58 protein-coding genes (1 of these 58 cut by a window edge) are annotated in these 55,243 nt (G+C 65.2%); 33 read left to right on the forward strand and 25 right to left on the reverse strand.

Annotated features, from left to right (window positions below; translation table 11 throughout):
- Positions 1-338 (forward strand): GlcG/HbpS family heme-binding protein (locus IF803_RS04315; protein ID WP_461191390.1); only part of this gene is annotated, 338 nt, incomplete at its 5' end.
- 71 nt (positions 339-409) lie between these two features.
- Here IF803_RS04315 and IF803_RS04320 read toward each other — a convergent pair.
- Entirely contained in the window at positions 410-1,075 is a 666-nt protein-coding gene (locus IF803_RS04320) for a TetR/AcrR family transcriptional regulator (RefSeq protein ID WP_461191391.1), read from the reverse strand.
- 255 nt (positions 1,076-1,330) lie between these two features.
- Here IF803_RS04320 and IF803_RS04325 point away from each other — a divergent pair, with 255 nt between their 5' ends.
- From IF803_RS04325 to cynS, 7 genes are all read left to right on the forward strand, one after another.
- Positions 1,331-1,873: an OsmC family protein gene (locus IF803_RS04325; protein WP_038385944.1), complete on the forward strand. Its 543-nt coding sequence runs from the start codon at positions 1,331-1,333 to the stop codon at positions 1,871-1,873.
- 36 nt (positions 1,874-1,909) lie between these two features.
- Positions 1,910-3,085 (forward strand): acyl-CoA dehydrogenase family protein, encoded by a 1,176-nt coding sequence (locus IF803_RS04330; RefSeq protein WP_461191392.1) that lies wholly within the window; start codon positions 1,910-1,912, stop codon positions 3,083-3,085.
- Between the two features lie 125 nt (positions 3,086-3,210).
- Positions 3,211-4,089, forward strand: coding sequence for a sulfurtransferase (locus IF803_RS04335; RefSeq protein WP_461191393.1), 879 nt, complete (start codon positions 3,211-3,213; stop codon positions 4,087-4,089).
- A gap of 106 nt (positions 4,090-4,195) precedes the next feature.
- Positions 4,196-5,587, forward strand: coding sequence for an ABC transporter substrate-binding protein (locus IF803_RS04340; RefSeq protein WP_461191394.1), 1,392 nt, complete (start codon positions 4,196-4,198; stop codon positions 5,585-5,587).
- Positions 5,588-5,747: 160 nt separating this feature from the next.
- The gene (gene ntrB, locus IF803_RS04345; RefSeq protein WP_461191395.1) at positions 5,748-6,587 is read left to right on the forward strand and encodes a nitrate ABC transporter permease; all 840 of its coding nucleotides are present in this window, start codon (positions 5,748-5,750) and stop codon (positions 6,585-6,587) included.
- Positions 6,588-6,589: 2 nt separating this feature from the next.
- On the forward strand, positions 6,590-7,501 hold the full coding sequence (locus tag IF803_RS04350) for an ABC transporter ATP-binding protein (protein ID WP_461191396.1): 912 nt from the start codon (positions 6,590-6,592) through the stop codon (positions 7,499-7,501).
- Between the two features lie 19 nt (positions 7,502-7,520).
- Positions 7,521-8,009 (forward strand): cyanase, encoded by a 489-nt coding sequence (gene cynS, locus IF803_RS04355; RefSeq protein WP_429036692.1) that lies wholly within the window; start codon positions 7,521-7,523, stop codon positions 8,007-8,009.
- A 147-nt stretch (positions 8,010-8,156) separates the two neighbouring features.
- Here cynS and purB read toward each other — a convergent pair whose 3' ends face one another.
- Positions 8,157-9,587 carry an adenylosuccinate lyase gene (gene purB / locus IF803_RS04360; RefSeq protein WP_461191397.1) on the reverse strand — a complete coding sequence of 477 codons (1,431 nt, stop codon included), beginning with the start codon at positions 9,585-9,587 and terminating at the stop codon, positions 8,157-8,159.
- Between the two features lie 196 nt (positions 9,588-9,783).
- A complete protein-coding gene (locus tag IF803_RS04365) occupies positions 9,784-10,596 on the reverse strand; it encodes an isocitrate lyase/PEP mutase family protein (protein ID WP_461191398.1) in 813 nt (270 codons plus the stop codon).
- A gap of 112 nt (positions 10,597-10,708) precedes the next feature.
- On the opposite strand from IF803_RS04365, the gene IF803_RS04370 reads away from it, so the two are divergent.
- Positions 10,709-11,653 (forward strand): LysR family transcriptional regulator, encoded by a 945-nt coding sequence (locus IF803_RS04370; protein ID WP_057018384.1) that lies wholly within the window; start codon positions 10,709-10,711, stop codon positions 11,651-11,653.
- A gap of 27 nt (positions 11,654-11,680) precedes the next feature.
- On the opposite strand, the gene IF803_RS04375 is transcribed toward IF803_RS04370, so the two are convergent.
- Entirely contained in the window at positions 11,681-12,004 is a 324-nt protein-coding gene (locus IF803_RS04375) for a DUF1476 domain-containing protein (RefSeq protein ID WP_016843453.1), read from the reverse strand.
- Positions 12,005-12,353: 349 nt separating this feature from the next.
- Between IF803_RS04375 and purC the strand changes: the two genes are divergently transcribed.
- The 4 genes from purC to IF803_RS04395 are packed head-to-tail and all read left to right on the forward strand — an operon-like array spanning position 12,354 to position 15,058.
- A complete protein-coding gene (gene purC / locus IF803_RS04380; protein WP_016843454.1) occupies positions 12,354-13,121 on the forward strand; it encodes a phosphoribosylaminoimidazolesuccinocarboxamide synthase in 768 nt (255 codons plus the stop codon).
- 15 nt (positions 13,122-13,136) lie between these two features.
- The gene (purS, locus tag IF803_RS04385; protein ID WP_026192985.1) at positions 13,137-13,376 is read left to right on the forward strand and encodes a phosphoribosylformylglycinamidine synthase subunit PurS; all 240 of its coding nucleotides are present in this window, start codon (positions 13,137-13,139) and stop codon (positions 13,374-13,376) included.
- 12 nt (positions 13,377-13,388) lie between these two features.
- Positions 13,389-14,090 carry a phosphoribosylformylglycinamidine synthase subunit PurQ gene (gene purQ / locus IF803_RS04390; RefSeq protein WP_461191399.1) on the forward strand — a complete coding sequence of 234 codons (702 nt, stop codon included), beginning with the start codon at positions 13,389-13,391 and terminating at the stop codon, positions 14,088-14,090.
- Positions 14,091-14,095: 5 nt separating this feature from the next.
- Positions 14,096-15,058 carry a tripartite tricarboxylate transporter substrate-binding protein gene (locus tag IF803_RS04395; protein WP_461191400.1) on the forward strand — a complete coding sequence of 321 codons (963 nt, stop codon included), beginning with the start codon at positions 14,096-14,098 and terminating at the stop codon, positions 15,056-15,058.
- Between the two features lie 102 nt (positions 15,059-15,160).
- On the opposite strand, the gene IF803_RS04400 is transcribed toward IF803_RS04395, so the two are convergent.
- From IF803_RS04400 to IF803_RS04410, 3 genes are all read right to left on the reverse strand, one after another.
- Positions 15,161-16,138: a DMT family transporter gene (locus tag IF803_RS04400; protein ID WP_461191401.1), complete on the reverse strand. Its 978-nt coding sequence runs from the start codon at positions 16,136-16,138 to the stop codon at positions 15,161-15,163.
- Positions 16,139-16,400: 262 nt separating this feature from the next.
- The gene (locus IF803_RS04405) at positions 16,401-18,635 is read right to left on the reverse strand and encodes an alkaline phosphatase family protein (protein ID WP_461191402.1); all 2,235 of its coding nucleotides are present in this window, start codon (positions 18,633-18,635) and stop codon (positions 16,401-16,403) included.
- A 251-nt stretch (positions 18,636-18,886) separates the two neighbouring features.
- Positions 18,887-19,366, reverse strand: a complete 480-nt coding sequence (locus IF803_RS04410) for a PaaI family thioesterase (protein WP_057018395.1) — start codon at positions 19,364-19,366, stop codon at positions 18,887-18,889.
- Positions 19,367-19,550: 184 nt separating this feature from the next.
- On the opposite strand from IF803_RS04410, the gene purL reads away from it, so the two are divergent.
- A complete protein-coding gene (gene purL / locus IF803_RS04415) occupies positions 19,551-21,782 on the forward strand; it encodes a phosphoribosylformylglycinamidine synthase subunit PurL (RefSeq protein ID WP_461191403.1) in 2,232 nt (743 codons plus the stop codon).
- Between the two features lie 168 nt (positions 21,783-21,950).
- Here purL and IF803_RS04420 read toward each other — a convergent pair whose 3' ends face one another.
- Positions 21,951-22,211 (reverse strand): GlsB/YeaQ/YmgE family stress response membrane protein, encoded by a 261-nt coding sequence (locus IF803_RS04420; RefSeq protein WP_016843463.1) that lies wholly within the window; start codon positions 22,209-22,211, stop codon positions 21,951-21,953.
- Positions 22,212-22,319: 108 nt separating this feature from the next.
- Positions 22,320-22,796, reverse strand: a complete 477-nt coding sequence (gene soxR / locus IF803_RS04425) for a redox-sensitive transcriptional activator SoxR (RefSeq protein ID WP_461191404.1) — start codon at positions 22,794-22,796, stop codon at positions 22,320-22,322.
- A 164-nt stretch (positions 22,797-22,960) separates the two neighbouring features.
- Between soxR and IF803_RS04430 the strand changes: the two genes are divergently transcribed.
- Both IF803_RS04430 and IF803_RS04435 read left to right on the forward strand, forming a co-directional pair.
- Positions 22,961-24,076 carry an efflux RND transporter periplasmic adaptor subunit gene (locus IF803_RS04430; protein WP_461191405.1) on the forward strand — a complete coding sequence of 372 codons (1,116 nt, stop codon included), beginning with the start codon at positions 22,961-22,963 and terminating at the stop codon, positions 24,074-24,076.
- Between the two features lie 28 nt (positions 24,077-24,104).
- A complete protein-coding gene (locus tag IF803_RS04435; protein ID WP_461191406.1) occupies positions 24,105-27,185 on the forward strand; it encodes an efflux RND transporter permease subunit in 3,081 nt (1,026 codons plus the stop codon).
- Here IF803_RS04435 and IF803_RS04440 read toward each other — a convergent pair whose 3' ends face one another.
- Positions 27,186-28,370 (reverse strand): acyltransferase family protein, encoded by a 1,185-nt coding sequence (locus IF803_RS04440; protein WP_461191407.1) that lies wholly within the window; start codon positions 28,368-28,370, stop codon positions 27,186-27,188.
- Between the two features lie 186 nt (positions 28,371-28,556).
- Here IF803_RS04440 and IF803_RS04445 point away from each other — a divergent pair, with 186 nt between their 5' ends.
- Positions 28,557-28,730 (forward strand): DUF1328 domain-containing protein, encoded by a 174-nt coding sequence (locus IF803_RS04445; RefSeq protein WP_024582607.1) that lies wholly within the window; start codon positions 28,557-28,559, stop codon positions 28,728-28,730.
- Positions 28,731-28,859: 129 nt separating this feature from the next.
- Here IF803_RS04445 and IF803_RS04450 read toward each other — a convergent pair whose 3' ends face one another.
- On the reverse strand, positions 28,860-29,219 hold the full coding sequence (locus IF803_RS04450) for a DUF427 domain-containing protein (protein ID WP_016843469.1): 360 nt from the start codon (positions 29,217-29,219) through the stop codon (positions 28,860-28,862).
- Between the two features lie 185 nt (positions 29,220-29,404).
- On the opposite strand from IF803_RS04450, the gene IF803_RS04455 reads away from it, so the two are divergent.
- Together IF803_RS04455 and IF803_RS04460 are read left to right on the forward strand one after the other, a co-directional pair.
- A complete protein-coding gene (locus IF803_RS04455; protein WP_024518049.1) occupies positions 29,405-29,641 on the forward strand; it encodes a BolA family protein in 237 nt (78 codons plus the stop codon).
- Between the two features lie 34 nt (positions 29,642-29,675).
- A complete protein-coding gene (locus IF803_RS04460; protein WP_461191408.1) occupies positions 29,676-30,857 on the forward strand; it encodes a low temperature requirement protein A in 1,182 nt (393 codons plus the stop codon).
- Between the two features lie 9 nt (positions 30,858-30,866).
- Here the strand turns inward: IF803_RS04460 and IF803_RS04465 are convergent, their stop codons facing one another.
- From IF803_RS04465 to egtB, 3 genes are read right to left on the reverse strand one after another with little or no spacing between them, the layout of a single operon-like run.
- Entirely contained in the window at positions 30,867-31,262 is a 396-nt protein-coding gene (locus tag IF803_RS04465; protein WP_028339891.1) for a DUF4345 domain-containing protein, read from the reverse strand.
- 27 nt (positions 31,263-31,289) lie between these two features.
- Positions 31,290-32,258: an L-histidine N(alpha)-methyltransferase gene (gene egtD, locus IF803_RS04470; RefSeq protein ID WP_461191409.1), complete on the reverse strand. Its 969-nt coding sequence runs from the start codon at positions 32,256-32,258 to the stop codon at positions 31,290-31,292.
- Positions 32,259-32,311: 53 nt separating this feature from the next.
- On the reverse strand, positions 32,312-33,565 hold the full coding sequence (gene egtB / locus IF803_RS04475) for an ergothioneine biosynthesis protein EgtB (protein ID WP_461191410.1): 1,254 nt from the start codon (positions 33,563-33,565) through the stop codon (positions 32,312-32,314).
- Positions 33,566-33,857: 292 nt separating this feature from the next.
- Between egtB and grxD the strand changes: the two genes are divergently transcribed.
- From grxD to IF803_RS04500, 5 genes are all read left to right on the forward strand, one after another.
- Complete coding sequence (grxD, locus tag IF803_RS04480) at positions 33,858-34,190, forward strand: Grx4 family monothiol glutaredoxin (protein ID WP_016843475.1); 333 nt, start codon at positions 33,858-33,860, stop codon at positions 34,188-34,190.
- On the forward strand, positions 34,187-34,738 hold the full coding sequence (locus IF803_RS04485; protein WP_461191530.1) for an O-acetyl-ADP-ribose deacetylase: 552 nt from the start codon (positions 34,187-34,189) through the stop codon (positions 34,736-34,738). Before grxD ends, IF803_RS04485 begins: the two co-directional genes overlap by 4 nt.
- 49 nt (positions 34,739-34,787) lie before the next feature.
- A complete protein-coding gene (locus IF803_RS04490) occupies positions 34,788-36,074 on the forward strand; it encodes a serine hydrolase domain-containing protein (RefSeq protein WP_461191411.1) in 1,287 nt (428 codons plus the stop codon).
- 103 nt (positions 36,075-36,177) lie between these two features.
- Positions 36,178-37,440, forward strand: a complete 1,263-nt coding sequence (locus IF803_RS04495) for a serine hydrolase domain-containing protein (protein WP_461191531.1) — start codon at positions 36,178-36,180, stop codon at positions 37,438-37,440.
- A gap of 21 nt (positions 37,441-37,461) precedes the next feature.
- Positions 37,462-38,976: a serine hydrolase gene (locus tag IF803_RS04500; protein WP_461191532.1), complete on the forward strand. Its 1,515-nt coding sequence runs from the start codon at positions 37,462-37,464 to the stop codon at positions 38,974-38,976.
- 44 nt (positions 38,977-39,020) lie between these two features.
- Here the strand turns inward: IF803_RS04500 and IF803_RS04505 are convergent, their stop codons facing one another.
- From IF803_RS04505 to murI, 8 genes are all read right to left on the reverse strand, one after another.
- Positions 39,021-40,088 carry a threonine aldolase family protein gene (locus tag IF803_RS04505; protein WP_461191412.1) on the reverse strand — a complete coding sequence of 356 codons (1,068 nt, stop codon included), beginning with the start codon at positions 40,086-40,088 and terminating at the stop codon, positions 39,021-39,023.
- Positions 40,089-40,227: 139 nt separating this feature from the next.
- Positions 40,228-40,524 (reverse strand): type II toxin-antitoxin system RelE/ParE family toxin, encoded by a 297-nt coding sequence (locus IF803_RS04510; protein ID WP_461191413.1) that lies wholly within the window; start codon positions 40,522-40,524, stop codon positions 40,228-40,230.
- Complete coding sequence (locus IF803_RS04515; RefSeq protein ID WP_304496044.1) at positions 40,503-40,730, reverse strand: hypothetical protein; 228 nt, start codon at positions 40,728-40,730, stop codon at positions 40,503-40,505. Before IF803_RS04515 ends, IF803_RS04510 begins: the two co-directional genes overlap by 22 nt.
- A gap of 118 nt (positions 40,731-40,848) precedes the next feature.
- Positions 40,849-41,466, reverse strand: coding sequence for a 30S ribosomal protein S4 (rpsD, locus tag IF803_RS04520; RefSeq protein ID WP_016843156.1), 618 nt, complete (start codon positions 41,464-41,466; stop codon positions 40,849-40,851).
- 270 nt (positions 41,467-41,736) lie between these two features.
- Positions 41,737-42,522 carry a hypothetical protein gene (locus IF803_RS04525; protein WP_028339900.1) on the reverse strand — a complete coding sequence of 262 codons (786 nt, stop codon included), beginning with the start codon at positions 42,520-42,522 and terminating at the stop codon, positions 41,737-41,739.
- Between the two features lie 118 nt (positions 42,523-42,640).
- Complete coding sequence (locus IF803_RS04530; protein ID WP_028339901.1) at positions 42,641-43,030, reverse strand: cupin domain-containing protein; 390 nt, start codon at positions 43,028-43,030, stop codon at positions 42,641-42,643.
- Positions 43,031-43,325: 295 nt separating this feature from the next.
- A complete protein-coding gene (locus tag IF803_RS04535; RefSeq protein WP_028339902.1) occupies positions 43,326-44,102 on the reverse strand; it encodes an HpcH/HpaI aldolase family protein in 777 nt (258 codons plus the stop codon).
- A gap of 60 nt (positions 44,103-44,162) precedes the next feature.
- A complete protein-coding gene (gene murI / locus IF803_RS04540) occupies positions 44,163-44,960 on the reverse strand; it encodes a glutamate racemase (protein ID WP_461191414.1) in 798 nt (265 codons plus the stop codon).
- A gap of 184 nt (positions 44,961-45,144) precedes the next feature.
- Here murI and IF803_RS04545 point away from each other — a divergent pair, with 184 nt between their 5' ends.
- On the forward strand, positions 45,145-45,708 hold the full coding sequence (locus tag IF803_RS04545) for a cytochrome b (protein WP_461191415.1): 564 nt from the start codon (positions 45,145-45,147) through the stop codon (positions 45,706-45,708).
- A gap of 101 nt (positions 45,709-45,809) precedes the next feature.
- Complete coding sequence (locus IF803_RS04550; RefSeq protein ID WP_461191416.1) at positions 45,810-46,865, forward strand: agmatine deiminase family protein; 1,056 nt, start codon at positions 45,810-45,812, stop codon at positions 46,863-46,865.
- A gap of 55 nt (positions 46,866-46,920) precedes the next feature.
- On the opposite strand, the gene IF803_RS04555 is transcribed toward IF803_RS04550, so the two are convergent.
- The 3 genes from IF803_RS04555 to IF803_RS04565 all read right to left on the reverse strand — a co-directional run bounded on the left by IF803_RS04555 (position 46,921) and on the right by IF803_RS04565 (position 50,321).
- On the reverse strand, positions 46,921-48,093 hold the full coding sequence (locus IF803_RS04555; protein WP_461191417.1) for a M20 aminoacylase family protein: 1,173 nt from the start codon (positions 48,091-48,093) through the stop codon (positions 46,921-46,923).
- Positions 48,094-48,295: 202 nt separating this feature from the next.
- On the reverse strand, positions 48,296-48,949 hold the full coding sequence (locus IF803_RS04560; RefSeq protein ID WP_461191418.1) for a response regulator: 654 nt from the start codon (positions 48,947-48,949) through the stop codon (positions 48,296-48,298).
- Between the two features lies 1 nt (position 48,950).
- Complete coding sequence (locus IF803_RS04565; protein ID WP_028339907.1) at positions 48,951-50,321, reverse strand: histidine kinase; 1,371 nt, start codon at positions 50,319-50,321, stop codon at positions 48,951-48,953.
- Between the two features lie 249 nt (positions 50,322-50,570).
- On the opposite strand from IF803_RS04565, the gene IF803_RS04570 reads away from it, so the two are divergent.
- From IF803_RS04570 to IF803_RS04600, 7 genes are all read left to right on the forward strand, one after another.
- On the forward strand, positions 50,571-51,353 hold the full coding sequence (locus IF803_RS04570; RefSeq protein WP_461191419.1) for a MotA/TolQ/ExbB proton channel family protein: 783 nt from the start codon (positions 50,571-50,573) through the stop codon (positions 51,351-51,353).
- The gene (locus IF803_RS04575; RefSeq protein WP_028339909.1) at positions 51,350-52,039 is read left to right on the forward strand and encodes a hypothetical protein; all 690 of its coding nucleotides are present in this window, start codon (positions 51,350-51,352) and stop codon (positions 52,037-52,039) included. Before IF803_RS04570 ends, IF803_RS04575 begins: the two co-directional genes overlap by 4 nt.
- Complete coding sequence (locus tag IF803_RS04580) at positions 52,032-52,640, forward strand: hypothetical protein (protein ID WP_028339910.1); 609 nt, start codon at positions 52,032-52,034, stop codon at positions 52,638-52,640. The genes IF803_RS04575 and IF803_RS04580 overlap by 8 nt, the downstream gene beginning before the upstream one ends.
- A 625-nt stretch (positions 52,641-53,265) precedes the next feature.
- Positions 53,266-53,400 (forward strand): hypothetical protein, encoded by a 135-nt coding sequence (locus tag IF803_RS04585; RefSeq protein WP_016843141.1) that lies wholly within the window; start codon positions 53,266-53,268, stop codon positions 53,398-53,400.
- Positions 53,397-53,990, forward strand: coding sequence for a TetR family transcriptional regulator (locus IF803_RS04590; protein ID WP_304496038.1), 594 nt, complete (start codon positions 53,397-53,399; stop codon positions 53,988-53,990). The genes IF803_RS04585 and IF803_RS04590 overlap by 4 nt, the downstream gene beginning before the upstream one ends.
- Before the next feature lie 106 nt (positions 53,991-54,096).
- Entirely contained in the window at positions 54,097-54,837 is a 741-nt protein-coding gene (locus IF803_RS04595) for a metallophosphoesterase family protein (protein WP_304496037.1), read from the forward strand.
- 5 nt (positions 54,838-54,842) lie between these two features.
- Positions 54,843-55,243: the beginning of a serine/threonine protein kinase gene (locus IF803_RS04600; RefSeq protein ID WP_461191420.1), read on the forward strand. The gene runs 1,078 nt beyond the window's last position; the window shows 401 of its 1,479 coding nt (coding positions 1-401); the start codon lies at positions 54,843-54,845; the stop codon falls past the right edge of the window.

Consider the following 55,243-nt stretch of genomic DNA (forward strand, 5'->3'; position numbering starts at 1 on the left):
ACAAGGTGTCGGTCGTGATCGTCGACAAGGGCGGCAATGTCGCGGCCTCAGTGCGCGGCGACGGCACCGCTCCGCACACCATGGAATTCGCGCGGATGAAGGCCTACACGGCGCGCACCCGCAGCCAGACCTCGCTCGCCACGATGAAGCAGATGGAAGATCCGGCCAACGCCTTCCTGAAGCAGATCCCCAATGTCGTCGGCGTCGGCGGCGGCGTGCCGATCAAGGCGGGCAACGAGGTGATTGGAGGCGTCGGTGTCTCCGGCGCGCCGGGCGGCGAGAAGGATGAGGTCTGCGCCAATGCCGGCCTTGCCAAGGTGGCGGACGCGCTGAAATAGCGGACACTGCGCCTTCAGCCGAAAACATGTGGTGAGAGCAGGGGGCGCCGCCGGTTGCGGCGTCCTCGGCATTACATCGCGAGAAGCTGTTGCTCCGCCTCGCGGCCCGCGCGCTTCGCCTTCTTGATCCTGGCCGGCGCGAACAGATTGCTTGCGGCAAGGCCTGCGGTGTCGGCGACCGTGGGGTCACACGACACCATCGCGGCGACGATGGCGCCGTCGATCAACAGCGCGAGCTGGTGCGCGAGCACGGCCGGCTCGGCCGCGCCCATTTCGCCGGCGAGCTTCTCGATATGCGCCAGCACCACCTTCTTGTGCTTCAGCGCGATGTTGCGGAACTGCTTGGCGTCCTTGTCGTGTTCGGCGACCGCGTTGATGAAGGGGCAGCCGTAGAAGCGCTCCTCGGCGAACCAGGTCTTCAGGGCAGGGAAGATCCGCGACAACTTGGTCTGCGGATCGCCGCCGCCGGCCTCGATCGCGCCGATGAACCATTCGCGCCACTGCCGGCCTTCGCTCTCCAGCACCGCATGCACGAGGTTGGTCTTCGAGCCGAACAGCTTGTAGAGCGTGGTCTTCGCGGTCCCGGCCTCGTCGATGATCGCATCGATGCCGGTGGCGTTGATGCCGTTCTTGCAGAACAGATGCGTCGCGGCGTTCAGCAGGCGCCCGCGCGCCGATTCATCGTCGCCGGCGGTGAACGCCGCGGCAGTTTTTTTCTTCGCAAGCGATTTGGCCATGCGCGGCAGTAAATCGGAGCGCGGCAGAATCATCAAGTCGCATCTTCATGCCCGCATCGATGCGCTGAAAATCATCGCGGTCGCGCGGCATTTGCTTGGCGATTGAGCAGGCCGGCACTGATCAATCCGCAGGCAGCTCCGCTTAAGCACCTGCGGAATTTCGTCTTTTGATTTGGGGTGGGATTGGCACGCTTCGTGCAGGAAACAGACCGTTCGGTATCCTGACCAATTCCATCGCTCCCAGGGAGAAAACTGATGACCGCTGTCGCCCAGAAAACCGCACTGACCGGCTGCCTCGCGCCGATCGACAGAGGCGGGCTCGAGCAGTTGATTGCCAATGGCAAGGCCAACCCGAAGGTGATCAAGACCTTGAAGTGCAAGACGGTGGCCGAGGGCAAGTTCCGCCACGCCAACTACATCCGCAATCTCGCGCCCTACATCGTCGACGAGCCGCCGGGCCTGCTCGGCGACGACACCGCGCCCAATCCCTCCGAGGCCTCGCTCGCCGCGCTCGGCTCCTGCCTCGCTGTCGGCCTGCACGCCAACGCCGTGCATCGCGGCTGGATCGTCAACAAGCTCGAGCTCGAGCTCGAGGGCGATCTCAACATCACCGCGGTGTGGGGCACCGGCGACGTCAGCGAGAAGCCGGTCGGCTTCACCGACGTCCGCGTCAAGGTCGACATGGAGTGCGAGGGGGTCTCGCAGGCCGAGATCGACGCGCTGGTGGCGCATGTGAAGAAGTGGTCGCCGGTCGCCAACACCTTCACCCGTCCCGTCAATCTCGAGGTCAGCGCGTAAACGCCCGACCGGCAATTCAAGGTGCGGAGATCATCCATGGGTTCACTGGCTTTGTCGCGGGTCGCAGCTCAAGATCCCGCACCGACCATTGCGGACGAGGTTGCCCGCCTTGCCCGTCAGGAGCTGGCGCCGATCGCAGCCGCGGTCGATGCCGGCTCGGTCTATCCCGGCGCATTCCTGCACCGGCTCGGAAAGGTCGGCGCCTGGAGCAGCCATGTGCCGCAGGAAGGTCCTGCCGACCTGCGCTGGGCCATCCAGTCGATGGCCGCGCTCGGCGAGGTCTGCGGCGCCACCGCCTTCATGGCGTGGTGCCAGAACACGCTGGTCTGGTACGTCGCCAACTCCACCAACATGAAGCTCGCCGCGCGCTTCGGTGACTGCTTCTCGCGCGGGCGCGTGCTCGGCGGCACCGGGCTCTCCAACCCGATGAAGAGTTTCTTCGGCATCGAGCGGCTGAAGCTGAAGGGCCGCAAGGTCGAGGGCGGCTACATCGTCCGCGGTGCGCTGCCCTGGGTGTCGAACCTCGGGCCCGGCCATTACTTCGGCACGATCTTCGAGCGCGAGGACGAGGGCACCAAGGGCGAGCCGGGCGGCATCGCCAGCGGCGAGCCGGGCAGCATCGCCAGCGGCGAGCCGGGCAGCACCGTGATGTTCCTCGCCGACTGCTCCGATCCCGCGATCACGCTGACGCCCTGCAAGCCGTTCCTGGCGATGGACGGCACCGGTACCTATGGCGTCCAATTTCGCGACGTGTTCGTGCCGGACGAACTGATCCTGGCCGAGCCGGCTGCGCCGTTCGTCAAGAAAATCCGCGCCGGCTTCATCCTGTTGCAGGCCGGCATGGGTCTTGGGCTGATGAAGGATTGCATCAACATCATGGACGAGGTCCATGCACCGCTCGGACACGTCAACCGCTATCTGCCGCAACAGCCGCTGCAATTCCGCGAGCTCTATGCCGAGTTCGAGAAGGAAGCGATGGCGCTGGCAAGCGATCCCTACAATGCCGATGACAGCTACTGGCGCCGTGTCGTCGCACTGCGGCTGCGGATCGGCGATGCCAGCGTCGCATTCGCACATGCCGCGATGCTCCATTGCGGCGCGCGCGGCTATCTGATGAGCCACCGCGCCCAGCGCAGGCTGCGCGAGGCCTATTTCGTCGCCATCGTCACGCCCGCCACCAAGCAGCTGCGCAAGATGCTGGCGGACGGCTGAAGCATGATCCGGAAAAGTGGAAACCGGTTTTCCCTCGCGACAAACGCGGAACGCGTTTGCGCGGAGATCATGCTCAAACAAGTTCGGGACCACCACAACTGCAACCACAGACAGGAGAGGCTGCCATGACGGACGTTCTGATCACCTCCGGCGAACTTGCCGAGCTCGTCAAGAAAGACCCGTGTGTCATCATCGACACGCGGAATCCGGATGCCTATGCGGCCGGCCATTTGCCCGGTGCCGTCAATGTGCATGACATCTTCACGTTCCTTGCGACCTCGACGCCGGAAGGCGTCCACGAGCTCAAGACAAAATTCGCCGACGCGTTCGGCGCCGCCGGTCTCTCCGGCAAGGAGACCGCCGTGATCTACGAGCAGTCGATGAATTCCGGCTTCGGCCAATCCTGCCGCGGCTACTATCTTCTGACCATGCTGGGTTATCCCAAGGTGAAAGTGCTGCATGGCGGCTTCGATGCCTGGAAGGCGGCCGACCTGCCGGTGACCACCGACGTTGCGGCGCCGGCGAAGACCTCCTTTGCGATCGTGCCGGAGGCCGGCGACATCATGATCGACGCCAAGGCGATGCTGGCGGCGGTCGGCAAGCCCGGCGTTGCGATCCTCGACGTGCGCGACGTCGACGAGTGGATCGGCGAAAGCTCCTCGCCCTACGGCAAGGATTTCTGCCCGCGCAAGGGCCGCATCCCCGGTGCGGTGTGGCTGGAATGGTACCGCATGATGAAGCCGACCGCCGAAGGCCCGCGCTTCAAGTCGAAGGATGAGATCCTGGCGGAGTGCGCCACCGTCGGCATCTCGCAGACCACGCCGGTCTATCTCTACTGCTTCAAGGGTGCACGCGCCTCGAACACCTTCCTGGCGCTGAAGAACGCCGGCGTGAAGGACGTGCGGATGTATTTCGGCTCCTGGAACGAGTGGTCGCGCGACCCGTCGCTGCCGATCGATGAGGGCTTGCCGACCGCGCCCGTCGTCACCGGCAAGGCGGCATAGAACCTGCATGTTTGTTGGTGTCCGGCGGCGCAAAACGCGGCCGGACGCCGATCAATGAACCGGATCGCGGAGCTCTCTGCGTTTCGGTGCGACAATGGGGCGCAGCATGTCCACGTCAGATGATCCCTTCGACGCCGACCGCGTGCTCGCGCGATCGGGTTGCGCCTGCGGCTGGCATCGCTCAGCCGCCGAGCATGAGCAGGCCGCGCGCACGCTGCGCTGCGAGCCGGTCGGCGATCTCAGCGAACAGAAGCGTTACGAAGGCATCGTCGCGTCGGCGGTGATGCGGGCGGTGTTTCCGCAGGATGTCGCGCGCCGCGCTTTCCTGAAATCGGTTGGCGCCGCGACGGCGCTCGCCGCGCTGTCACAGTTCTTCCCGCTGAAGACGGCGACAGAGGCGTTCGCCGACGCCGGGCCGCCGGAGAAGAAGGACCTCAAGGTCGGCTTCATTCCGATCACCTGCGCGACCCCGATCATCATGGCGGCGCCGCTCGGCTTCTATGCCAAGCAGGGCCTCAACGTCGAGGTGGTGAAGACCGCCGGCTGGGCGGTCATTCGCGACAAGACCATCAACAAGGAATACGACGCCGCCCACATGCTGGCGCCGATGCCGATCGCGATCTCGCTCGGCCTTGGCGCCAACGCCATACCGTTCACGGTCCCTGCGATCGAGAACATCAACGGGCAGGGCATCACGCTGGCGATGAAGCACAAGGACAGGCGCGATCCGAAGGACTGGAAGGGCATGAAGTTCGCCATTCCGTTCGACTACTCCATGCACAATTATCTGCTGCGCTATTACCTCGCCGAGCATGGGCTCGATCCGGATACCGACGTGCAGCTCCGCTCGGTGCCGCCGCCGGAGATGGTCGCCAATCTGCGTGCCGACAATATCGACGGTTTCCTCGCGCCCGACAATATCTGCCAGCGCGCGATCTATGACGGGGTCGGCTTCCTGCACATCCTCTCCAAGGAGATCTGGGACGGCCATCCCTGCTGCAGCTTTGCCGCCAGCCGCGAGTTCATCACGACGGCGCCGAATTCCTTCGCGGCGCTAACCCGCGCGATCGTGGATGCCACCGGATACGCGGCGAAGGCCGAGAACCGCAAGCAGATCGCGGAAGCGATTGCGCCGGCCAACTACATCAACGCGCCGGTGACGGTGCTGGAGCAGGTGCTGACCGGCACCTATGCCGACGGGCTCGGCGGCGTGAAGACCGATCCGAAGCGCGTCGACTTCGATCCGTTCCCCTGGCAGTCCTTTGCGGTGTGGATGCTGACGCAGATGAAGCGCTGGGGCCAGATCAAGGGCGACGTCGACTACAAGGCGGTCGCTGAGCAGGTCTATCTCGCCACCGATACCAAGAAGGTGATGGCCGAGATGGGGCTCGCGCCACCTGCCACCTCGTACAAGTCGTTCTGGGTGATGGGCAAGAGCTTCGATCCGGCCAAGCCCGACGATTATCTCGCGAGCTTCAAGATCAGGAAATCGTCGTGAGGGCGCGCACCAACCTATCCACGTCGTCCCGGCGAAGGCCGGGACCCATAGCCACCATCGCCAGCGATTCGGCACGGCGTCTCCCCGCGTGCCTTACCGCGACGGCGCGGCGTATGGGTCCCGGCTTTCGCCGGGACGACGGATTGAAAGAGTTGAAGCGATGACCTTCTCCCTCCGTCTCCGCGCCGCCATCGTCTCGATCGCGCTGCTTGCCGCTTTCCTTGGCGCCTGGCACCTCGCCACCCGCAGCAGCGGCACGACGGCGGCGATGAGCCCCGAATACGCCAGGCTGATGGGGCTGACCGCGACGCAGGGCAAGTCGGCGATGCCCGGGCCGCTCGATGTCGGCGCCAAGCTGTGGGAGCATCTGAAGCGGCCGTTCTACGACAATGGCCCGAACGACAAGGGGCTCGGCATCCAGCTCGCCTATTCGATCGGGCGCGTCGGGCTCGGCTATCTGATCGCGGTCGTCGTCGCGATTCCGCTCGGCTTCATGATCGGCATGTCGCCCCTGATCAGCAGGGCGCTCGATCCCTTCATCCAGGTGCTGAAGCCGATCTCGCCGCTGGCCTGGATGCCGCTCGCGCTCTACACGATCAAGGATTCCTCGATCTCCGCGATCTTCGTCATTTTCATCTGCTCGGTGTGGCCGATGCTGCTCAACACCGCGTTTGGGGTCGCCGGCGTGCGCAAGGAATGGATCAACGTCGCGCGGACGCTCGAGGTCGGCACCATCAGACGCGCCTTCACCGTGATCCTGCCGGCGGCGGCGCCGACGATCCTGACCGGCATGCGGATCTCGATCGGGATCGCCTGGCTCGTGATCGTCGCGGCCGAGATGCTCGTCGGCGGCACCGGCATCGGCTACTTCGTCTGGAACGAGTGGAACAACCTGTCGATCAACAATGTGATCATCGCGATCCTCCTGATCGGCCTTGTCGGCATGCTGCTCGACCAGGTGCTGGCGCGGTTCACGCGCATGGTGACGTTTCCGGAGTAGCGATGACCGACAAGTTCATTTCCATCGAGGGCATCGCGCGGCGCTATCCCGGCGCGGGCGGCAGCGTCACCACGGTGTTCGAGAATTTCTGGTTGTCGATGGCGCGCGGCGAGTTCGGCTGCGTGATCGGCCATTCCGGCTGCGGCAAGACCACGGTGCTGAACATCCTCGCGGGCCTCGACGAGCCGAGCGAGGGCACGGTGATCGTCGACGGTCAGGGGATCGAGGGCACCAGCCTCGACCGCGCCGTGATCTTCCAAAGCCATGCGCTGCTGCCGTGGCGCACCGTATCGGGCAATGTCGCCTATGCCGTCAGCTCGAAATGGCGCAAATGGGACCGTGCGCGGGTGAAGGCGCATGCGCAGAAGTTCATCGATCTCGTCGGGCTCACCGGCTCCGAGCACAAGCATCCGTCCGAGCTCTCCGGCGGCATGAAACAGCGCGTCGGCATCGCGCGGGCGCTGTCGATCACCCCGAAGATCATGCTGATGGACGAGCCGTTCTCGGCGCTGGACGCGCTGACCCGCGGCACGCTGCAGGACGAGGTGCGGCGGATCTGCCTGGAGACCGGGCAGACCACCTTCATGATCACCCATGACGTCGATGAGGCGATCTTTCTCGCCGACAAGATCTTCCTGATGACCAACGGTCCCGGCGCCGTGCTGGCCGAGATCGTCGAGAACCCGCTGCCGAAGGAGCGCGGCCGCATCGACCTGCACCGCCATCCCTATTACTATGCGCTGCGCAACCATATCGTCGATTTCCTGGTCAGCCGCAGCAAGAGCTTTGCCGCCGAGGTGACCGGTCACGATCCGCGCCGCGTGCCGATGGTGCGGCCCGGCGTCGGCGAGCCCGTGATCGTCTCGCCGCCACGCGTCGTCGAACCCAATCCCGCGCAGAGCGCTGCGCGCTGAAGCCTGAGGAGGAAACCTGATGAAACGCGAAGACCTCACCGAGAAGCTGCTCGACATCAAGCGCGAGAAGGGCTGGAGCTGGAAATACATCTGCGAGAAGATCGGCGGCTATTCCGACGTGCTGATCACGGGCGCCATCCTCGGCCAAATGAAATTGACGAAGCCGCAGGCGGCGAATGCCGGGGAATTGTTCGGGCTGTCGAAGGCCGAGATCGCGATGCTCAACGAGGTGCCGATGCGCGGCACCGGCACGCCGATGCCGCCGACCGATCCCTTGATCTACCGCTTCTACGAGATGGTGATGGTGAACGGCCCGGCGTGGAAGGCGCTGATCGAGGAGGAATTCGGCGACGGCATCATGTCGGCGATCGACTTCGACATGGCGATGGAGCGGGTCGCCAATCCGAAGGGCGACCGCGTCAAGATCACCATGAGCGGCAAGTTCCTGCCGTACAAATATTACGGCGCCAGCGGCAACGTGCCGGAATACGGCTTCAAGGAGGAGTGAGGCGAGCGTCGCGTAAGCGACGGCAGCGTCATTCCGGACGACGCGGAGCGGCGATCCGGAATCTCGAGATTCCGGGTCTGGTCCTTCGGACCATCCCGGAATGACGGGAACGCTTCACGCTTCTTGCTCCTCGACCGCGCCCCGACCTCACAGGATCGTTCCCGGCGTGTAGCGCGCCGCCTCAGGCTTGGCCTTGGCCAGGGCCTCGACCTGCTCGGCGAAGAAATCGACCTGGGCGCCGGCGTCACCGGAGTTGGCGCGGCCCTGGTCGAGCACAAGCTGCAGTTCGGCTGCGCTCAAGCCAAGACGCTTGTCGGCGGCGAGACGTTGCAGCAGGTCGTTCTGCACGATCTTGCCGGTGCGCAGGTCGCCGATGGCTGCGACGGCATGCTCCTTGATCGCCTCGTGGGCGCCTTCGCGGCCCGCGCCCTTCTTGACCGCTTCCATCATCACCGTGGTGGTCAGCAGGAAGGGCAGATAGCGGTTGAGCTCGGTCTCGACGACGGCTTCGAACACCTCCATCTGGTCAAGCACCGTGAGCAGGGTTTCGAGCAGGCCATCCGTGGCGAGGAAGGCGTCGGGCAGCATGACGCGGCGGACGACCGAGCAGGAGACGTCGCCTTCGTTCCACTGATCGCCGGCAAGCCCTGCGGCCATCGCGAGATAGCCCTTCAGGATCACATGCAGGCCGTTGATGCGCTCGCAGGAGCGGCTGTTCATCTTGTGCGGCATCGCGGAGGAGCCGACCTGGCCCTTGGCAAAACCTTCGCTGGCGAGTTCGTGGCCTGCCATCAGGCGGATGGTCTTGGCGAAATTGCCGGGCCCGCTGGCGAGCTCGGTGAGCACGCTGACCGCACGGAAGTCGAGGCTGCGCGGATAGACCTGGCCGACGGCATCGAGGGCCTTCGGCAGGCCGAGGTGAACGAGGACGCGCTGCTCGAGCGCGCGCGCCTTGCCGGCATCGCCGTTGAACAGGGTGATCTGGTCGAGACGGGTGCCCACCGCGCCCTTCAGGCCGCGGGCGGGATAGGTTTGCAGCACGTTGACCAAGCTCTGATGCGCCAGCAGCGTCTCCTCGCCGGACATCGCGATGCGCTTGCCGAGTGTCGTCACCTGCGCGGCGACGTTGTGGGTGCGCGCGGTGAACGGGACGTCGCGCAATTGCTTCGCGCGCGTGGCAAAACGGATGAGCGCGGCGATGCTCTTGGTCTCGATGAGCTGCAGCGCGCGGTAGACCTGCAATTGCTCGACGTTCTCGGTGAGGTCGCGGCTGGTCATGCCCTTGTGCAGGTGCTCGTGACCGGCAAGCTCGCAGAACTCCTCGATCCGGGCCTTGACGTCGTGGCGGGTGACGCGCTCCCGCTTCATGATAGAGGCCAGGTTGATCTGGTCCTTGACGCGCTCGTAGCTCTCGATCACGCCATCCGGCACCGCGATGCCGAGATCGCGCTGGGCCTTCAGCACGGCGATCCAGTAGTCGCGTTCGAGGCGGACCTTGCCTTCGCCGCTCCAGATGGCGCGCATGGCGGGCGAGGCGTAACGTTCGGCGAGGACGTTGGAAATGTGATCTTGGGACATCCCGTTCTCTTGGCATTGCCTGAGGCTGGCTGCAAGCCGCGACCTGCGATGAATCGTCAGGTCTGGTAACGCCTCGGCCGGGCTTGCGGTGCCGGCGCCAGCATACCAGATTCTAGAAGGCGCCGCCTCGGGCAATCCGGGGCGGCGTTGGCATGCTTCGCGCTGGCCGGCGGCGCACCTCGCGATGAGGGGGCGATCAGTTGAATGCCGCGCGGACCTCCTTCATCGGCGCCATATCGCGGACGAAGCTGAACGCGCCGTTGTCCTTCATCTCGCGGGCACAGCGCAGGAACGCAGCCAGCGCGTGGCGCTGCATCGCGCCGCCGACGCTGATGCGCTTGACGCCGGCGGCCGACAGCTGCTCGACCGTCAAGGTCGGATCGGCATAGCCCATCACGAGGTTGAACGGCTTCTTGACCGACGACACCACGGCCTTGATGGTGGCGAGATCGTAGAGGCCCGGCGAATACAGCACGTCGGCGCCGGCGGCCTCGAAGGCCTGCAGCCGCTTGATGGTGTCGTCGAGATCCTTGCGGCCGTGCAGGAAGTTCTCCGCCCGCGCCGTCAGCGTGAACGGGAAGGGCAGCGCCCGTGCGGTCTCGACCGCGGCCTGCACCCGCTCCACGGCGAGCGTGAAATCGTAGATCGGGCGCTGCGGGTCGCCGGTCGAATCCTCGATCGAGCCGCCGACCGCGCCGGCTTCGGCGGCGAACCGGATCGCCTCGGCCGCAAGCTTCGGCATGTCGGCGCCGCAATTTTCCAGATCGGCGTTGACGGGCAGGTCGGTAGCCTCGGCGATCACCCGGCAATTCTCGATGATCTCGTCGAGGCTGACGGTCGAGCGGCCAAGCGTGTTGGCGAGCCCGAGGCTGGTGGTCGCAAGCGCCTCGAAGCCCATGGATGCGAGCAGCTTCGCCGTCCCGGCGTCCCACGGATTTGGAATGATGAAGGCGCCGGGCCGCTGATGCAGCTCGCGAAACCGTGCTGCCTTGTCCGCCTGGGTGCGCATGTGAACTCCTGCTGTTGTCAAAAGCGACTGGCAGCAGCGATAGGGCGGTTTCGCCCATCAGACAAATTTGTTATTTCTCTCGATATCATCAGCTTTTTGCATGAGGTTCGGCATGGACAGCGACGCGCTCAACACGTTCCTGGTGGTGCATCGCCGCGGCGGGATCTCGCATGCGGCCAAGGCGCTGCATCGCTCGCAGCCGGCGATTTCGCGGCGCATTGCGCTGCTCGAGCAGGAGCTCGGCGTGCCCCTGTTCGAGCGGATCGCCGGCAAGACGCGGCTGAGCGACGCCGGGCGGGTGATGGTGCCCTATGCTGAACGCGCGGTGGCGGCGGCGCAGGATGCCGAGAACGCCGTGCGCGCGCTGCTGCGCGACAATTCCGGCCCGGTGGCGCTGGCGGTGACCGGCACGCTCGCCGGCGAGCGGCTCTCGAACGTGTTGAAGCGCTTTGCCCGCCGGCATCCGGACGTTGCGCTGACGCTGCGCACCGCGACCAGCGCCGAGGTCAGCGACTTGATCCGGCGCGGCGAGGCGACGATCGGGTTGCGTTACGACCGCGACCGCTCGCGTGACCTCGATTGCGAGGTGCTGTTTGCCGAGCCGCTCGGGGTGGTCTGCGCGCCGGACCATCCGCTGGCGGGACGCCGGGTCGGCAAGCTTGCCGATCTCAGGGATGAGCGGTGGATCGCCTTCCCGGAAGTGCCGGGACGCCGCGAAATCACCGCCTCGCACGTCTTCGCCCTGTTCCTGACGCACGGGCTCGGCGAGGTCGCCTGGACGCCGGTCGACAGCCTCACGGCGCAGAAGCGCCTGGTCGAGGCCGGACTCGGGATCGCGCTGCTGTCACAAAGCAATGCGGCGGAGGAATTGGGTAGTTCGAGGATCGCGACAATCCGCGTCGGCGATCTCGCCGCCAGTCACGAGGTCGTCGCCGTGACGCGGCACGGCGGCTTTCTCAGCGCCGCGTCCCGCCGTCTGCTCGACATCCTCCGTGCCGATTTCACCAAGACGAGGGGCACAAACACGTCGCGCCGGAACGGCGTCCGGCGCGCGTAAAGGTCGAGTTGGTCGTGCCCCGGGAACTCAGCTTCCCGCCTTCACCTGCGCCGCCGCCACCGCCAGCAGTTCGTCCATCTTGGCGCGGATATCGCGCTCGGTAACGGCCTGGCCCTTGGCGGTGAGGTCCTTCAGAACCTTGTGCAGCACGTCGTTGTCGCCGGCTTCCTCGAAGTCGGCGGCGACCACTTCCTTGGCATAGGCGCTGGCGGCATCGCCCGTGATGCCGAGCTTCTCGGCGGCCCACAGGCCGAGCAGCTTGTTCCGGCGGGCTTCAGCCTTGAACTTCTGCTCCTCGTCGAGGGCGAACTTCTTCTCGAAACCTTCCTCGCGCTTGTTGAATTCGCTCATGGCTGAAGTTCCAATTCCCTTGCTGAATGAGGGCCGCCGCGCGTTGCGGCAGCCCCGATGCCTGCCTAGATAAGTGGGAGGAATCGGCAAGACAACGAGCCGTTAAGCCGCAGGCAAAACTGGCGGAATCGGGCCTTTTTGATAGGGCGGTATAAGTGCCCTCAAGGGGGCACTATCGATTGTGCTGGATGGGCCAATCGGATAGGTTGCCAACAGGCATGGTTCTTGTTCTGTTTCCAGTTGGATTACCCAGGTTCCAGGCCTCCGCGGCAGCTCCGTCGTGGGTCGTAACCCCAAGTCATCCGGAGCACCCAAATCCATGGATTTCAACAAAACACGGTACATCCCAATGAGCCGTCGACGCCGTATTTATGAAGGCAAGGCCAAGGTGCTCTACGAAGGCCCCGAGCCGGGAACCCTGATCCAGCACTTCAAGGACGACGCGACCGCGTTCAACGCCAAGAAACACCAGGTGATCGAGGGCAAGGGCGTCCTCAACAACCGGATTTCGGAGTACCTGTTTCAGCACCTCAACGACATCGGGGTGCCGACCCACTTCATCCGCCGCCTCAACATGCGCGAGCAGCTGATTCGCGAGGTCGAGATCGTGCCGCTCGAGGTGGTGGTGCGGAATGTCGCCGCCGGCTCGCTGTCGCAGCGGCTTGGGATCGAGGAGGGCACCCAGCTGCCGCGCTCGATCATCGAGTTCTATTACAAGAACGACCAGCTCAACGACCCGATGGTGTCGGAAGAGCACATCACGGCCTTCGGCTGGGCGACGCCCCAGGAGATCGACGACATCATGGCGCTGGCCATCCGCGTCAACGACTTCCTGACCGGCCTCTTCCTCGGCATCGGCATCCGCCTCGTCGACTTCAAGATGGAGTGCGGGCGGCTGTTCGAGAACGAGATGATGCGGATCATCGTCGCCGACGAGATCTCGCCGGACTCCTGCCGGCTGTGGGACATCAAGTCGAACGAGAAGCTCGACAAGGACCGTTTCCGCCGTGATTTGGGTGGCTTGCTTGAGGCCTACACCGAAGTGGCAAAACGGCTCGGCATTTTGATCGAGAACGAGCGCCCGGCCGGCAGCGGCCCGGTGCTGGTGAAGAGCTAAGCTGAAGGGGCGACCGTGAAGGCACGTGTGACTGTGACATTGAAGTCGGGCATCCTCGATCCGCAGGGCAAGGCGATCGAGGGTGCGCTGAAATCGCTCGGTGTGGATGGCGTCGCCAGCGTTCGCCAGGGCAAGGTGTTCGACATCGAGCTCGCCGCGACCGACAAGGCCAAGGCGGAGGCGGCGCTGAAGGCCGCCGCCGACAAGCTCTTGGCGAATACCGTGATCGAGAACTATCGGGTCGAACTGCTCTAGGCCGCATCGCACATGAAATCAGCCGTTCTCGTCTTCCCCGGCATCAACCGCGAGCGCGACATGGCGCGCGCGCTCAAGCTCGCATCCGGCAATGAGACCGCGATGGTCTGGCACGCCGAGACTTCGCTGCCCAAGGGCACCGACCTCGTGGTGGTGCCGGGCGGCTTCTCGTATGGCGACTACCTGCGCTGCGGCGCGATCGCGGCGCGCGCGCCCGTGATGGACGCGGTGCGCGACTTCGCCGCCAAGGGCGGGCTCGTGCTCGGCGTCTGCAACGGTTTCCAGATCCTCTGCGAGTCCGGGCTGTTGCCGGGCGTGCTGATGCGCAATGCCGGGCTGAAGTTCATCTGCCGCGACGTGCATATGCGCGTCGAGCGCTCCGACACCCCGTTCACCCGCGGCTACAATGCCGGCCAGGTGATCCGCGTGCCGGTGGCGCATGGCGAAGGCAATTACGAGGCGGACGAAGAGACGCTGAAGCGGCTCGAGGGCGACGGGCGGGTGCTGTACCGCTACTGCACGCCGGAGGGCGTGGTCGACGAGGCCTCCAATCTGAACGGCGCCGCGCATTCGATCGCCGGCATCGTCAATGAGCGCGGCAACGTGCTCGGCATGATGCCGCATCCGGAAAACCACGTCGAAGAGATCATGGGCTGCACCGACGGCCGCGGCCTCTTCGCAGGGCTGGTCCAGCAGTTCGAAAAGGCGGCGTAACGATCATGCTGCGGCGGTGGTGCGTTGCCGCGGCTGCGGCGCTTGTGCTTGCGACGTCGGCCTACGCCCAGGACTTCCCGAAGCGTCCGATCACCATGATCGTGCCGTTCACGGCCGGCGGCACCTCCGACGTCATCGCCCGCGCGGTCGCCGACCAGATGGGCGCTGCGCTCGGCCAGAGCATCATCATCGAGAATGTCGGCGGCGCCGGCGGCTCGACCGCGCTCGCCCGCGCTGCGCGCGCCGAGCCGGACGGCTACACCATCGCGATCGGCAATGCCGGCACCAACGCCGCGACCTACACGATCTATCCGAAGCTGCCGTTCACGCCAGACTCCTTCGCGCCGATCGCCATGGTCGCGAAGACCTTCGGCATCGTCGCGCTGCGCAAGGATTTTCCGGCCAAGGACCTCAAGGAATTCATCGACTACGCCAGGAAGAATCCGGGCAGGGTCAATCTCGGCCATGCCGGTGTCGGCTCGTCGAATTACCTGATCTGCAAGAGCTTCGTGCATGCCGCCGGCATCGACGTGCAGCTGGTCGGCTATCGCGGCGCGGCGCTCGCGCTGACGGATGCGATCGGCAGCCAGATCGACGGGGTGTGCGATGCCGCGGCCTCGGTGTCGCAGGCGATCGACGACAGACTGGTGAAAGCGGTGGTGGTCGGTTCGACGGTGCGGCTTGCGTCGCTGCCCGAACTGCCGACCTCGGCCGAGGCCGGACTGCCCGAGTTCGAGGCGCAGGGCTGGAACGGCCTGTTCGCCCCCAAGGGCACTCCGCCCGAGATCATCGCCAAGCTGAATGCTGCGGCGCGCGCCGCAGTCGCGAGCGAGGCGGTGAAGAAGCGCTTCGCCGACCTGTCGACCGTCGCCCCCGACGCTAATGAGCTCGCGCCCGAGGTGTTGCTGCAGCTGGTGACGCGTGACGTCGCGAAATACCGCGCCCTGCTGGCGGACGACAAGAAGTAATTCTTGTTGGTCATTCCGGAGCGCGTCGTTAGACGCGAATCCGGAATCTCGAGATTCCGGGTTCGATGCTAGCGCATCGCCCCGGAATGACGTGGCAAACGGCTATGGTGCTCGCCACCTGCCTAGCCAGCGCTTGACCGCTTCGGCGGGCACCGTCATCGCGGCGACGCCGGCCATGACAAGCAAGAGGCCGAGCGCGAGATTCGACGGCACGGATTCCCCGAGCAGGATCACCGACAGCGCGACGCCGATCGGAATGCGAAGATAACCTTGCGCATTCGTCGTCAGCGTGCCGAGCCGGGTCAGGCACATGTAGAACAGCATCAGGCCGAACGCGCTTGAGAAGATGCCCATCACGACGGTGGCGACCAGCGCTTGCGGCGTCGGGTGCAGGGTCCAGGGATGGTCGACGATCAGGGCGACCGGCAGCAGCACGGTGCCGCCGAACAACAGCGAGCCGGCCGCCACGACCATCGGATCATAGTCCGACAGCCGAAGCCCGAAGATCGTGGCGCAGGCGAACGAGACAGTGGCGAGCAGGATCGCGATCTCGGCGAAGATCTCCTTGCCGAAGCCTGAGAGCGCGTCGAGGCCGATGATTGCGACCGTGCCGGCGAGGCCGAGGATCGCGCCGACCAGCTTGAGCAGCGAGGCTGGCTCGTGCCGCGTGATCGCCCAGGTGATGAGGAAGGCGAAGATCGGCGTCGTCGAGGCCAGCACCACGGTGTTGGATGCCGGCACGTAAAGCTGCGCCCAGGTGATCACCAAAAAAGGGATCGTGGAGTTGATGGTCTGCTGGAAGGCGAACAGCTTCCAGGCCTTGATGTCGGTCGGGACGCGAACGCCGCGAACGCGCAGCACCACGAGCAGGAAGGCTGCGGCCACCAGCGAGCGCGCGGAAATGAAGGTGACCGGCGGGATCGAGCCGAGCCCGATCTTGGTCAGCGGGTAGGTCGAGCTCCAGCAGCAGGCCAGCGCCAGCAGCAGCGCATAGTCGCGCCAGCCGCGCGCGCCCGGCGTCGACGGAGTGGGCACTCTCGCGGGAGCCGTCACGCCCGTCCTGGCTCTTGGCTTGAGCATGATCTCCGCGTCAACGCGTTCTGCGTTTGTCGCGAGAGAAAACCGCTTCGAATTTTTCCGGATGATTCTCTGGCTGTGCTCTGCGGCACCTTGATTGGCTCCCTTCGCGCATTGGCGCGCGATGGAGCGAATGTAGCTTGGTGGTGAGGCGAAAGGCTAGGGGCGACGGATCAGGCGTGCAATTCCGAGCCGGATGTGCGCGAGTATGGAAAAAGCGACGGACGCCGGCCCGGCGTCCGTCGCGCGGAATTTGCCCGAAATCCTAGCGCAGGACCTGGCCCAGCACCTCGCCGTCGACCTGCTGCGGTGCCGAACCGAGGATCCGCATGATGGTCGGCGCCACGTCGATATTGCGCATGTGCCGCACCACGGTGTCCTTGCGGATCTGCGGCCCGGCGGCGATGAACGTCGCGCTCATCACCGGAAGCTCGGGGTCGTGACCGTGGGCGCCATAGAAGTTCGGCATCGACAGCATGGTGGTTGCCGCGTTGAACGGCGCATCGCCCTGGCGCGCGACGCCGGGGTTCTGGATGCCGTCGAAATTGTAGCCGGGCGCCATCAGCGCGAACACGTCGCCATAGTCCTGGCCGATGGTCTTGCTGATGCATTGTCCGGTTCCGGCGTCGCATTGCAGCGGCCGGGTCTCGACGACGGTGAAGATGCGCTGGTCCTTGAGTGAGTAGTTGAAGCGGGCATTGGGGTCGACCGCGTTCTTCACCGCGTCGGTGATCTGCGCCACCAGTGTGCGGTAGGTCGCGAGATCGACGGTGCCGCCGAGCTCGCGGTTCTGCAGGTTGATGTAGATGTCGGCGGCGGGGCCGGAGGTGCGGATTCCGACCTTGCTGGTGTCGATACCGGCGTTGCGCAGGATGTTGGTGAGATTGACCGAGGTGTGGAACGGCGCGAAGCCGTGGTCCGACACCACGATCACGTTGCTGTCGCGGCCCGCCGCATCGGCGATCTGCTTCACCGCTCTGTCGGCCATCTGGTAGGCGAAACGGATGTAGGACGCGTACCGCTTGACCTTGGCGGCATCCTGGTTGGCGCCGATCGAATTCGGGTCGGTCGGGTTGGTGCCCTGGCGCGGATCGGTCAGCAGGAACTGGTGCTCGGAGCCGTCGGGCTGCTCGATATAGACCATGACGAGGTCGGCGTCCGGATGCGTCTTGATCGCGCGCTCGCCGATATTGGCCTGGTAGCGCACGAAGGTCTTCACCATGTCCTCGAACATCGTCTCGATCTCGACGTCGGGGAAATTGGTGAAGCCCGGGCTCAGCCGCTCCGGAATGCGGAAGTCGGCCTGCGGACGCCAGAACCCGATGTTGTTGTTGATGTCGTCGACGTCGGCGAGAACAGGCGTGTTGCGCGGGATGTAGTTGGCGCCGTAGCGGGCGAAGCGCACCACCGAGAGATCGGGAGACAGCGCAGACACGAAGTACGCGGCACCAACCTTCGCCCCGCTGCCTTCAAAGAAGAACGGTGCGTTTTCGCCGCCAAACTTGACATAGGCCGGCCCGGTCGACGGCGCGTGGAACGGTCCTGCGGTGATGCCGCGGTTGGCATCGAAGAACACCAGCGTGTCGTAGTTCACCTTGCGATCGTTGGTGGTGTCGATTGCGGCGACACGGATCGAATATTTGACGTCGAGCGTCGAGGCGTTGGTGCAGGTCGCGGTTGCCGCGGCGGAGCAGGAGAACGTCTCGATCGGTGCCGAGGTCACCAGCACCGGGCTGAACGAGAAATGGCCGGCAGCCTGCAGCGCCGCCACGATGCTCGGGTCGGCCGTGAAGTCGCCTCGCGACAGCGAGAAGCCCTGGGCCCCGATGCCGCCGAACGCCCCGAACGGGACCGTGAAGTCGGTGATGCGGGTCGGCTGGGCCGGCTGCACCACGGTCTTGTTGATGGAGATGTCGGCGCCGTCGCCGCCGGGCCAGGTCGCCGTAACGACCTTCTTGCCCTGCTGGCGCAGCTGCACCCACAACGGCACCGCCGTCGGGTGCGTCGATGGCCCGAGCGGGTTCTCGCTGTAGCCGCCGATCGGCGCCGCAAAGCCGCTGATGCTGCCGGAGATCGGCCCGACGATCGGCTCGAACGTGTTCGAGGGGATGTCGTTGTGGACCGCCGTCGAACCGGTCGCGATCGCGATATGCGACACCGCGGTGAGCGACGGTGACGCCGTCACGTTCTGCAACGCCACTGCGCCGCGCCGGCTCAGCCGGGCGAGGCCGCCGTCGCGCGGCAGCACGCCTTCCTCGATGAACTTCTGGATGAAATCGGGCTTGGCACCGTCGAGCGAGATCATCACCACGCGCGGCTTGCGGCCATGATGACCACCGTCATGGTCCTGGTCTTGATCCTGATCGTGACCGCGAGCATCGCCAACGCCGCGATCGCCATTGTCGCCGTCCTGACCGGCGCGTGCCGGAGTTGCAGTCCATGCCAGCGACGCGACAAGCGACATCGCCGTCGTAACGGAAACGAAAGTCTTCAATTTCATGAGGATGCCCCAACATCGCTGCGCGAACGCACAAACGGAAACCGTTCAGCAATCTTCGGGGGCTTGCCTGACGCGCATGTGACGCGCGCGCGACGACGCAACGACAGTGCGTCGATGCGTCACAACGGCAGTTCGTATTGCCTCACGCGAAGAACGAGCGTGAACACAACGCGCTACGGCCGCGGTTTCGATTCAAATTCGTGCCGATGTAACGGCTGGATGACGGCGTGTGCCCACAGCCGTCACACGCTTTACGCCGTTGCCTGCGCCGGCGCCCTGCGCTTCACCCGCTTGATGGTGCCGGAGAAGGTGAACAGCGGCCGTTCCGCCGATGTCAGCATGCCCCGCACGAAGATCAGCGACATGCCGGCGCGGGTGACCTCGCCGGTGCACTCGATCAGATCGCCCTCGCGGGCGGCGTCGAGGAATTCCGAGGCGAACGAGACCGTGACGCCGGGGCCCTGCAGCACCGAGCCGGCGAGCGCGAACAGGCAGTAATCGGCGAAGGTCATGAAGCAGCCGCCATGGACGTTGCCGGAGCCGTTGAGGTGCTTCTTGCCGACCCGGAACGCGCAGGTGATGCGGCCGTTCTCGTCCATACGGTGGTAGAACGGGCCGGTATGGGTCTCGAAATTGTCCCGGGTCCAGGTTCGCCAGCCGGCGAATTCGCCCTCGGTTTCGACGTGCAGGTCGGGGCGGCGGTTGAATGCAGTTTTGGCGAGCTCGTTCACGAAATATGGCCTTCAATTATCGGGTTCGGGTCCTTAAATCCGATCCATCCCCGTTGTGCAAATCCGGATGTAAATCCAAGTGCAAATCCCGGGCCGCGGCCAGCTGCCGCAAAGCTCTGGACAGGCCGGAAATGGGCCCTAAAAGGCCTTTTCGCCCCCGTTCGATCTACCTATTAAGGGTCCCATGAACGCGCCCAAGAACGACCCCAAGAACGAGCCCCAAATCACCCCCGAACTCGTCGCCGCCCACGGGCTGAAGCCGGACGAGTACGAGCGCATCCTCAAGCTGATCGGGCGAGTTCCGACCTTCACCGAGCTTGGCATCTTCTCGGCGATGTGGAACGAGCATTGCTCGTACAAATCGTCGCGCATCCATCTGCGCGGGCTGCCGACCAAGGCCCCCTGGGTGATCCAGGGCCCCGGCGAGAATGCCGGCGTGATCGACATCGGCGACGGCCAGGCCGTGGTCTTCAAGATGGAGAGCCACAACCACCCGAGCTACATCGAGCCCTACCAGGGCGCGACCACCGGCGTCGGCGGCATCCTGCGCGACGTCTTCACCATGGGCGCGCGCCCGATCGCCTGCCTGAACGCGCTGAGCTTTGGTGCGCCCGAGCACCCCAAGACCCGGCATCTGGTATCCGGCGTGGTCGCGGGCGTCGGCGGCTACGGCAATTCCTTCGGCGTGCCGACGGTCGGCGGCCAGGTTCGCTTCCATACCCGTTACGACGGCAACATCCTGGTCAACGCGATGGCGGTCGGGCTCGCCGACGCCGACAAGATCTTCTACGCGGCGGCCTCCGGCGTGAACATGCCGATCGTCTATCTCGGCTCCAAGACCGGCCGCGACGGCATTCACGGCGCCTCGATGGCCTCGGCCGAATTCGACGACGCCTCCGAGGAGAAGCGCCCGACCGTGCAGGTCGGCGATCCCTTCGCCGAGAAGCTGCTGCTGGAAGCCTGCCTCGAGATCATGGAAAAGGGTTGCGTGATCGCGATCCAGGACATGGGCGCGGCGGGCCTGACCTGCTCGGCGGTCGAGATGGGCGCCAAGGGCGATCTCGGTGTCGAGCTCGACCTCAGCGCGGTGCCGACCCGCGAGACCGGCATGAGCGCCTACGAGATGATGCTCTCGGAGAGCCAGGAGCGCATGCTCATGGTGCTCAAGCCCGAGAAGGAAGAAGAGGCCGAGGCGATCTTCCGCAAATGGGGGCTCGATTTCGCCATCGTCGGCTACACCACGCCGACCAAGCGTTTCGTCGTCAAGCATGCCGGCGACGTGATGGCCGACCTGCCGATCAAGGAGCTCGGTGACGAGGCGCCGGTCTATGACCGTCCGCACGTCGCCTCGAATGCGCTGCCGGTGATCCGCGGGCAGGACGTCAAACCGCCGGTCGGCATCGCGGACGCGCTGGAAAAGCTGATCGGCACGCCCGAATTGTGCTCGAAGCGCTGGGTGTGGGAGCAGTACGACCACGTCATCCTCGGCAATACCATGCAGCGACCCGGCGGCGATGCCGCCGTGGTTCGCGTCGAGGACGGACCGAAGGGCCTTGCGCTCACCGTCGACGTCACGCCGCGCTATTGCGAGGCCGATCCGTTCGAGGGCGGCAAGCAGGCGGTCGCCGAAGCCTGGCGCAACATCACGGCGGTCGGCGGCCGGCCGCTCGCGATCACCGACAATCTCAACTTCGGCAATCCTGAACGGCCCGAGATCATGGGCCAGTTCGTCGGCTGCCTGAAGGGCATTTCGGAGGCCTGCCGCACGCTGGATTTCCCGGTCGTATCCGGCAACGTCTCGCTCTACAACGAGACCAACGGCCGCGGCATCCTGCCGACGCCCTCGATCGGCGGCGTCGGCCTGCTCGACGACTTCACCAAGTCCGCGACCCTGGCGTTCAAGACGGCCGGCGAGGCGATCCTCTTGGTTGGCGACACCCAGGGCTGGCTCGGCCAGTCGGTCTACCTGCGCGACGTCTGCGGCCGCGAGGAGGGCGCTCCGCCGCCGGTCGATCTCGCTGCCGAGAAGCGCAATGGCGACGTGGTGCGCGGCATGATCCATGCCGGCACCGCGACCGCGGTGCACGATGTCTCCGACGGCGGTCTTTTGATCGCGCTCGCCGAGATGGCGATCGCAAGCGGCATCGGCGCGCAGCTCCTGGCCGCGCCGTCCTCGATCGTGCCGCATGCCTATTGGTACGGCGAGGATCAGGCCCGCTACATCGTCACCGTGCCGGCCGCCGACGCAGGCCTCGTGCTGGCCAAGATGAAGGGTGCCAGCGTGCCCTGCGCGCGCATCGGCACCACCGGCGGAGATGCGATCGCCGTCGCCGGCGAGGTGCAGGTATCGATCGAGAGCCTGTCGCGCGCCTTCGAGCACTGGCTGCCGAACTACATGCGCGGCGCTGCCGCCTGATTCGAGCGAATCGGGCGCTGCGGCGCATAGCAAATATCTCAATGGCGCGATGAACCCTTCATCGCGCTATTTCTTTTGTTGAAGCCGAATTGGGAGCGGGCTCCACTGCACCTCGCCCCGCGTGCGGGGAGCGCAGCGCCGTCGCCATTCAACCTATCTCACCACGCGCTAAGTCGCGCCGCGGACCGCGCGCCAGGCAAAGATGATGATGCAGGCGCCGATGAAGCCGGCGACGAGATAGCTGAGCCAGCCTCCGCCGAGCGACACGCCGAGCAGACCCAACAGCCAGTTCGCCAGCGCGGCGCCGACAATGCCGAGGATGATGTTCATGAAGATGCCGGTTCCGGACTTCATGAACATCTCGGCGAGCCAGCCCGCCAGTCCGCCGACGATGATGGCGGCGATCCATCCAACTTGTGGGTCGTTCATCTCAGGACTCCCTAGGGTCAAGCAGTCCGGCCAGCATACCTGAGAATCACCTGGCGGCATGTGACCAAAGGCAGGTTGTGCGCAACTTGTCGGCCGCGAAAAACGCCGTCAGCCCCGCCGCTTGCGCCGCGCCCGGCGTTCGGCCGCGGTGATCAGGATGCGCGGGCCCGGCCCCTGGGCGCCGAGCTTGTCGTCGCAATTGCGCAGCGGGCAGTCGGTCACCGACAGGCAGCCGCAGCCGATGCAGTTGAACAGCTTGTCGCGGAGGTCGGTGAGATCGTTGATGCGCTGCTCCAGCGTCTCGGTCCAGGCGCGCATCGCGCGCTCCCATTCGCGCACGGTCGGCGCGCGATCGAGCGGTATCGCGGCGAAGGTCTGCCTGATCTCTTCCAGCGCGATCCCGGCGCGCTGCGCGATCCTGATCACCGCGATCCGCCGCAGCACGCCGCGCATGTAGCGGCGCTGGTTGCCGCCGGTGCGCCGGCTCGCGATCAGTCCCTTGCTCTCGTAGAAGTGAAGGGTGGAGACAGCAAGCCCGCTGCGCCGCGCCACTTCGCCGACTGAAAGCTCCTGCGCAAGCGTCATTGACTGGCAATCCCCGGATTGGAAGTCTTGCATTGGAAGCCTTGCACTAGAAGTCTTGCAAGCTGCCAGCCTTGACCTCAACCATACTTGAGGTTCTATACCAGTTGCGGGCTTGCAGGGGCAAGCTTCCGGCCGACACGCCGGGGTTCGTTCTTGGAAGCGTTATGCCGTCCGCATCATTGTCGTCGCGCCGCTGGCTCGGGCTTCGTGCCAAGCCGTTCGGCATCACCGTTCTGTTGCTCGTCTGTGCCGCGGCCGGCTTGTTTGCCTGGCGCGCAGGTGGATCCAGCGCCTCGGCCAAGGCCACCGCCGAAGCGCCGCCGACGCCGGTGGCGGCGATGGTGGTGCGGACGGAAACCTTGCCGCGCTCGATCGAGGCGATCGGCTCGCTGCAGGCGGTGCGGCAGGTGATTCTGGCGCCGGAGGTTGCCGGCCGCGTCACCGCGATCAATCTCGATGCCGGCACCGATGTCGCCGAGGGCGCGCCGCTGGTGCAGCTCTATGACGCGCCGCTGCGCGCCGCGCGCGCGGTCGCGGTCTCCAAGGGACGATTTGCGCAGCTGCAGGAGAAGCGTTCGCAGGGCCTCGCGCCGTCCGGCTTCGTGACCCAGGAGACGCTGCAGCAGCGGCAGGAAGATCTGAAGCAGGCCGACGCCTCGCTCGACCAGCTCGATGCGCAGATCGCGCAGATGACGATCCGCGCGCCGTTCGCGGGCCAGATCGGCCTGCGCAAGGTCAATCTCGGCCAATACGTCAATGCCGGCGATGCGCTCGCGACGCTGACCGCGCTCGACCAGCTCTATGCCAATTTCACCGTTCCGCAGCAGCGCCTGTCAAATCTGAAGGTGGGAGGCGCGGTGACGATCCGTACCGACGCTTTCCCCGATCGGGTGTTCGAGGCAAAGATCAACGCCATCGAGCCGCAGGTCGCCGAGGACACCCGCAATGTCCTCGTGCAAGCCCTGTTCTCCAATCCCGACCGGCTGCTGCGGCCGGGCCTCTTCGTGATGGTGAACGTCGTGCTGCCGCCGCAGCCGGACGCCATCGTGGTGCCGGTCACCGCGATCCAGACCAGCGCATCCGGCGAGAGCGTGCTGGTCGTGCCCGACAACAAGGCGGTCGGCGTCGCCGTGAAGACCGGGCAACGGATCGGCGAGCGTGTCGTGGTGGAGCAGGGGCTTTCGCCCGGCGATCACATCGTCACCGCGGGCCAGCTCCGCGTCATGCCCGGCGCGGCCGTCCAGATGACCATGGCGGAGACGCCGGAGACGGGACGCTAGCTTCGCGAGCAGCGCCCGAGGAATCATCATGCATTTCACCGACATCTTCATCCGCCGGCCGATTCTGGCGACGGTCGTCAGCCTGCTGATCCTCTTGATCGGCACCGCGGCGATGGTCTCGTTGCCGGTGCGGCAATATCCCAGCATGGAGAGCGCGACGATCCAGGTCGACGTCTCGTTCCCCGGCGCGACCCAGGACGTCATGCAGGGCTTCGTGACGTCTGTCATCGCGCAATCGATCGCGACCGCCAACGGCATCGAGTACATGACCTCGAACTCGACGCTCGGCCTCAGCCAGATCAAGGCCAAGCTGGTGCTCAACGCCAATGCCGACCGCGCCATGACCGAGGTGCTCGCCAAGGTGCAGCAGGTCAAGTACCGGATGCCGGCCGGCGTGTTCGACCCTGTCATCACCAAGATCACCGACGGCGCGTCGGCGGTGCAGTACATCGCCTTCACCAGCGACACGCTGACGCCGGCGCAGATCACCGACTTCGCCACCCGCGTGGCGCAGCCGCTGCTCACCTCGGTGCCCGGCGTCGCGTCGGCCGACACCTCGGGCGGATCGTCGCTGGCGATGCGGGTGTGGATCGATCCGTTCAAGCTTGCGGCGCGCGGGCTGACCGCGGCCGATATCTCCGCCGCGCTGCGGTCCAACAACGTGCAGGCGGCGCCTGGGCGGCTGCGCGGCGAGATGACCGTCACCAACATCACCGCGGCGACCGATCTGCGCAATCTCGACGATTTCCGCAAGATGGTGATCAAGACCGGCGCCGGCGGCGGGGGCCTGGTGCGGCTCGGCGACGTCGCGACGCTCGAGATCGGCGGCGAGAACTACGATTCCAATGCGCGCGACAGCGGCAGGCCCACGGTCTACATCGCGGTGCAGCCGACGCCCGACGGCAATCCCTTGGAGATCGTCGCCGCCACCGGCAAGGTGATCGAGGACCTCAACCGCGTGGCACCGCCCGGTTTGAAGGTCGCCGACGTCTTCAACATCGTGCACTTCGTCAAGGCCTCGATATCGGAGGTGCAGCATTCGCTGGCCGAGGCGATCGCGATCGTGGTGGTGGTGATCCTGCTGTTCCTGGGATCGTTCCGCTCGGTGCTGATCCCCGTGGTCACCGTGCCGCTGTCGCTGGTGGGTACCGCCGCGATGATGCTGGCGCTCGGCTTCTCGATCAATCTGCTGACCCTGCTCGCGATGGTGCTGGCGATCGGGCTCGTGGTCGACGACGCCATCGTCGTGGTGGAGAACATTCATCGCCACATCGAGGAAGGACGGAGGCCCGGCGACGCGGCCCTGATCGGCGCGCGCGAGATCATCGGTCCCGTGATCGCGATGACGATCACGCTCGCCGCGGTCTATGCGCCGATCGGCCTGATGGGTGGCCTGACCGGCAGCCTGTTCCGCGAATTCGCCTTCACGCTGGCGGGCTCGGTCGTGGTCTCGGGCGTCATCGCCCTGACCTTGTCGCCGATGATGAGCGCGCAGCTGCTCGGCGAAGCCACCTCGCACGGCCGGTTTGCCCGTTTCGTCGAGCATCAGTTCTCAAGGCTGTCGCGCGGCTACGGCCGGCTGCTGGCCGCGACGCTCAAGATGCGCGCCGCAGTGCTGCTGGTGGCATTCAGCGTGCTGGCGGCGATCGTGGTGCTGTTCCTCGGCAGCCAGCGCGAGCTCGCGCCCTCCGAGGACCAGGGCTATGTGTTCACCGTGCTCCGCGCGCCGCAATATGCCAGCGTCGACTACACCACGCGCTCTTCTGACCAGATCGAGCAGCTGTTTCGCTCGTTCCCCGAATACCACGCGAGCTGGTTCATCAACGGTACCGACGGACAGAACCATGCCTTCGGCGGCATCACCCTGACCGATTGGGACAAGCGCAAGCGCTCGGCCAACGACATCCAGAACCAGCTCTACGGCATGTCCTACGGCGTGCTCGGCGCCAGCGTGACGCCGTTCCAGCCGGCGGCGCTGCCGGCGGCGACCGGCGGCCTGCCGTTCCAGATGGTGGTGCGCTCGGCCGGCGACTTCGCCACCATCTATCAGGAGGTCGAGACGCTGAAGGGGGCCGCATGGAAGAGCGGGCTGTTCGCCTTCGTCGACAGCGACCTCGCCTTCGACAGCCCGACCGCGCGGATCACCATCGATCACGCCAAGGCGGCCGAGGCCGGAGTCAGCATGCAGACCATCGCCGACACGCTCGCGGTGCTGGTCGGCGAGAATTATGTCAACCGCTTCAATTTCTTCGAACGCTCCTACGAGGTGATCCCGCAGGTGCGCCAGGTCGACCGGGTCACGCCGGAAGGGCTCGGAAACTTCAACGTCCGCTCGAGCTCGGGGCAGATGTTTCCGCTGTCGACGGTGATCAAGGTCAACGTCAAGCCGGAGCCGAACCGGCTGCCGCAGTTCAACCAGATGAACGCGGCGACGATCTCGGCGGTGCTCAAGCCCGGCGTGACCATGGGACAGGCGGTGTCGTTCATGCAGGCGCAAAAACTGTCGCCGGGCATGACGGTCGACTGGCTGTCGGACAGCCGGCAATATGTCCAGGAGGGCAATCGCCTGATCGTCACCTTCGGCATGGCGCTGATCGTGATCTTCCTGGTGCTGGCGGCGCAGTTCGAGAGTTTTCGCGATCCGCTGGTGATCATGGTCACGGTGCCGCTCGCGGTCTGCGGCGCGCTGCTGCCGCTGTATTTCGGCTTCACCACGCTGAACATCTACACCCAGATCGGCCTCGTCACCCTGATCGGGCTGATTTCCAAGCACGGCATCCTGATGGTGAGCTTCGCCAACGAGATCCAGCATCACGAAGGGCTCGACCGGGTCGCCGCGATCCAGAAGGCGGCCGCGGTGCGGATGCGGCCGGTGCTGATGACAACAGCCGCGATGGTCGCGGGCCTCGCGCCGCTGCTCTATGCCGACGGCGCCGGCGCGGCGAGCCGCTTCGCCATCGGCATCGTCGTGGTGATGGGCATGCTGATCGGCACGCTGTTCACGCTGTTCGTGCTGCCGACCTTCTACATCCTGATCGCCCGCGACCATCGCGCGGCGGCCGCCCCGCGGCTGGAAAGCGTGGCGGCGAGGGGTGAGATCGCGGCATGATTAGAGCACGTATCTCGAGCCGGGAATCTTGCGCAGCACGGCCGTGACCGCCCAGCTCAGCGCCACGGTGGCGAAGAACGCGATCGCGGCCTTGGCGAACGCCGGCAGCTCCATATCGAACAGCCAGTATTGCAGCCACAGCACGATCGGATAGTGCACCAGGAACATGCCGTAGGCGTCGCCCTGCATGCGGTCGAGCAGCGTCGGGCCCGACGATTTCGATTGCAGGAAGTAGGCCAGGATCGCGAACAGGATCGAGGCGCTGAACAGCACGTAGAAGCTGCCGTAGATCCCGAGATACCAGCCGGGCAGCGGATCGGGGTTACCGATGATCATACGCTTGATGTAGATCATCACCCACATCAAACAGTAGGGGATCAGCGTGATGCCGGTCCAGAACCAGCGCCGCTCGGTCAGCCGTCCGTGGGCGCTGAGCACGCCACCCTCGAGGTTCGCCGCCCCGATTCCCGCGCCGATGAAGAAGTAGGACGCATACAGCAGCACGCGGCTCGCCTGCACCGAAAACGGCCCGAACTCGAACCAGTAGTTCTGGCCGTAATGGATCAGCATCGGCAGGTAGGCGGCGGCACTGACGATGACGAGGAACAGCCAGAACTTCGAGGGACGTCGAAATCCCTTGATCGACAGACGGTTGATCGGATCGAGCAGACGCGACGACACCCGGTACAAAATGCTCGCCGTCAGGTCGAAGGCCATCAAGACATAGACGAACCAGATCGGACCGCTCGGCCATGGTCCGACCGTCATGGTTTTCCACCAGAATTCGGAGAAGCTCAGCCCCGGCGTCTGACGCAGCGCGATCGCGTAATAGGCGAGCGGAATCACGCTGACCGCGCAGACCACGAACGGCAGGCCGAGCCGCAGCAGCCGGTCGCGCAGGAAGATCAGCCATGGCTTGTTTCCGAGCCCCGGCCAGACGAACAGCCCCGACAGGAAAAAGAACATCGCCATGAAGAAGCTGTCGGTGGCGAGCACCACGCAGTCGAAGCCGATCCACGATGTCGGGTCGGTGTGCCCGAAATAGGTGTAGGGGATCACCGCGTGGTGCAGCAGCACGACCAGGGTCAGGAAGGTACGCGCGCGGTCCAGCGCGACATTGCGCTTGTGGAGCTTCGGTGCTGCCTGGATGTCGACGGCCGGAGCCGCGTGAGCAATCGATTTCATGGTGCCACCAGCCGGGTCTGCACTCTGATGTTGCAATCGGGAACCCGATTCAGCAAGGCCCAATCGGCCGGATCGGGGAGTATCGAGGTCGGTCATCTCGGCGAATCTGTTTCGTTTTTGGAACTGCGGTCGGGTGCGGGCGTTCTCGTCCGAACTGGGGACGCGCGCGGTTATCCGGGGTGAACAATGACAATTTTGAAATGGGCGCTGATCTTCCTTGTCGTGTCGATCATCGCGGGCTTGCTCGGCTTCACCGGCATTTCCGCCGCCTCCGCCGACATCGCGCGCTTTCTGTTCTATGTATTCGTCGTGATCTTCCTGGTGCTCCTGATCCTCGGGCTCACGATATTCCGGGTATAGCTGGGATCGGGGCCGAGCGCTCCCGACGTCATGCCCGGGCCTCGCCCGGGCATTGCCGTTTTGCAGGCTGGGTCAGCGCGCGACGAAAGGCCGGGCGAGACCCGGCGCTTGCGGCAGGCGACGATTCCCCTAGGCGACCTCCTCGATCTTCACCTTGTCCGGATAGAAGGCGAGGTGGCCGGCGATCTCGGTCATGGCCGGGAAGGGCTCCTCATAGGTCCAGATCGCGTTGTCCAGCGTCTTGCCGTTGGCCTTGATGCTGAAGTAGCTCGCGTCCCCCTTGTACGGGCAATGCGTGGTCCGCTCGGTGCGGGTCAACAGCTCCATGTTGGCGTCCTGCCGGGGGACGTATTGCACGGCCGGATAGCTCGCTTCCTTCAAGGTCAGCGCATGGGTGGTCTCGGCGATCACGACGCCGTCGGCGGTGACGCGGACGCGCTTGGCATTGGGCGTGATGGTGATCGGATGGTCGGGGCCGGGGAGCTTCATGATTCTGCGCCTCTTCTGGTCATTTTGGCGTGATGGCTTGTGACCGATTGATGCAGGTTTAAATCGCTGGGAATGGGAATATAGTGTGCCCGGGATGACCTAGAAGACCCCAAGGGCTAGGTTTTATCCTTAGGTTTATCTGGCCGAGCGGCCTGATTCGAACGACCTGACGGAGGTGGACTGGGATGCCGATGGACGCCCGTGATATCGAATCGATGATCAAGGCAGCGATTCCCGATGCCGAGGTGACGATCCGCGATCTGGCCGGCGACGGCGACCACTACGCGGCCACTGTTATTTCCGAGTCCTTCCGCGGCAAGTCCCGCGTCCAGCAGCACCAGATCGTCTACCAGTCGCTGAGGGGCCAGATGGGCGGCGTGCTGCACGCGCTGGCCCTGCAAACCGGCGTGCCGGAAGGCTAGGGCCCCGGCGGCCAGCAGGCGGGGGCCTCGAGCGATGGCAGACAATCCGCGCGGCGCGATGTTTCGTGTCATCGTGCCGAACCAGCACAGCCGCGTCACCAATGCCGAGCTGTTCTTCGACCTCGTCTTCGTCTTCGCCGTCACGCAGCTGTCGCATACGCTGCTGCACCACTTCACCCCGCTTGGGGCGGTGCAGGTCACGCTGCTGTTCCTCGCGGTGTGGTGGGTGTGGGTCTACACCACCTGGGTCACCAACTGGCTCAATCCCGAGCTGACGCCGGTCCGCCTGCTGCTGTTCGTACTGATGCTGGGCGGGCTGTTGCTGTCGACGTCCATACCGACCGCCTTCGAGGGCCGCGGGCTGTGGCTTGCCGGGACCTATGCTGCAATGCAGGTCGGCCGCACCACGTTCTGGCTGCTGGCGACGCCGCGGCGCCGGACGGCGGTGCGCCACAACGCCATCCGCATCCTGACCTGGCTCTCCTGCTCGGCCGTGCTGTGGATTCTCGGCGGCTTCGCCGAGCACGAGACGCGGATGTGGCTCTGGATCGCGGCGCTGACCATCGAATATATCGCGCCAGCCGCGCGGTTCTGGACCCCTGGGCTCGGCTTTTCCTCGATCGAGGCGTGGTCGGTCGAGGGCGGCCACATGGCCGAACGCTGCGCGGGCTTCATCATCATTGCGCTCGGCGAGGCCATCGTGGTCGACGGCGCGACCTTTGCCGAGCTGACCTGGACGCCGGAGAACATGGCGGCGTTCATCTCGGCGCTGGTCGGCAGCATCGCGATGTGGTGGATCTATTTCCACAAGGGCGCCGAGGCCGGCTCGGACATGATCTCCAAGTCAGAGGAATCCGGCCGCGTGGCGCGGATCGCCTATACCTATCTGCACATGCCGATCGTCGGCGGCATCATCCTCACCGCGGTGGCCGACGAACTGGTGCTGAAGCACCCGTCCGGCCATTCCGACCTGAACACGATCGTCAGCTCGATCGGCGGGCCCATGCTGTTCCTGGTCGGGACCATCCTGTTCAAATATGTGATCCGCAACTTCCTGCAGCTGTCGCACGGCGTCGGAATCGTCGCGCTGGCGATCACGGCCTATTTCGCGCGCGAGATGTCGCCGCTGGTGCTCTCGATCGTTACCACCGCGATCATGATCGTGGTCGCGGCGTGGGAGTCGATCTCGCTGCGGTCGACGGGGGAAGAGGAATAGCGGCCGCCGCTACTTGCGACCGGCCGTAGCCACGCGGTGCTGCCAATAGACGAACAGCGGTGCGCCGATCACTTCGAGCGCGGTGAAGCCCACGAAGGGCAGCGGCGGCAAGCCGACCATCAGCATCGACAGCAGCCTGCCGATGCCGCCGAGGAAGATGCCGCCCCAGACCATCCGAAACAGCACGCCCTCGCTCTCGATGCGCGGCACCAGCCAGAGCAGTGCGAGCCCGAGACCGAGCCAGACCCCGCCGAAGAAGCGCAAATTGCTGTCGAGCACCGGCAGCGCCGGAACGCCCGAGGAGGCGTAGAGCGGATCGCTGACGCCGAGCATGGTGATGATGCCGGTCAGGATCGGGACCAGGGCGAGCAACGCCGTCGCGATCTGCAGCGGACGCCTGCCCATGATTTGCCCCGTCCCCAGGTTTGGGTGCTAGTCCGCGACCAGCGCGTGCACCGAGAACATCGTGTTGGCGTCGGTCCAGCTCTCGCGCACCGTCCAGCCCCCGCTGCGGGCGAGCGCGGTGAAACGCTCGAGCGAGTATTTGTAGCTGTTCTCGGTGTGAATGCTCTCGCCCGGACGGAACGCAAAGGTATTGCCGAGGATGCGCACGGTCTGCGCCTTGCGGCTGATCAGGTGCATCTCGATACGATGGCGGTCGCGGTTGTAGATCGAGCGGTGCGTGAAGCCCGACAGATCGAAATTGCCGCCGAGCTCGCGGTTGATGCGAACCAGCACATTGAGGTTGAACCGCGCGGTGACGCCGGCAGCGTCGTTATAGGCGTCGTACAGCACGCGCTCGTCCTTCTCGAGGTCGACGCCGATGATCATCTGCGCGCCGTGGCCGAGGATCTGGCGTGCGCTGCGCAGGAAGGCCAAGGCCTCGCTCGGCTCGAAATTGCCGAGCGTCGAGCCGGGGAAGAAGCCGACCTTCGGCATCGCGGCGACGGCCTCGGGCAGCGCGAACGGCGTGGTGAAATCGGCCGCGACCGGGTAGATGCCGAGACCGGGGAAATCCTTCCGCAACCCGTCGGCCTGGGCTTTGAGGAAATCGCCCGAGATATCGACCGGCACGTAGGCTGCGAATTCGCAATGCTCGAGCAGCAGACGCACCTTGGTGGTCGCGCCGGCGCCAAACTCGACCAGCGCCGCGCCGTCAGGGATGATCGCGGCGATCTCGTCGCCGCGGTCGCGCAGGATGCCAAGCTCGGTGCGCGTCGGATAATATTCCGGCAGCACCGTGATCTGCTCGAACAGCTCGGAGCCGGTGGCGTCGTAGAAATATTTCGGCGACAGCCGCTTCGGGTGACGGGCGAGATTGCCGATCACGTCGCCGGCGAACGCCGAAGTCGCTTCGTCGAACGGATACGCTTTGGCCAAAGCGGCGGCATGCACATTCATGATACTCTCCCGAACGCGCTTACCGGCGCGCCATTGATGTCGACAGTGCTTGATCAGGCATAGTCGGCGAGGCGTAACCCCGTGAATTGCCAGCGATGGTGCGGATAGAAGAAGTTGCGGTAGGTGACACGGCTGTGACCTGAAGGCGTCGCCAGCGACGAGCCGCGCAGCACGAGCTGGTTGACCATGAACTTGCCGTTGTACTCACCGAGCGCGCCCTCGATCGCGCGGTAGCCCGGGTAGGGCGAATAGGCGCTGCGGGTCCATTGCCAGACGATGCCGTAGGCGTCGTTGAGCAGGCCGGCGCGCGCGGCGACCTCCCACTCCATCTCGGTCGGCAGGTGCTTGCCGGCCCATCGGGCGAAGGCGTCGGCCTCGTAATAGCTGACATGGCAAACCGGCGCTGACGGATCGATCGGCTGCAGGCCGCCGAGCGTCATGATCTTCCATTCGCCGTCGATCTCGCGCCAATGGCCGGGTGCCTGCCAGCCCTCGTTGCTCACGGTGCCAAAGCCATCCATCAGCCACAGCGTGGCGGTGGAATAGCCGCCGTCCTTGATGAAGGCGAGCCAGTCGGCATTGGTGACGAGATTCTTCGCGAGCTTGACCGGGCCGACCAGAGCGCGATGCGCGGGCTTCTCATTGTCGAAATGGAAGCTGTCGTCGGCGTGGCCGACGGTGTGGATGCCTTCGTTGAGCGTCACCCATTCCTCAGGCCCGCGATGCGCCGCCGGGAAGCGCCACGCCGGATCGTAGGCCGGCGGGATCGGGTTCTGCGCGAAGGCATGCAGGATGTCGGTGTACATCAGCTCCTGATGCTGCTGCTCGTGATTGAGGCCGACCTCGACCAGCGGCACCAGCGCCTCGAGCTTGTCGGCTCCGGCAGTCCGGAAGAATTTCACCACCTCGGCGTCGACATGACGGCGGTAGGCGGTGACTTCGTCGGCGGTCGGGCGGGTCAAATGGCCGCGCTGGTGGCGGGCGTGCCGCGGACCGGCGCTGACGTAATAGGAATTGAACAGATAAGCGTAGTCCGGATGGAATGGCGTGTAGCCCTCGACGTGCTCGCCGAGCAGAAACTGCTCGAAGAACCAGGTGGTATGGGCGCGGTGCCATTTGGCGGGGCTCGCATCCGGCATCGACTGGATCAGCTGGTCTTCGGGCGACAGCGGCGCGGTCCGGCGCTCGGTCTCGTCGCGGACGGCGCGATAGGCGTTCACGAGCCGCTCGGCGAGCGGCCCGGATTCGGAGGACAGTGACGGGGAGGCGGCGGGAAGGGCGGCCGCGGCAGAGGCTGGTTTCGTCACAGGGGTCTCCGATTCAAGGGAGAGAACGTTGCTTCGGCAAACTGGTTCCCGACGGACAGTTCGTCCTAGATAGGGGCTCCGTTACGGGAAAAAAGCCTCCCCCCGCGATGATATTGGGGCCGTCAGATAATCCCGGCCCCTTTTGGGCGCCCGCAGCGCCCGGCGCATGCCAGATTTCCGCCATTTTGCTTTGGATGCACAATGGTTTGAGCTACATATATAGTCAGTCACGGGTTAGAAGGGCGGGCCGGCCCGTCAAGGACTGAGAGCGTCGCCCCCGAAGGAAGCGAAAATGAGCATCGAGCAATTCATCGACAACGAAGTGAAGTCGAACGACGTCGTGCTGTTCATGAAGGGCACGCCGCAATTCCCGCAGTGCGGGTTTTCCGGTCAGGTCGTGCAGATCCTCGACCACATCGGCGTCGGCTACAAAGGCCTCAACGTTCTCGAGTCCGCCGAACTGCGCAATGGCATCAAGGTCTATTCGAACTGGCCGACGATTCCGCAACTCTATGTGAAGGGCGAGTTCGTCGGCGGTTGCGACATCATCCGCGAGATGTTCCAGGCCGGCGAATTGCAGCAGCTGTTTGCCGACAAGGGCATCCCGGTCGACGTGGCTGCCTGACCTTGACGGCGCGCCAGATCGGCAAGGCGCGGCTCGAAGTCATCGTTACCGACATCACGACCCTGCGCGTTGACGCCATCGTCAACGCGGCCAATTCATCGCTGCTCGGTGGCGGCGGTGTCGACGGCGCGATCCATCGTGCCGCAGGCCCCGAGCTGCTCGCCGAGTGCCGCACCCTGCACGGCTGCAAGACCGGCGACGCCAAGATCACCAAAGGCTATCGGCTCCCGGCCAAGCACGTGATCCACGCCGTCGGCCCGATCTGGCACGGCGGCACCCAAAACGAGGATGCGCTGCTCGCATCCTGCTATCGCCGCGGCATTGAGCTGTGCCACGCCAATCAGCTTGGCTCTATTGCATTTCCCGCCATCTCGACCGGCGTCTATCACTTCCCGCCGGACCGCGCCGCCGGCATTGCGGTCAAGGCCGTCGTCGATGCCCTGGTCGCCGCACCCGGCCTCACGCAGGTGATCTTCTGCTGCTTCTCGCCCCAAAGCGGTCAGCTTCATCAGGAGGTCCTGGAGGCCTTTGGCAGCCCTTGTGCCTGATGATACCGCCGCTACACTTCCCCGTGATTTCCGGGGAGGGATAGTTCAAATGCATTCATTTCGTTTGACGTGCGCCGCCGCAGCCGCCGCCGCGGTGGTGCTGGCGGCGCCGGCGTACCCGCACACCGAGGGCACCTACGAGATTCCGGCGGGTGCGCATTTCAATCCCGCCAAGCTCGCCAGGATCAGCGAGTTCTTCAAGAACGAGGTCGCGACCGGAAAGATTCCGGGCGCTATCGTCCTGATCCAGCAGCACGGCAAGCCGGTGTATCACGAGGCCTTCGGCGTGCAGGATGTGGTCAGCAAGGTGCCGATCACGGACAAGACCATCTTCCGCCTGGCCTCGATGTCCAAGTCGATCACCGCCGTGGTGTCGATGCAGTTGCTGCAGGAAGGGAAATACAAGCTCGACGATCCCGTCTCGAAATACATTCCGTCCTTCGCCAACGTGAAGGTCGGCGTCGAGAAAAAGGCCGAGGACGGCACCAAGACGCTGGAGCTGGTGCCGCCAAAGCGGCCGCTCACGATCCTCGATCTGATGACGCATACGTCGGGTATCACCTACGGCTTCTATGGCGACAGCCTGGTCCGCAAGGCCTACAAGGAAGCCAATATCTACGGCGGAGATTTCGATCTCGCCGAATTCGCCGAGCGGATCGCCAAGCTGCCGCTGCACAACCAGCCCGGCGCGCTCTGGCAATACGGCCATTCCACCGACATTCTGGCGCGCGTGATGGAGCTGACCACCGGCGAGAAGCTCTCGACGATCGAGCGCGAAAGGCTGCTCGACCCGCTCGGCATGAAGGACACCGGCTTCTTCGTCACCGATCCCGAGAAGCAGAAGCTGATGGCCGAACCGATGCCGAACGACAGCGACTTCCGGGTCGGCCGGGTCAACGATCCGACCAAGGCCAAGAAATGGGAGTCCGCCAGCGGCGGCATGGTCTCGACCATGGCGGATTATTCGCGCTTCGCGCAGATGCTGCTTAACGGCGGCACCCTCGACGGCAAGACCATTCTGAAGCCGGAGACGTTCAAGGAGCTGACGACCGACCGCGTCGGGCCGGGCTCCGGCGTCGAGCGCGACTTTTTCTACTTCCCCGGCGACGGCTTCGGCTTCGGGCTTGGCATCGCGGTGCGCACCGATCCCGGCACTGCGAAGCCGCCGCCGCCCGGCGATCTCGGCGAGCTGAAATGGGACGGCGCCAGCGGCTGCTATTATGTCATCGACCGCAAGCAGGACTTCTTCTTCGTCCTGCTGGAGCAGACGCCGACCGAGCGTCAGCGCATCCAGCGGACGCTGAAGCAGCTTGTCTATGAAGCCATGGAAAACTAGAGCGTTTTCGAGCGAAGTGGATACCGGTTCGCGTGAAGCAACGCGTTGAAAAGAAGGGAATGACGGCATGATCCGATTCAGGCGGATCGGCTCATGCGCTTGCATGCGTGGGGGCCGCGCGTTCGTCGCGTCACTCGCGTTCGCGTTGGTCGCAACGGTTGCGAAGGCCGGCTCCGCGGGGCCGGCCGCGCACAGCTTCTCGGCGGAAGGCCTCGCCAAGGTCTCCGACTATGTCCGGAACGAGGTCGCGACCGGAAAGATCCCGGGCGCGATCCTGCTGCTGCAGCAGCATGGCAAGCCGGTCTATTACGAGAAGTTCGGGGTTCGCGACGTCGCCACCGAGTTCTCGATGAGCGCGGATACCATCTTCCGCCTCTATTCGATGTCGAAGCCGATCACCACGGTCATCGCGATGATGCTGGTCGAGGAAGGCAAGCTCGCCCTCGGCGATCCGGTGTCGAAATATGTCCCGGCCTTTGCCGATATGAAGGTCGGGATGGAAAAGCGCGGCGATGAGGGCAAGATGGCGATGACGCTGGAGCCGCTCAAGCGCCCCATCACCATCGAAGACCTGATGCGCCACACCGCCGGCCTGCCTTACGGCTATTACGGCGGTGGTATCGTGAACAAGACCTACGCCGATGCCGGCCTGTTCGACAACGATCCCGACAATGCCGAATTCGTGGCGCGGCTTGCGGCATTGCCGCTTGCCGAACAACCCGGCGCACAATGGGACTACGGCCATTCCACCGACGTGCTCGGCCGCATCATCGAGGTGATAACAGGCAAATCGCTGTTTCAGGTCGAGAAGGAGCGGCTGCTCGGCCCGCTCGGGATGAACGAGACCGCGTTCTATGTCGCCGACCGGACGAAATGGCCGCTGATCGCCGAGCCGATGCCGAAGGATCGCACCATCAGTCCGGTCGCCGACGTCCGCAATCCGCGCAAGCCGCTGCGATGGGAATCCGGCGGCGGCGGCATGGTCGGCACCATCGGCGACTATGCGCGCTTCTCGCAGATGCTGCTGAATGGCGGCAGCTATGAAGGCAGGCGCTATCTGAAGGCGGAGACCATCGCGCTGATGGCGAGGGACCATATCGGTCCGGAGACCGGCGTCGTGCGCGACCAGAACTACTATCCCGGTCCGAACTCCGGCTTCGGCCTCGGCTTCGCGGTCCGCACCTCGGTGCCGGTGAACACAGACTGGCCGCTGGGCGAGTATCGCTGGGACGGTGTCGGAGGCACCTTCTTCTTCATCGATCCCGCGGACGATCTGTTCGGCATCTTCATGGTGCAGACGCCGTCGCAGCGCGGCCGGATCCAGCAGGAGCTGAAGGCGCTGATCTACCGGGCGATGGGACGGTAGACGTGGCGCGCGGAGGTGGTCATGCAGGCGATGACATTCACTCTCCGCAAGCTCATCCTGGTGGCCGTCACATCTGCCGCCATGACTGCGTGCCGGCCTGTTCTGGCCGAAGAACCTCGCCGCCTCGGTGATGCCGACGTCATGCAGCGGATCGACCATGTCTTGAACGGCCTGAGGACGGCGATTGTCGTCGACGGCGATGCGCCAATGACGCTTGCCGATCGCATGAACGAGCTGCACGTTCCCGGTGTCAGCATCGCGGTGATTCATGGCGGCGCCATCGAATGGGCGCGCGGCTTTGGCTCAGCCGCCGTCGGCGGTCCGCCCGTGGTGCCGGAAACGCTGTTTCAGGCGGCCTCGATCAGCAAGCCGGTGACCGCCATCGCCGCTCTTGCGCTGGCCCAGGCCGGCAAGCTCGATCTCGATGCGGACGTCAACGCTGCGCTCAAGAGCTGGAAGATTCCGAACTATCCGTATCCCCGGTCCCGGGTGACAGTTCGGCGGTTGCTGAGCCACACGGCCGGGACGAACGTGCCCTACTACCCGGGCTATCAGGTCGGCCAGCCGGTCCCCTCTCTTCGCCAGATTCTCGATGGCACGCCGCCTGCGAACAGCGCGCCTGTCCGGGTCGAGCACGAACCCGGCAAGCAGGATCAATATTCCGGCAGCGGCTACACGATCGTTCAGCAACTGCTCGTCGACGTGATGGGGCGGCCGTTTCCTGCGCTGCTCGACGATGTCGTCCTCAAGCCTTTCGGGATGACGCATTCCAGCTTCGCGCAGCCATTGCCTGCGGATCGTTTGACGATGGCCGCCACGCCGTACCGGTCAGACGGCGCGCCGGTGCCGGGCGGCCCGCATGTCTATCCCGAACTGGCCGCCGCGGGATTATGGACGACGCCGGCCGATCTCGCCCATCTCTTGCTCGGCGTGCTGGATTCGCTAGCCGGTCGGAGCAATCCCGTTCTGTCGCAATCGATGACGGCCGAGATGCTCTCGCCGGTTCTTGGCAGTGCCGACGGGCTACCCCCTGGGATCGGACGACGCGGGCTGGGCTGGCTGGTTCGCGGCTCGGCGCCCAACCGGCAATTCTGGCACAACGGCGTGAACGAGGGCTTCATCGACACCATGGTCATTTTCGAGAACGGCGATGGCGCCGTTGTCATGACCAACGGCTGGGGCGGTCGGATCCTCGTCGACGAGATCCTGCGCAGCATCGCGGCCGAGTACCGCTGGCCGGATCGCCAGGCCAAGGTCGGGAAGTTCCTTGCAGTGAGCCCGCAGACGCTGGACCGTCTGGTCGGGACCTATCGGTTCTCGCCGGAATTTTCGATCCACGTCACAAGGGTCGGCAATCGCCTGTTCAGCGAGGCGACAGGGCAGGAGCGGCGCGAAATCTTCGCCACCAGCGATCACGAGTTCTTTTTCAAGATCGTCGATGCCGCGCTGTCATTCGACACGGACGGCCAGAACGCGGCAATGCAAGTGACCCTTCACCAGGAAGGAACTGACTACGTCGGAAAACGGCTGCCGTAGTTTGGCAGCCGGATTTCCATGGAGCTCCATCCGGGCCACGGGAGTTACGCCGCGCGCACGATGTCCCTGACCTGCCCGACCGCTTCCTCGATCATCGCTGCGGTGACATCGAGATGCGTGCAGGCCCTGATCCGGCCGTCCATCATCGCCAGTGTCACGCCGCGCTTGCGCAGCTCGGCGACCATCTTGTCGCCTGATACGCCGGCGCCGTCGGGCTTGAAGAAGACGAGGTTGGTCTCCGGCGCCTGTACCGCGATGCCGTTGATCTGAGACAGGCCGCGCGCCAGCGCCCGCGCATTGGCGTGGTCGTCGGCGAGGCGGTCGACATGGTGATCGAGCGCATGGATGCAGGCCGCGGCGCAGACGCCGGACTGCCGCATCGAGCCGCCGAGCCGCTGCTTCCAGCGCCAGACATCGTCGATGAACGCCCGGGTGCCGGCGATCACGCCGCCGATCGGCGCGCCGAGGCCCTTGGAGAAATCGATCCAGGCGGAATCCCAGCCCGCCGTCATGTCGCGCGGCGAGATGCCGGACGCGACGGTCGCATTGAGCAGCCGCGCGCCGTCCATGTGGGTGACAAGGCCGTGGGCCTTGGCGATGCGCACGACCTCGTCGAGCGCCGCCTTCTTCCAGATCGTGCCGCCGCCGATATTGGCGGTCTGCTCGACGCTGACGAGCACCTGCGGCGGCTGGTAGCGGGTGCGCGGATGCAGCGCGGCCTGGAAGGTCTCCGGCGTGAACTGGCCGTCATCGCCCGGCAGCTGCGTGATCTGGAAACCGCCGAGCGCGGCATGGGCGCCGCCCTCGCGCGCAATGATATGCGCGGTCGCATGCGCCAAAATCTCGTCGCCGGGGCGGCAATAGGCCAGCGTCGCCGCAACGTTGCACATCGTGCCTGACGGCATGAACACGGCGGCTTGCTTGCCGAGCAGATCGGCGACGCGGGCGCAGAGCTCGTTGGTGGTCGGATCATCCCCGACCTGTTCGTCGCCGACCTCCGCCTTCGCCATCGCCTCGCGCATCGCCGGCGTCGGCTTGGTCTGCGTATCGGACAGAAGGTTGATGCGAACGGGCGGGGCCTTGGGATCGGGCCGGGCAGGGGTGTAGTGCATGGCTTTCCTCATCGCTCCGCACTGAGGGCGGATCCGCTGCTGAAACGCGATGAGATAAGATGGATCGTCATCGCGCCCTGGCTTCTTGTTTGAGCATGATCGTATCCGGAAAACCGCTTCGCGCTTTTCGGATCATGCTTTAGCGTATAGGCCTCCGGGCGGCGTGACGAAACCGCATAATGATGATCTCGGTGGGCGTCACGCGATAGTCGATCAGGTAGGGATACGGTGTCGCCGAAAGCCGGCGGACGCCTGGGCGGCTTGTCGGACGCCCCGCACGCGGCTGCTCTTGCAGCAGCGTGACAAGTGCCAAGATGCGGTCGCGCACATGGACCGCGCCCTGGGGAGATCGTGTTTCGATATAGGAAAGTGCCCGATCAATCTGAACAAGAGCGCGTCGCGTGTAACGGACGTTCACAGCCCGTGCTTTGCCCACATCGCACGGACTTCCTCGGCCGTTGCCAGCTCGCCGCGTGCAATCTCGGCGTCGGCTTCAGCCAGATCGGCGTCTTCTTCCGGCGTGAGCTGGAGCGGCGGTTGGTCGACTCCGGCAAGCTGCAGCATGATGCGCGCGAGCTCGTCCTGCTCTGTGTCAGGCAAGCTTGAAACTGTCTCGAAGGCCTGTTCGAGTAACCGGGTCATCGGCAAGAAACCTCAACGGGCAGCCATCTCCAAGTCCCGGATATAATAGTCGTCTTGTGGGCAAACAAAAAGGCCCCGGCAAAACCGGGGCCTTTCGGATCTCGCAATGCTGAAGTGATCAGCGCGAATAGAATTCGACGATCAGATGCGGCTCCATCTGCACCGGGAACGGCACGTCCGAGAGGCCGGGGGTGCGCGCGAACTTCGCGGTCATCTTGGAGTGATCGACCTCGATGAAGTCGGGCACGTCGCGCTCGGGGAGCTGGGCCGCTTCCAGCACCGGGGTCAGCTGCTTGGAGGATTCCTTGACCTCGATGAGGTCGCCGACCTTCAGTTTGTAGCTGCCGATGTTGACCTTGCGGCCGTTCACCTTGATGTGGCCGTGGTTGATGAACTGGCGCGCGGCGAACATCGTGGAGACGAACTTGGAGCGATAGACCACGGTGTCGAGACGGCGCTCCAGGAGGCCGATCAGGTTCTCGCCGGTATCGCCCTTCAGGCGGCTGGCTTCGACATAGATGCCGTGGAACTGGCGCTCGGAAATGTTGGCGTAGTAGCCCTTGAGCTTCTGCTTGGCGCGGAGCTGCACGCCGAAGTCGGAGAGCTTGCCCTTGCGGCGCTGGCCGTGCTGGCCGGGGCCGTATTCGCGGCGGTTCACGGGGCTCTTCGGGCGGCCCCAGATATTCTGGCCCATGCGGCGATCGATCTTGTACTTCGCCTCACTGCGCTTTGTCATCGCGTCCTCTTTTGCATAGCCGTCGCTACCCAGCGGCCGGCGTTTGTCAGTTTCAGGTTTGAGGAGACGCGCCCTCCTGTGTACCGGCCAAAAGACCTGTACCGACAGGTCCGCCTCGAAAGCTCGGGGAGGACCACGGGTCGCGAAACGCATCGCGGGCCGAAACCGGCCCGCGAGCAAGGGTGGTCTTAAGGAGAAAGTCCGGTTCTGTCAAACAAAACGCAGGGCGTTTTGGGCGGAATCGGCGTCAAATTTGGCCAATTTCGTCCCTCAGAGGCGGCTTCCGGCCGCCCGGACCAGCCGGGCATCGGCTTGCGGCCGGCCCGCGCCCAGTTCCGCGGCGATTTCGCCGCCCAGCACCTGCTCGAGGCGGGTCAAGGTCTGCGCGATCAGGGCGGCGTCGCAGACCAGATGGTCCCAGCGGAGCACCACGTCGACGGTGTGGTCCGGCCTGATCACGCCATAGCTCAACAGGAATGGCCCCGGGCTCAGCGCGTGCAACTCGCCGGGGCCATAGGCCGCGACCGAGGTCACGCCAAAACTGCCGCAGAAATTGGCGCGCTGCCGGCCAAAATTCATCCCGATCGCCCACGCCAGGCGGCGCAGCGGCAGCGGCAGGCGCGTCACGCAGAGTATTTTGCGGAACGAGGGGATTTCGTGGAGCGGCGCGGTCTTGGCGCGGCGGATCAGCGCGTCGACCTCAGCGAGCGGCATCTCGTCGGCGGCACAGACGCGCTCGAACAGCACGCAGTCCTCGCCCTTCTCAACGCGCGCAATCGCCACCATGCCGACGCTGCGCGGCAGCTCGTAGAGGCAAGGCCACGGCCACTTGACGTGCAGCGTGCGCAGGGTCGGCTCGGTCCTGGCGACCAGCGCGAATGCCTTGACGAAGATGGCGGCCCAGCCCGGTGCCTGCGCCGCACGCGCACGGGCCTCGACGATTGCGCGGACGTTCAAGGTGCGCTTCAGGGAGACCAGCGGCACGCCGGCCGATGCATGCATTAGATCGGCGACGAGACGGCGCGGCAATGAAATCTGACGAAATTTACCGCGCATCCGTTCGGTTCAGTTCCCTTGCAAACAGGCAAAAAATCAAAGGCCCGGCGAGCTCAAATGATTGCTCGCCGCACCTGAAGCTCAGATGAACCGACTGGTCGAGGACCAAGGGTTCTGCTCACGGCGCTGGTTTTGCCAACGGCTCGCCGGCCTTGACCACGTAGACGCCGAGCACCTTGAGCGGCTTGTCGCCGGACGTCTTGGCGTCGTGCACCGCGCCTTCCGGGATCTGGTAGGAATCGCCCGCCTTCAGCTTCAACGGCGGCTTGCCGTCGATCAGGAGTTCGAGCTCGCCTTCGAGCACATAGCCGGTTTCAGCGCCGGGATGGGTGTGACGCCCCGACGCACCCCCGGCCGGAACCTCGGCGATCGCGGTGACCGTATTGTAGCCCGGCGGAAAATCGACCTTCTGCAGCGGCGTCCGCTTGATGCCGCTCTGCTGCGCAAAGGCAGCGCCGGCACCGGCAAGGGCAATCACGGTGAGACCGAGCAGTAATTTCCTGAACATGCATTTTCCTCCCAACCCGCAAAACTCTAGCAGCGCGGAATCGCGGCGGAAAGCGGGCGATGTGTGATGTGCACTTGCGACATTGGGATTAGTCCGTTCATCCAACAGCGCGGGTTTGCGCCGCATATTCATGAGCTACTCAGGCGAACGAGCTGTCTCGGCAATGGTGATGCGTACTGTTCACTCCATCGCAGGCGCGGCGCCGGAAGTTGCGCCGCGGTTCCTTCTCGACGTGACGGGAACCTGCTCGCCGGCAGCTGTGAACGAGCGGAGCGCCGCGCGGCCGCGTTGACGCCTACCGCTTGATCCCCGCGAACGCAGCCGCAATGCCGCGCTGGAACAGCGACCAGTCGAAGCCCAGCGCGAGCGCGAGGTAACCGCGCTCGATCATCGCATTGGCCTGTTCGGCGGTGCGCGCCACGCCGCCGATCGGCACGCCGCTTTTCATGATGCCTTGTTCGGCGCGCTGCATTAGCGCAACCACTTCGGGATCGTCGGGCAGACCGCGCTTGTTGATCGAGGTGGCGAGATCGCCGGGGCCAATCACCGCGAGGTCAATGCCCGGCGTCGCCATGATCTCGTCGATGCGGTTCACCGCATCGACATGCTCGATCGTGATCATGCAGATCATGTCGTCGTCAGCGGTCGCCATGTAGTCGTTCATCGAGACGCCCCAGCGGAACGGCGCATGGAACGGTCCCCAGAGCCGGTCGCCCTTCGGCGGGTAGCGCACGCTGCGCACCGCCTTCACCGCATCGCTTGCGTTGCAGATCATCGGAAAATTGATGCCGAGCGCACCGATGTCCATCGGTGCCTTGGCGAGATGCGGCTCGTTGGCGGCGATCCGCACCATCGGCACGCAGGGCGTGCCCGAGGTCGCCACGATCATCGCATGGGCGGTGCCGAGATCGATCGGGCCGTGCTCGAGATCGACGATGATCCAGTCCAGCGACTGCGCCATGATCTGCACGGTCTGGATGCTCGGGATGGTCGCGATCGCGCCGAAGGTCGGGCGCTTGTCGCGCCACTGCTTGCGCAGGCGATTGAGCGGCGTCAGCGGGGCTGCGGTCAAATTCGGATCCTCCCTCGAAGGAGAGCAGAGGCTAGCAGCGCGTTGTGACGGCGAAAAGGATCAGGCCGGGACGCGGCCGCCGAAGAATGGCGTCAAGGCTTCCGTCAGCGCGTGCGGGCGCTTCGAGGTGAAGATCATCTCGGCGCCGGCCTGGTCGCTCGCGTGGCCGGCCAGGCCGAGCAGGTCGGCGACGCGGCGTGCGATCGCCGGCGCCGGATCGATCCAGTCGACCGGCCAGGGTGCGAGCCGGGTGAGGCGTTCCAGCAGCAGCGGATAATGCGTGCAGGCGAGCACGACGGTGTCGGTGCGGGCGGGGTCGTGGGCGCCATCGCCGACGAAGCAGGGCGCGAGTTCGGCCGCGATGTCCTCGTCGCGCACGCTCTCGCCGCTGAGGGCGGCCTCCGCCAGCGAGGCGAGCTCGCCGGAGCCGACCAGCGTCACCTCGCAGCCCTGCGCAAAGTCGGAGATCAGCTTGCGGGTATATTCGCGCTTCACGGTGCCCTTTGTGCCGAGCACCGACACGCGCTTCGTTTTCGACGAGGCGCAGGCCGGCTTGATCGCCGGCACGGTGCCGACGAAGGGCAAAGGATAGGCGTCGCGCAGATGCGACATGACCAGGGTGGATGCCGTGTTGCAGGCGATCACGACGAGGTCGGGCGCGTGGGCCGCGATCAGCTCACCGACCAGCGGCACCACGCGGGCGATGATCTCGTCCTCGCCGTGGTGGCCATAGGGGAAGAAAGCGTCGTCGGCGACATAGACGTAATGCGCGTCGGGCCGGGCGCGGACGATCTCGCGCAGCACGGTGAGGCCGCCGAGGCCGGAATCGAACACAAGGATGGTCGGGGGAGTGGACACGCGAAAACTCTATCCGAAGCAGGGTTACCATTCAGTTGTTTTTGGCTATCCGGCCGCTTCGGCCGACAAAAACCGGTGAAGCCGGGAATTTCACATGGCCTTGACCGATAGTTGCAAGTATCACGGCAAACTATTGCTGCGACGTGTGAAATCCAAAAATGCGGCCGCAAGGGGGCCACGCGACATGATTCGCAATACCGCCGCGAGCTGGGGCTCGCTCGCCCGCGCGTTCCACTGGGGGCTCGGCCTCGCCATCATCGGCATGCTGGCCTATGGCTGGTGGATGAACCACATCCCGGCGCGGGCGGACAAGTTCTTCTACCGCTCGATCCACGCCGATATCGGCTACCTGGTGCTGCTGCTCACCGTGCTGCGGCTGCTCTGGCGCGGCCTTAACCCGACGCCGGCACTGCCGGCCGACATGCCCTCCTGGCAGCGGATCGCCGCCCGGGTCAGCCACGGCGCGCTCTATGCCGTCACCATCCTGGTGGCGATGCTGGGGTGGGCGCATTCCGGCGCCCGCGCCCAGGATTATTCGAGCTTCTTCGGCCTGTTTCACGTTCCCCAGATCACCTCGCCCGACAAGGCGGCGGCGGATGCCTTTGAGGATCGCCACATCTTCTTCGCCTATGTCTTGCTGGCGCTGATCGTGCTGCACCTCGCCGCGGTCGCCTTCCACCACTTCGTCAAGCGCGACCGTGTCGCCGCGCGGATGATGGGGACAAGCGAAATTGACCCCGCCCGCTAGGCATGGGCGGCCGGCTCGGTGCCTTCCAAAATGGTCGCCCGCGCGGGGACACCTGCGTTACCCTGTGACGAACGGGGGCGGCCATCGCGGTTCGAATGCTCATGAACGATTCTGCACGACATCAAACGAACTGGCGTATGCCGGACGAGGGCGCCCCGCATGCCGCCACCTGGATGGCCTTCGGCGCCGACGTGGAGCTCTGGGGCACGAAGCTCCTTCCCGTCATCAGAAATAATCTCGCCAGCGTTGCCAAGGCAATCGCGGTCTATGAGCCGGTGAAGATGCTCGTGCGCGAGGAGGACTACGACATCGCCGCGCGGCTGTGCGGTCCCTCGGTCAGCCTCGTCGTTCAACCGCTCGATGATGTGTGGCTGCGCGACACGGGACCGGTCTTTGTGACCAATCCTGCCGGGCAGCTCGGCGCCGTCGGTTTCAATTTCAACGGCTGGGGCAACAAGCCGCAACCGTATGCACGCAAGCAGCATCTATATGCACGAGATGCCAGGGTTGCAGAGCATCTGGCAGGAGCCGCGCAGGCAATCTTCTTGAAGGCCGATTTGGTGCTGGAAGGCGGCGGGATCGAGGTCGACGGTGAGGGGACGGCCATCATCACCGAGAGCTGCGTCCTCAACCCAAATCGCAATCCCGACGTCTACAAGGCAAAATGCGAAGACGAATTGTCTCGCCTGCTCGGACTGGACAAGATCATCTGGCTGCCCGGCATCGCCGGCAAGGACATCACCGACGGACATACCGACTTCTACGCGCGATTTGCCAGCCCCGGCGTTGTCGTAGCCGGCCTGGAACCAGACCCGTCGTCGTTCGATCATGCGGTGACCAAACGACACCTCGATTTGTTGCGCGGCGCTGTTGATGCGAAGGGCCGGCGCCTGGATGTCGTGGTGTTGCAGGGCCCGTCGACGGTGCGTCCGACGCACAGCAGCAGCAAGGACTTCGCCGCCGGCTACATCAATTTCTATGTCTGCAACGGTGCCGTGATCGCGCCGGAATTCGGTGACCCGACGGCGGACCGCAACGCGCGCGACAAGTTGCGCGAACTGTACCCGGACCGGGAAATCATCCAGCTCGACATCGATGGCATCGCCGCCGGTGGCGGCGGCATCCACTGCACCACGCAACAGCAGCCGCGCTTGTGAAAGCTGGCGGCCCGGTCGCGAAGTGAGCGACCGGGCCGTGGCTGCATGAGCGGCGCTAGCCGGCCGGCATCTGCTTCTCGACCAGGCGCACCCAGTAGGAGGCGCCGTGGCCGAGGATGTTGTCATTGAACTTGTAGGCGGGGTGGTGGCACATCGGACCGTCGCCCATGCCGAGGAAGACGAACGCGCCGGGGCGCGCCTCCAGCATGAAGGCGAAATCCTCGGCGCCCATCACCGGCACCAGATTGTCGTTGACGCGGTCGGCGCCGACCACGTCGCGGGCGACCTCGACGGCGACGCCGGCCTCGCGCGCATGGTTCAACGTCACCGGATACATGCGTCCATAATCCGTCTCGGCCGAGCCGCCATAGGCCTTGGCGATGCTGGAGGCGACCTCGCCGATCCGGCGCTCGACCAGGTCGCGCACACCAGGATCGAGCGTGCGCACGGTGCCACCCAGCGTCACGGTCTCCGGGATCACGTTGAACGCGGTGCCGGCCTCGAACATGGTGATCGAGATGACAGCCGATTTCAGCGGGTCGACATTGCGCGATACGATCGACTGCAGCGCATTGATGATCTGGGCACCGATCAGCACGCTGTCGACCGCCTCGTGCGGAGCGGCGCCGGCGTGGCCGCCCTTGCCGTGGACGACAATCTTCAACGTGTCCGACGAGGCCAGCATCGGGCCCGGCGTCGTCGCGAAGTAACCCTCGGGCAGCCCCGGCATGTTGTGCAGGCCGTAGACCTCCTGAATGCCCCAGCGGGTCATCAGCCCGTCGTCGACCATCGCCTTGCCGCCGGCGCCGCCTTCCTCGGCGGGCTGGAAGATCACGACCGCGGTGCCGTCGAAATTGCGCGTCTCGGTGAGATATTTGGCAGCGCCGAGCAGCATCGCGGTGTGGCCGTCATGGCCGCAGGCGTGCATCTTGCCGGGAATCTTCGAGGCGTAAGTGACACCCGAGGCCTCCGCGATCGGCAGCGCGTCCATGTCGGCGCGCAGGCCGATGGTCTTTCCCGAAGTGGACTTGCGGCCGCGGATCACGCCGACCACGCCGGTGCGCCCGATCCCCGTCACCACCTCGTCGCAGCCGAACTCGCGCAGTCTGTCGGCGACGATGCCGGCGGTGCGGTGGACTTCGTAGAGCAGTTCAGGATTCTCATGGAAGTCATGGCGCCAGGCGGCCATTTCATCCGAGAGGGCGGCAACGCGATTGACGATGGGCATGGGGAGCGTCCGTTTCTTGTGAGCTTTGGTGGGTGGCGCAGCGTAGCGTAACCCGCCGACTTGTCACGCGGAATGGCGTCAGTAGCCCCGATGGGGCCAACGGGTCGCGCGAACGCGCGCCCGATGACAGGCTCCGCGCAATCCGGGATCATTCGCGTGCGCAGTCCCCGGATTTCGCTGCGCTGCATCCGGGCTACGAAGTTCACAAATTCGCCAGCCCGCATTCAACAGCGAGGCGGACCAGCTGGGCGTCGGTCCGCATGCCGGTCTTGGCCTTGATGAGGTAGTGATAGTTCTGCACGGTCTTGGTGCTGAGGTTGAGGTTGGCGGCGATCTGCTCCTTGGTGCTGCCGGCCGCCAGCTGCCGGAGGATTTCGATCTCCCGCTCGCCGAGCTGGTCGAGCGCCGATCGGGTCGGCACCAGGCTCTCCAGCGCCAGCACGCGCGCGACGTCGTCGCTCATCGCATGCTCGCCGCGCGCCACCGAGCGGATCGCCGCGATCAGCTCGGCCGGTTCGCTGCCCTTGGTGACGAATCCACTGGCGCCGGCGCCGAATGCCGCCTTCACCTGGGCCGCCTCGCTGTGCATGCTGAAGACGAGGATGCGCGCGTCGGCGTCGCGCGCGCGGATGTTGCGGATCGCCTCCAGTCCGCTGGCACCCGGCATCGAAATGTCCATCACCACCACATCAGGCTGGTGCGACTTGAACGCGCGATAGGCATTGGCGGCGTTGTCGGCTTCGGCGACCACGCGGAAATCGTCCTGATGCTCGAGCACGCGCCGGTAGCCCTGGCGGACGACCGGATGATCGTCCACCAGCAGGATCGAGATGCCGCGGGTAGTCAACGTTGTCATCTCAGGCGGCGAGCGGGATCGTGGCGGCGACCGACAGGCCGCGGCTGGCGCGCGCGATCGACAGCGAGCCGCCGAGGGCCGTGACGCGCTCGCTGACGCCGGTGAGGCCGAAGCCCGCGGATTGCGCCACCTTGGCCGCATCGCCGCCGCCATCGTCCTCGACGCGGACCAGCAGGGCGTTCTCGCTTCCGGTCCGCCGCTCGATCCGCAGCACGATCTCGCGCGCCGAGCTGTGGCGCAGCGCATTGGTCAGGCATTCCTGCGCGACGCGATAGGCGGTGGCGGCGACCGTGCCGCTGATGTCGGCAAGGTCGCCCTGCAAATCGAGCTGGATCATCGGCTGCGCCGTGCGCGACCGCCAGCTGTCGACGAGATCGACCAGGCTTGCCTCCAGCCCGAGCTCTTCGGCCGGCGGATGGCGCAGCCGGTTCAGTGTATCGCGCAGGCACGCCATGATGCGGCGCGTCGCCTGCGAGATCATCCGTGCATCCTGCGCAATTTCGGTGCCGGCGGCGTACTTGTCCCCGGCGCTTGCCTCGATCGTGTTGGCGAAGGCGAGGATCGCGGTGAGATTCTGGCCGAACTCATCGTGCAGCTCGCGCGCCAGCGTGCGGCGTTCGTCGTTGCGGATTTCGAGCAGCCGCCTCGTCAGCACCGTGCGTTCCTCCTCGGCAAGCGCGAGGCGGTCGCCGAGATCGCTGACGGCGCGCCCGATCATCGCGAGCTCCATCGAGCGGACGCGCGGCAGCGGCGTACGGTACTCGCCGTCGGCCATGCGCCGCAGCGCCGACACGATCGAGTGGGCGGGCGCCAGCGTGTGCGCGATCGCAAGCGAGGCGAGCAGGGCGATGGCGAGCGCCATCAACAGCGCGACATGGATGTTGTCGAGAATGTGCTGCCAGGCGAGCGCGATCGCGGCGTCCGGATCGGCGATGGCGCGGACGGTTCCCGCGGTCGCGGCGCGGGCGCTGATCGGCCGCTCCACGGTGGCGTGATCGCCGAGCACCATCTGCACGGTGGCCGCGAACCAGCGCGGCGGCGCCTTGCCGATCCCCTTGCTCTGGCCGCAGAGCGGCTTCTCGAAGGCGCCGGCCGGTTCGAACTGCACGCAGATCCCGGGCGCGATCAGGCCCATGGTTTCGATGGTGCGCCAGTCCGGTGCCGGCAGCAATTGCTCGCGCATCCGGTTGCTGCGCAGCAGCAATTCGCGCCAGTACAGCGCTTCGAGCGATTGCGAAACCCGCTCGGCGGACGCCTGCGTGGCGCGATCGACGCTGCGATAGGCGTCGATCGTGGCCCAGACGGTGGCTGCGCCGAGGCATAGCGCGACGATCACGAGCAGGCGGGCGACCAGTTGAAGCACGAGGCGCATGCGATCACTCCACGGCCAGAGCATGATCCGGAACGGAGAGACGCGGCTGGTCATGCTCAAACGAGAAATGCGATGCTAACAGCAGCGCTGTTCCCCGCCAATCGCAAGCATGCGAAGCTGTGCAGGTCGGGAAATTTGCCCGACGAAATCTGGGCAGATGTCTTTGGACGGCGCAGGCCGGCTCTGCTCTAACGGAAAGTGAGGCCCGCGGAGCCTCATGGAACAGTCGTCACAGGGAGCTCACGCAGCATGGATGCCAAGGTCGACGTCGCGGCCGCATCGGCCGGCACGGACGCGGCGGAGCGCAGCGCCCTGCTGCTCTGGTTGATCTTCACCGGCCTTTCGGTGTTCGCCGCCTTCCTGCTGTGGCGCTACGGGCTGATCCGCCTCATGATCAGTTCGGACCGCACCTACATTTCCAGCGTCATCGCGGTCCTCTACATCGTCACCTGCATCCATTGCTTCTGGCGGACGCGGGCGATCGCGCGGGAAGGCGAGGTCGCGCGCTCCTGCCGCACCATCCTCGCCGCGCCCGATGGCGCCAGGATCCTTGCATCAGGGGCGCTTGCATCGGATGGGCGCGGCCTGCCCGGCGGGCTCGTCACCGATCACATCAAAAGCCTGGTGCAGAAGGCCGAGGCGCAGGCCAAGGGGCGCATCGACCAGACCCTGCTGCTGCGGACGCTGGCGGACCGGCTGCGCGGGTCCAACGGCTTTGGCGCCTTCGTCTCCGATACGCTGATGAAGCTCGGCCTGCTCGGCACCATCATCGGCTTCATCATCATGCTGGCGCCGATCGCTTCGCTGGATGCCGCCGACAAGGTCGCGATGAAATCGTCGATGGGCCTGATGAGCGACGGCATGGCGGTCGCGATGTACACGACGCTGGCCGGACTGATTGGATCGATCCTGGTGCGGATCCAGTATTACATGCTCGATTCTGCGACCCAGCGGGTGTTTTCCGACGCCGTCGTGCTGACCGAGACGCACGTCACGCCGGCCCTGGAACGTCGCCTTGGTACGCCGTCATGATGGATGAGTTCGGGCTCTATCCGCGCGAGGAGCCGTTCGATCCGCTCGGCGTGATGCTATTCAAGGCGCTGCAGGTCATCGCCTTCCTGTTCTTCCTGGCGCTGCTTGCGGTGTCGCCGGACTCCAAGGAAGGCAAGATCGAATCCAAGGCGGAGTTCATCATCACGATGGACTGGCCGGACAACCATCCTGACGATCTCGACCTGTTCGTGCAGGATCCGGCCGGCAACATCGCCTGGTACCGGCATCGCGAAGCCGGCTTCCTGACGCTCGATCGCGACGATCGTGGTGGCGCCAACGACTTCATCATCGTCAACGGCAAGAAGATCGCCTCGCCAATCCGCGAGGAGATCGTCACGCTGCGCGGCGTCGTCGCCGGCGAATACACCGTCAACGTCTCGCATTTCCAGGCGACGACCGGCGAGCCGGTGCAGGCCAATGTGAAGGTGCAGAAGCTCAATCCGACGGCGCAGGTGATCTTCGACGACAAGCTGACCGTCGATCACACGGGCGACGAGAAGACCGCGGTCAGGTTTCGTCTCGACGCCGAGGGCAAGGTGATCAACGTGGACCGGCGGCCGAAGTCGCTGCTCGAGACCTTCCGCAGCAGTTGGCGCAACGGCGGCGACCTCGATCCGAAAACCGGTGTCCCGAAAAGCGGCGTCAGGGTGCTCCGCAATGATTAGCTTGCAGTCGGTCATTCTCACGCTTGCGGTCGCATACGCGGTGGTCGGTGCGCTGCTCCTGATCGTGCTGGTCTATGCGCGACTGCACTGGTCGCTGAAGGCTGTCGTCATCGTCGTGACCAGCGCGTTCTACTTCGTCAGCTTCGGCGGCATGCGCGGTCTGCTCGGCTGGGCGTCCGCGGAAAAATTGCCGGCGAACTTCAAGCTGCTGTCGACGCGGATCGTGGAGCCGCATTCGCTGGAGGGCGACTCGGGCTCGATCTATCTCTGGGTCGAGGAGCTCGACGAGGACAACCGGCCGAGCGCGATCCCGCGCGCTTTCCGCATTCCCTATAGCGAGGCGTTGGCGGAGCAGACCCACACCGCCGAGAACGAGATCAAGGCCGGGCATCCGCAAGGCGGGCGGGCGGCGGATTTCGGCGGCGGCGACGGCACCATCATGGACTTCGTCAGGGAGTACATCACGCCGAAGACGATCGTGGAGACCACCGGCGGTGATTCCACCACGGGGACGTTCGTGGCCCCGCCGGCCGGCGCGCAAGGGTCGGTGTTCACGCCGCTGCCGCCGCCCCGGATGCCGCCCAAGGACGCGCAGCAATAGCGGGATGCCTGCCCAGGAGGGTGGCATAAAAATAGGGATCGGCAATAATCAGTCAGCGGGGTGGACAGTAATCATCCGGAATTCCTCAATTCCCTGAAGTGTGTAGTCTTGGGGCTAACCGGGGCTAGATTTTATCCCCAAGCCATTTTTCCCGGCAAAGGGGCCGCTGCGTGAAGCGGCCCCTTTCGATTCCGGCGGCAGGGCACGGTGAGGGGCCGGCGCGGTGGAGCGGGCTTACAGCACCGTCAGGAATGCGATCGCGAGAACCATCAGCCACCCGACAATGACGAGCGAGACCACCGCGCCCGCGGTGATCTTGGCGATCTCCTTCAAGGTCATTGGCCGGTCCATGCAAACCTCTCCTGGGTAGCCCTGAGCGAGACATAGGCGCGGACTGGCAGATCGCCCCGGCTGCTCACGGAACGTTGTAGCGCCCATGAGCCAGGGGTGGGCCCTTCCGGAGGCCCAACCTGTCATTTCACAAAATATTGTCTGACAGATATTGAAATCTGTCAGCGGGATGGTGTATACACTCACCAGCCCCAAGGGAGGAGGGCGCCCAGTGGCTGTTCCGGCGTTGGCCGGGGAGCCGGACTTAATTTGACTACCTCGAAGGACTACCTCCATGACCATAGAAATCTTTCAATTGACCGCCCAGATTCAACAGTGGCTCAATCTTCGCGTCGCCCGCCACTTGGCCGCCCAGGCCGCCAAGTTCACCCGCGGGCAGGACAGCGATAACCAGACGGTAAACGCATGAACGAGGCGGTGGTTTTGACACCCGAGCGGATCCTCGAGGCAACTGAGGATGTCTTGAGGCGCTTCGGGCTGACCAAGGCCACCGTTGTCGACGTTGCCCGTGCGCTGGATGTCAGCCACGGCAGCGTCTACCGTCACTTCCCCAGCAAAGCCTCGCTGCGCGATGCCGTCGCCAAGCGCTGGCTCGACCGCGCCAACGAGCCGCTGTGCAAGATCGCAGCTGGCAATGGCCCCGCGCCGGAGCGGCTGGAGCAATGGCTGCGCACCGCCTTCACGATCAAGCAGAAGAAGGTGTGCGACGATCCCGAGATGTTCGCGACCTATCTGGCGCTGGCGCAGGACGCGCGTGAGGTGGTGGAAGCCTACAAGGACAAGCAGGTCGACCTGATCGCGAAAATCCTGTCCGACGGTGTCGCGCAGGGCGTGTTCGAGATCGACAATGTGAAGGCGACCGCGCGTGCCGTGTTCGACGCCACCGTCCGCTACCATCACCCGGCGCATGCCGAGGAATGGGCCAAGCCGGAATGTCCGGGACGGATCGATGCGCTGCTGGCCCTGCTGCTGAAGGGTCTGCGGGTCTGCAAGCCCTGACCGACCTTTCTGCCGACATCCTCTGACCACCTGACGCCTTTGGCCCGATTGCGAGCCCGGGGCCGCGTGTGCTGATATCGGATAGGGATCAGCAACGCGGACCACGATGCGGCTTGCACTGTTCGCCGATATTCACGCCAACCGGCAGGCCTTCGTCGCCTGCCTCGACGCTGCGCGTGCGCGCGGCGCCGAGCGGCTGATCTGCCTCGGCGATATCGTCGGCTACGGCGCCGATCCCGAATGGGCCGTCGATACGGTGATGGACCTCGTCGCCAAGGGTGCGATCGCGGTGCGCGGCAATCATGACAATGCGATCGGAGTGCCGAGCGACAGCATGAATGCCGAAGCGCAGGCCGCGATCGACTGGACCCGCGGCCGGCTCAGCGGCGAGCAGAAGGAGTTCCTCGCCGAGCTTCCGATGTCACGGCAGGAGGACAACAGGCTCTACGTGCACTCCGAAGCTTCGGAGCCCACGAAATGGCGCTATGTTCGCGACACCGCCGACGCCGCGCGCAGCATGATGGCAACCGAGCTGCAGATCACGTTCTGCGGCCACATCCATCGTCCCGGCCTCTATTCGATGTCCTCGACCGCCAAGATGACGAGCTTCGTTCCGACTTCGGGCATCGCCGTTCAATTGCTGCCGGGGCGGCGCTGGCTTGCGGTGCTCGGCTCGGTCGGCCAACCGCGCGACGGCGATCCCGCGGCGTCGTTTGCGATGTTCGACACCATAAGCCGCGAGATCACCTATCATCGCGTGCCCTACGACGTTGCGACCGCGGCGGCGCGGATCAAGGCGAGCGGCCTGCCGCACTGGCTCGCCGACCGTCTGCCGCTCGGCCGGTGACGCCGATGGCGGCGCTGGCGATGCAGGCGGGCGCCGAGATCGACGGCTTCACCATCGGCGAACGCGTGCACCGCGGCGGCATGGCGACGCTGTGGAGCGTCACCCATCCCGGCATCACCGTGCCGCTGCTGATGAAGGTGCCGCTGACCTCGGAGGGCGAGGATCCGGCCGCGATCGTCAGCTTCGAGATGGAGCAGATGATCCTGCCGCGGCTGTCAGGGCCGCACGTGCCGGCCTGTTTCGGCACCGGCGACTTCGAACGCCAGGCCTATGTGGTGATGGAGCGCATCCCCGGGCAGACGCTCTACAAGCGGCTCGGCGAGCTGCCGCTGCCGTATGAGGAGGCGAGGGTGATCGGCGGCAAGGTCGCCACCGCGCTCGCCAGCCTGCACCGGCAGAACGTCAT

The sequence above is a fragment of the Bradyrhizobium sp. UFLA06-06 genome (assembly GCF_054820065.1).

What these genes read in the sequence shown, in the direction of transcription:
- IF803_RS04550 (WP_461191416.1), top strand. Translation starts at nt 45,810, where the DNA reads ATGAACGATTCTGCACGACATCAAACGAACTGGCGTATGCCGGACGAG.
- IF803_RS04595 (WP_304496037.1), top strand. Translation starts at nt 54,097, where the DNA reads ATGCGGCTTGCACTGTTCGCCGATATTCACGCCAACCGGCAGGCCTTC.
- IF803_RS04405 (WP_461191402.1), bottom strand. Translation starts at nt 18,635, where the DNA reads ATGAAATTGAAGACTTTCGTTTCCGTTACGACGGCGATGTCGCTTGTC.
- IF803_RS04375 (WP_016843453.1), bottom strand. Translation starts at nt 12,004, where the DNA reads ATGAGCGAATTCAACAAGCGCGAGGAAGGTTTCGAGAAGAAGTTCGCC.
- IF803_RS04490 (WP_461191411.1), top strand. Translation starts at nt 34,788, where the DNA reads ATGCATTCATTTCGTTTGACGTGCGCCGCCGCAGCCGCCGCCGCGGTG.
- IF803_RS04440 (WP_461191407.1), bottom strand. Translation starts at nt 28,370, where the DNA reads ATGAAATCGATTGCTCACGCGGCTCCGGCCGTCGACATCCAGGCAGCA.
- IF803_RS04525 (WP_028339900.1), bottom strand. Translation starts at nt 42,522, where the DNA reads ATGCGCGGTAAATTTCGTCAGATTTCATTGCCGCGCCGTCTCGTCGCC.
- IF803_RS04445 (WP_024582607.1), top strand. Translation starts at nt 28,557, where the DNA reads ATGACAATTTTGAAATGGGCGCTGATCTTCCTTGTCGTGTCGATCATC.
- IF803_RS04320 (WP_461191391.1), bottom strand. Translation starts at nt 1,075, where the DNA reads ATGGCCAAATCGCTTGCGAAGAAAAAAACTGCCGCGGCGTTCACCGCC.
- cynS (WP_429036692.1), top strand. Translation starts at nt 7,521, where the DNA reads ATGAAACGCGAAGACCTCACCGAGAAGCTGCTCGACATCAAGCGCGAG.
- IF803_RS04495 (WP_461191531.1), top strand. Translation starts at nt 36,178, where the DNA reads ATGCGTGGGGGCCGCGCGTTCGTCGCGTCACTCGCGTTCGCGTTGGTC.
- IF803_RS04395 (WP_461191400.1), top strand. Translation starts at nt 14,096, where the DNA reads ATGCTGCGGCGGTGGTGCGTTGCCGCGGCTGCGGCGCTTGTGCTTGCG.
- IF803_RS04505 (WP_461191412.1), bottom strand. Translation starts at nt 40,088, where the DNA reads ATGCACTACACCCCTGCCCGGCCCGATCCCAAGGCCCCGCCCGTTCGC.
- IF803_RS04365 (WP_461191398.1), bottom strand. Translation starts at nt 10,596, where the DNA reads ATGCGCACCCAGGCGGACAAGGCAGCACGGTTTCGCGAGCTGCATCAG.
- IF803_RS04420 (WP_016843463.1), bottom strand. Translation starts at nt 22,211, where the DNA reads ATGAACGACCCACAAGTTGGATGGATCGCCGCCATCATCGTCGGCGGA.
- soxR (WP_461191404.1), bottom strand. Translation starts at nt 22,796, where the DNA reads ATGACGCTTGCGCAGGAGCTTTCAGTCGGCGAAGTGGCGCGGCGCAGC.
- IF803_RS04565 (WP_028339907.1), bottom strand. Translation starts at nt 50,321, where the DNA reads ATGCGCCTCGTGCTTCAACTGGTCGCCCGCCTGCTCGTGATCGTCGCG.
- IF803_RS04325 (WP_038385944.1), top strand. Translation starts at nt 1,331, where the DNA reads ATGACCGCTGTCGCCCAGAAAACCGCACTGACCGGCTGCCTCGCGCCG.
- IF803_RS04330 (WP_461191392.1), top strand. Translation starts at nt 1,910, where the DNA reads ATGGGTTCACTGGCTTTGTCGCGGGTCGCAGCTCAAGATCCCGCACCG.
- IF803_RS04545 (WP_461191415.1), top strand. Translation starts at nt 45,145, where the DNA reads ATGATTCGCAATACCGCCGCGAGCTGGGGCTCGCTCGCCCGCGCGTTC.
- purL (WP_461191403.1), top strand. Translation starts at nt 19,551, where the DNA reads ATGAACGCGCCCAAGAACGACCCCAAGAACGAGCCCCAAATCACCCCC.
- IF803_RS04370 (WP_057018384.1), top strand. Translation starts at nt 10,709, where the DNA reads ATGGACAGCGACGCGCTCAACACGTTCCTGGTGGTGCATCGCCGCGGC.
- egtD (WP_461191409.1), bottom strand. Translation starts at nt 32,258, where the DNA reads ATGAATGTGCATGCCGCCGCTTTGGCCAAAGCGTATCCGTTCGACGAA.
- grxD (WP_016843475.1), top strand. Translation starts at nt 33,858, where the DNA reads ATGAGCATCGAGCAATTCATCGACAACGAAGTGAAGTCGAACGACGTC.
- IF803_RS04515 (WP_304496044.1), bottom strand. Translation starts at nt 40,730, where the DNA reads ATGACCCGGTTACTCGAACAGGCCTTCGAGACAGTTTCAAGCTTGCCT.
- IF803_RS04340 (WP_461191394.1), top strand. Translation starts at nt 4,196, where the DNA reads ATGTCCACGTCAGATGATCCCTTCGACGCCGACCGCGTGCTCGCGCGA.
- IF803_RS04575 (WP_028339909.1), top strand. Translation starts at nt 51,350, where the DNA reads ATGATGGATGAGTTCGGGCTCTATCCGCGCGAGGAGCCGTTCGATCCG.
- IF803_RS04435 (WP_461191406.1), top strand. Translation starts at nt 24,105, where the DNA reads ATGCATTTCACCGACATCTTCATCCGCCGGCCGATTCTGGCGACGGTC.
- IF803_RS04530 (WP_028339901.1), bottom strand. Translation starts at nt 43,030, where the DNA reads ATGTTCAGGAAATTACTGCTCGGTCTCACCGTGATTGCCCTTGCCGGT.
- IF803_RS04460 (WP_461191408.1), top strand. Translation starts at nt 29,676, where the DNA reads ATGGCAGACAATCCGCGCGGCGCGATGTTTCGTGTCATCGTGCCGAAC.
- IF803_RS04580 (WP_028339910.1), top strand. Translation starts at nt 52,032, where the DNA reads ATGATTAGCTTGCAGTCGGTCATTCTCACGCTTGCGGTCGCATACGCG.
- IF803_RS04555 (WP_461191417.1), bottom strand. Translation starts at nt 48,093, where the DNA reads ATGCCCATCGTCAATCGCGTTGCCGCCCTCTCGGATGAAATGGCCGCC.
- IF803_RS04560 (WP_461191418.1), bottom strand. Translation starts at nt 48,949, where the DNA reads ATGACAACGTTGACTACCCGCGGCATCTCGATCCTGCTGGTGGACGAT.
- IF803_RS04585 (WP_016843141.1), top strand. Translation starts at nt 53,266, where the DNA reads ATGACCATAGAAATCTTTCAATTGACCGCCCAGATTCAACAGTGGCTC.
- purC (WP_016843454.1), top strand. Translation starts at nt 12,354, where the DNA reads ATGAGCCGTCGACGCCGTATTTATGAAGGCAAGGCCAAGGTGCTCTAC.
- ntrB (WP_461191395.1), top strand. Translation starts at nt 5,748, where the DNA reads ATGACCTTCTCCCTCCGTCTCCGCGCCGCCATCGTCTCGATCGCGCTG.
- IF803_RS04590 (WP_304496038.1), top strand. Translation starts at nt 53,397, where the DNA reads ATGAACGAGGCGGTGGTTTTGACACCCGAGCGGATCCTCGAGGCAACT.
- IF803_RS04570 (WP_461191419.1), top strand. Translation starts at nt 50,571, where the DNA reads ATGGATGCCAAGGTCGACGTCGCGGCCGCATCGGCCGGCACGGACGCG.
- purB (WP_461191397.1), bottom strand. Translation starts at nt 9,587, where the DNA reads ATGTCCCAAGATCACATTTCCAACGTCCTCGCCGAACGTTACGCCTCG.
- IF803_RS04400 (WP_461191401.1), bottom strand. Translation starts at nt 16,138, where the DNA reads ATGCTCAAGCCAAGAGCCAGGACGGGCGTGACGGCTCCCGCGAGAGTG.
- IF803_RS04465 (WP_028339891.1), bottom strand. Translation starts at nt 31,262, where the DNA reads ATGGGCAGGCGTCCGCTGCAGATCGCGACGGCGTTGCTCGCCCTGGTC.
- rpsD (WP_016843156.1), bottom strand. Translation starts at nt 41,466, where the DNA reads ATGACAAAGCGCAGTGAGGCGAAGTACAAGATCGATCGCCGCATGGGC.
- IF803_RS04350 (WP_461191396.1), top strand. Translation starts at nt 6,590, where the DNA reads ATGACCGACAAGTTCATTTCCATCGAGGGCATCGCGCGGCGCTATCCC.
- purQ (WP_461191399.1), top strand. Translation starts at nt 13,389, where the DNA reads ATGAAATCAGCCGTTCTCGTCTTCCCCGGCATCAACCGCGAGCGCGAC.
- IF803_RS04450 (WP_016843469.1), bottom strand. Translation starts at nt 29,219, where the DNA reads ATGAAGCTCCCCGGCCCCGACCATCCGATCACCATCACGCCCAATGCC.
- IF803_RS04430 (WP_461191405.1), top strand. Translation starts at nt 22,961, where the DNA reads ATGCCGTCCGCATCATTGTCGTCGCGCCGCTGGCTCGGGCTTCGTGCC.
- IF803_RS04455 (WP_024518049.1), top strand. Translation starts at nt 29,405, where the DNA reads ATGCCGATGGACGCCCGTGATATCGAATCGATGATCAAGGCAGCGATT.
- IF803_RS04335 (WP_461191393.1), top strand. Translation starts at nt 3,211, where the DNA reads ATGACGGACGTTCTGATCACCTCCGGCGAACTTGCCGAGCTCGTCAAG.
- IF803_RS04500 (WP_461191532.1), top strand. Translation starts at nt 37,462, where the DNA reads ATGCAGGCGATGACATTCACTCTCCGCAAGCTCATCCTGGTGGCCGTC.